The sequence below is a fragment of the Aquirhabdus sp. genome (genome assembly GCF_046462495.1).
Classification (GTDB): Bacteria; Pseudomonadota; Gammaproteobacteria; order Pseudomonadales; family Moraxellaceae; genus Aquirhabdus.
The window spans coordinates 288,356-329,588 of record NZ_JBKGVE010000002.1 but is presented as its reverse complement, the minus strand read 5'-3'; the positions used below and the strand labels follow the sequence as shown (position 1 = coordinate 329,588).

Genomic DNA, 41,233 nt, shown 5'->3' with positions numbered 1-41,233 from the left:
CCCGTCAACGCCCACCAATATTGCCCTAGTTTGTGATATCAGTAACGTTTAGCTAGACCTAGCAGCGGTAGTTCAGTTGGTTAGAATATCGGCCTGTCACGCCGAGGGTCGCGGGTTCGAGTCCCGTCCGCTGCGCCATATTGTTGTACTCTACTTAGGTAGATAAAAAAGCCCTTAAGCATGCTGCTTAGGGGCTTTTTTTGTGCTCGCAGATTGATGTGATCTCGCTAGCTGCTACTGGTAGTAGGTGCCTGCACAGTGGGCTCAGCTGTTGTGGGTTTATTGTCAAATTTGCATGAAATTTGGACAATTGCACAGGAGGCAATGACAATGGCTAAAAATAAACGTTTCATGATGATTCTCCCTTATCTCTCAATGAATCTGAAATTAATTTAACGCTAAGAACCCGATACAGGAGTTCTTAGCGTTATATTCATATCAACTTACGCTGGGTTGGGGTTGAGATGGAATAGGTTGGTTGGGATTGGTAGGCGGTGGATTTTGTGGTGTCGAAGTAGTCCCTTGATTAGGATCACTGGTTACAGGTGGGGTGTGCTCATGATGAGCTCTCTTCTTGTGTGGAGTATTTGATTCAGACGAGGGCTGTGTGGTTGACGAATCGGGAAGTGTAGAACTGCTTGTTGAGCTTTGGGTATCCGAAACCGGAGGGTCATCGGCAAAAGCATTTGCTGAAATACCGATAATGGCAGCAAGAAGTAAACGTTTCATAGGGAACTCCATTGAGTGAATTGATTATTGCCAAAAAAAATAGGCATATTCAGTATGGCGTACAAAGTGGATTGATCAATATCTGTACGAGTAAGCCATACAGAACTTAACTCAGGCATTAACGAAGCCGATTTTTTTGTGCTTGAAGTGGATGAAAAATGTACTAAGTGTGAGCGGGTCGACGTATTGGTCGGCATAAAAATACGTTTTTCTTAAAAAGGCCAAACAAAAATAGGAATGATTGGGTCTATAAGGTGAATACGATAATGAATAAGTGAATAGGGTTTAATTTTTTAGGGATAAGTTTGCCTTCATGCTTCATCAGAAGCATGTATGAAGGAAGGAGATTAATCATGAACACTCAAGTTATCGTTCCGCCATCTAATGCAATTGATCTATTAACCATTGATCATCGTAAACTCTCAGAACTCTTTACCGATTATTTGGAGTTAGGCGAGGGTGATTCTCGATTAAAAGAAAAGTTTGCCAATTTCTTAAGTCGGGATTTATTGAAATATATGATCATTCAGGAAAATGTTTTTTTTCCGTTTATTTTAAGCAAAATTAAGCGTGGTCAAGATCTGGTAGATGAAGCTATTGTCGCGCATGTTGGCTTTAAAGAGCTCATTGCAAAGCTACAGCATATGGGAGCTGATGATGAGCTTTTTGATGCGACTGTTAAGGTACTTTCCCAGCGATTCGATGTCTATGTGGATGATATGGAAAGTTGTTTTTTTCCTTTATTGAAACGATCTGAGATCGATCTTGATGAGTTGGGAGTGCGTATGCGTCAGGGTGCAGAAAAAGTAGACTGAGAGTTTTTCTTAGTGCTTATATGTGTGTTGCTGTGGCTATAAGTTTTTTCTGATGCGTGGATCAGGCGATGAAAGGTCAGATCAGTATATGTATCTGACCTTTATTTATATGTTATTCCCTCCAAATGGCGTGGATGTTTGAAAAAAATATTCATTGAAATCTATATCTGCTGCGTCGATAAATTATATTGACAGTAATTGTTGTCAATATATGATGTTTAAAGTTCAATGCCTATATTTGCCGTAATATAATTACTCAGCCACAGCACGGAGCCAAGGCCATGACCGTTTTAAAAGCCCCTGAGCAGCACTTTCGAACATGCCATTTATGTGAAGCAATGTGTGGTGTCGTGATTACCCACCAAGATGGCGAGATTTTGTCGATTAAAGGGGATAAAGACGATAGCTTTTCTCGGGGTCATATCTGTCCTAAAGCTGTGGCATTAAAAGATTTGCATGAAGATCCTGATCGCCTCCGATATCCTGTCAAACGTGTGGGTGACGACTTCGTCAAAATTTCTTGGGAAGAGGCTTATGAGACAATTGAGCATAACCTGAAAAAAATTCGTAAGACGTATGGTGGTGAATCCATAGCCGCATATCTGGGCAATCCGACGGTTCATACGCCAGCACTTTTGCTTGTCCCGTCTTTCATTCATGCACTCGGGGCCAAAAAGACATTTAGCGCAACCTCTGCTGATCAGTTGCCCACTATGCTGGCCAATTTACAGATGTTTAATCATCAGCTTTTATTTCCAGTCCCCGATTTAGACCGCACTGATTTTTTTCTCATCGTTGGTGGAAACCCAGCGGCCTCCAATGGCAGCTTGATGAGTGCTGGTGATCCCATGGGCAGAATCAAAGCGATTCGCGAGCGTGGTGGTCGAGTCGTGCTTATTGATCCACGGCAAACGGAAACTGCTGAAAAAGTGGATGAGCATCTTTTTATTCGCCCTGGGACTGATTTCTTTTTCTTGGCAGCGATGATTCACGTTCTATTTACAGAAAAGCTTGTACGCCTACGCGATTTGTCGATTCCTGCTGCCGATTTAGACGTGCTGCAAGCGGCACTTGCTGAGTTTACGCCTGAAGCCGTGTCCGCTTTGACTGGAATCACTGCGGATCAAATACGTGAGTTAACACGTGAGTTTGCTCAAGCAGAGCATGCGGCTTGTTATGGCCGGATTGGTGCCTGTGTACAGGAGTTTGGTGGGCTGACCACGTGGTTATTGCATGTCGTTAATGTTCTAACTGGTAATCTGGATCGGGAAGGTGGGATGATGTTCGCATCACCGCCTATGGATATGTTGAAATTTGGTTCAAAAGGGGAGTATGGTCGTCGTCGTTCTAGAGTACGGCAATTGCCCTCTTTTGGCGGTGAGTTGCCTTCTTCAGCTTTGGCAGAGGAAATATTAACCGAAGGAAAAGGGAAAATTCGGGCTTTATTTACCCATGCGGGCAATCCCGTTCTCTCCACAGCGAATGGGCGTCAGTTGGATACTGCATTGGCCTCGCTTGATTTTATGGTTTCTATCGATATCTATATCAATGAGACTACGCGCCATGCCCATATTATTTTGCCTCCGACGAGTGCGCTTGAGCGCTCGCATATGGAGGTGGGTTTAGCTGCATTGACTGTGCGCAATGTTGCAAAATGGTCGCCAGCTTTGTTTGCTGCCCCAACAGGCAGTCAGCATGATTGGCAGATTCTATTGGCACTTACTCAACGTTTAAAAGATTCTAGTGGTGCTGAACGTTTTGTACGTGAAAGAGTATTTCAAGTCATTGATCGATTGGGTCTTGATGCCGGAATAGATTTGATTTTGCGGACTGGACCTTATGGCAGTCATTCTCCCTTACTGCATCCGAAGAGTACATTACTACAAAAGATCAAAACCGTGTTATCTCCGGATAAACAGGGCTTAAGTTTAAAGACACTCCGTTTAAACCCCCATGGCGTTGATTTAGGAGCTTTGAAAGCGAATGTCTTATTGGCGCGTAAACAAGTGATTAACATCATTCCCGATTTGTATTTGAAAGATATAGACCGTGCACGCGTCAAATTGTCAGAAACACTTAGCCATCAAATGCAAGTCATCGGTCGTCGCCATGTCCGTAGTAATAACTCATGGATGCACAATTCACATCGTTTGATCAAAGGTAAAGGGCGTTGTACCGCAATGCTAAACCCAGATGATGCCGTGCGTTTACAGATTAGTGAGGGTCAGCACGTGCGAGTCAGTTCGCGGGTGGGCAGTATTGAGTTACCTGCGGAAATTACGACGCAGGTGATGGCGGGTGTGGTCAGTGTCCCTCATGGCTGGGGGCACGATCGAAAAGGGGTTCGTTTAGATACGGCGCGCAAAGTATCAGGTGTGAGTCTGAATGATATTACCGATGACCAATTCATCGATGCGATTACAGGGATGTCGGTATTAAATGGTATGGCTGTCGTTGTTGAGGCAGTGAGTTAAATAACACGCTGTTTCTTGAGCATAGTCGAGAGATTTGCACTCATTGAGCGGGTGTTCTCAAACACTTTAGGGTGTACAGGTCTTAGACGTGTTTTTTGATCCAATAGCAATTTTCATAAAGGGTAATTTAAATGACTATGTATACGGCACCCACGGCTTCCCCAGAAGAGATCGTTACCAGTTTCCTGCACGCACTTGAGGTGCAGGATCATGATCGGATTGCAGCACTTCTGGCTCCAAATTTACGTTATACCAATGTATCTTTACCCACCATCAAAGGTGGGCGAGTTGTCTCAAATTTATTTAAGCGTTTGCTGAGCAAAAGAACAGGTTTTCAGGTCCAGATCCATCGTATAGCAACCAATGGAAATGTTGTGATGACCGAGCGTACTGATGTGATTGAAGTGGGCCCACTGCATATTGCATTTTGGGTCTGCGGTACGTTTCGAGTTGAACAAGGACAGATTGTATTGTGGCGTGATTATTTTGATTGGTTCAATATTGCAAAGGGAACATTGCGTGGAGTTGTTGCGGTACCCCTGCCGCAATTTCGCCCCTCGCTGCCTTTCGCTATAGAGTCTTAATATGTGTTATTTGATGACCAGCGCTCATTAAGTATTGACCGCTGGCCATGGATTATGGATGCAGTGCATTTTTCTTCAATGGATCTGCATAATCCAGCCAACGTAATTTTTCTTCTGAAAAACCATGACAAGCAGCTTTGTTGCCCAGTTCGATGATCAATAATTTGTCATCAGGGAATAAAAATGCCTTGAGAAGAAATTTGAGTTAATTGGGGTGAATGTGGGTGTTGGTAATCCATGTTGCTGCGTTGATTCTGTACCAAGGTGTTTTCGTTGCTTTTTCAAACTGCTCGACCAAGAGCGTTTCATTTTCTTCAGATTTAACTTCATAGAAAACTAAAATTGATTTCATTGATGCTTCATTAAGGTAAATAAGAAGGGTAGTGTGAAATGTATCACACTTCTATTAAATAATGGCTTTGAGATGCTGGACGCGTCGTGACACCGTAAAAATGCCATGCACAAGACTGAATTCTCAATCTCATGCATTTTAGTTGATCATGCAGTATTTATAAGTAATTAGAATTTAAAAAAGATTAGATCACGTTGCTTACATGATCCCTGTCATATGCTGTATAAAAAATCACAAAACTTCATTTTAAATTTGATACAACATGCTCAAGCGTACGGTGATTCATTATCTTTTTTTGCAAGCCATTGCCTGCAATGGCTTAACGTAATTCGGCAATAAAGAATGACTTCATTTTGATTGAGATGATTTTTCAGTTTTCGAGAGGTTTTTGTATGCAGGCATTTATTCGAAATAATCGTGGGTTCTTGATCTTTATGATGCTCTTCGGCTTGTTTCGCACGGCTGTCGCAGACTGGAATCCAATTCCTTCAGGATCAATGCGACCAACATTACTGGAAGGTGATGTGGTTTTGGTGAATCGCTTAGCCTTCAATTTAAAATTCCCACTGACCAACGTAGTATTAGCCCATACCGGTGATCCCAAGCGAGGCGATATTGTCACCTTTTTTTCACCAAAGGACGATAAGCGTTTAATCAAGCGATTAGTTGCTGTACCTGGCGATACCGTTGAAATGCGCGACAAGATTCTCATCGTTAATGGAAAACCAGAAACATATGCACCTATTGGCATTGTGAATGAACAGGTGAAGCCAAACCTAACGTTAAATGCACTGCGTTTAGATGAAAGTGATGGTCAAGCCAAGCATGTTATTCAATGGCTCCGCCCACAACAAGGCGATGCTCGGGATAGTTTTGCGCCCATGGTTGTTCCCGCTGATCATTATCTAATGTTGGGTGATAACCGGGATAACAGTGCGGATTCACGCTATTTTGGCATGGTTCCTCGTGAGCTTTTAATTGGTCGCGCAGTGGGTGTGATTGCATCGGCGGATATTACCCAGAATTGGCAGCCGCGATTTGAGCGATTTGCTTCCAGCTTGAATTGATTCTTATTGATAGGATTCCTCTCTTTGTCATAAATCTAATCGTGTTTAAATATACGAGAATTTTCCTATGTCTTATCATCTGAGGCTTGCTCGCCCTGTGAGTAATCTTAAGCAAACGATTTCAATGTATACCCGTGGTTTGGGGTTGCATGTTATTGGCGACTTTCAGGATCATGAAGGCTTTGATGGCGTGATGCTCGGTATGCTAGGAGTGGATTACCATTTTGAGTTTACTCATTGTCACCAGAGTCCTGTATATCCTTCGCCAACCCACGAGGATCTCATCGTTTTTTATATTGATGACAGTCTGGAGTGGCAGCGTGCCTGTGATCGGATGCTGGATGCAGGGTTTAAACAAGCCTCTTCATTCAATCCCTATTGGGATGCAAGGGGTGTAACGTTTATTGATTTTGATGGTTATCGGGTCGTCCTTCAAAATGCAGCTTGGCAGATTATAAAGTAATCTTTAAACATCTTGCTTTGAGCGCAAAGTGGTTCACTGAACTTTACACTTGCTTGCTCATAGCGCCACACGTTATGGTAAGCGATGATTCAACATTGAAAACCATACGGATATGACTATTAACGCACCTGCTCATCTTCCCGATGTCGAGTTACGTAAAACTTTAGTGGCAAGTAACTACGCTAATCAAGTTCTCCGACAACAGCCTGAAGCCATTCAATCCGATTTTAATATCGACCAATTCAAGCAAAGCCTAAGTCTTGAGGACATTCGTGTACAAACTCAGCATGCTTTAAAAGACATCGCAACTGAGTTTGAGTGGATGCAAGTTATACGCCGTCTACGTGCACGTTTGATGTTTCGCTGGATATGGCAGGACGCAAATCAACTCACAGATGTGGTGACGCTGACCCGGGAGTTATCTGATTTTGCTGACGTTGCCATTCAAGAAGCCGTTGGTTTTTCTCGACCACAACTTGTTGAGAAGTATGGTGAGCCCATCGGTGAGGATGGTCAGGTGCAAAACTTGATTGTCATAGGCATGGGCAAGCTTGGCGCACGTGAACTCAATTTATCCAGTGATATTGACCTTATCTTTGCTTTTGACGAGTCGGGGGAAACGACAGGACGACGATCGATCAGCATTCAGCAATTTTGTGTGCAGTGGGGGCAAGCAGTTATTCGTCTGCTTGATACCGTTAACCCAGATGGTTTTGTGTTCCGTGTAGATATGCGTTTACGTCCATGGGGGGATGGTAGTGCACTGGCGTGTAACTATGTTTCCCTTGAGCGTTATCTTGAACAACATGGTCGCGAATGGGAACGCTATGCCTGGATCAAAGCACGGGTAATCACGGGCGGGGTCGCCGGTAACAACTTATTAAAAATGACACGCCCTTTTGTTTATCGACGTTATGTCGATTTCTCGGCGTTTGCAGCATTGCGCGAAATGAAGGGTTTGATTGAGCGCGAGCAGATCAGACGAAATGTACAAGGGGATATCAAGCTGGGCACGGGCGGAATTCGCGAGATTGAGTTCATTGTGCAGGCTTTTCAGTTGATTTATGGCGGCACATGGCGTGAATTACGGGTTGCCAATTGTATGTCCGCTCTTGATCAGCTTGGGCAGTTAGAGCTGATGCCGCTTGAGGATGTCGAAGAACTCCGTTCGGCATATCTGTTTTTGCGTCGTCTTGAGCATGGTATTCAGGCTCAAAATGACCAACAAACGCAACATCTTCCCATTGATCATGCTTTACAGCAGCGATTGGCAGAAAGCCTAAACTTCTCGGATTGGGCAGCGTTGCTTGAGTCTCTTGAACAGGTACGCGATAGCGTGCGTGCTCAGTTTGCGGATGTTGTTGCTGATAGACGGGTGCAGCAGCGGAGCTTAAATCTTGAAGAACTGAGTCAAACCTTACATCGTCATCTAGATGATGAGGCGCGAGCTCAATTACAGGCGTTCTGGGATAGTCGCTTGATTCAGGCACTACCCACGCTTGCAAGTGAGCGCTTACAGGCATTCTGGCCACAATTACTTGATGCTCTATTGTCATTGAGTGAATCAAAGGCAATCCAAACAACCTTGTTACGTCTATTGCCACTCATTGAAGCGGTTGTACGGCGCAGTGTCTATTTGGTGCTCTTACTCGAAAATCCTAAAGCTTTACTGAACCTCGTTCGGATGGTGCACGCCAGCCCCTGGATTTGCGAGGAATTGACGCGTTATCCGGTTCTTCTGGATGAGTTCTTGGCAGTTGATCTGTATCAACTTCCAAGCCGTGAGGATTTGTCAGATTCACTGCGTCAAGAGCTACTGAGAATTGAGCGCGACGATGTCGAAGAGCAGATGCGTGTCTTGCGTTTATTTAAAAAGAGCCACGTTTTGCAAGTTGCTGCCAGTGATGTCTTAGCTGAAAGGCCGCTTATGAAAATCAGTGATGCATTGACTGATATCGCTGAAGTGGTACTTGAGACCGTATTGCAATTGGCACTAGCACCCTTGGTGGCGAGGCATGGTTGGCCGCTGCGCGCATCCAATTATCGTGAGAATCTGAATGGAGAGCGAGCCAGCAGTGCTCATCCGCAATTTGCCATCATCGGTTATGGCAAGTTGGGCGGTATTGAGATGAGTTATAGCTCAGATCTGGATTTGGTTTTCTTGCATGATGTCGATGAGCAGGCGGATACCGATGGTGAAAAACCATTAAGTGGCTTTCAGTTTTGTGCGCGTCTTGCGCAGAAAATTATGACGATGCTATCCACCCAGACTTTGGATGGGCGGATTTATGAAGTGGATACGCGTCTTCGGCCTTCTGGACAGGCCGGGCTCTTGGTTTCAAGTCTGCATGCTTTTGAGCTTTACCAGCAGAAAAGTGCTTGGCTCTGGGAGCATCAGGCACTGGCGCGCTCTAGAAGTGTGGCAGGGGATCAAACCGTGCGGGATGCTTTTGAGCAGATTCGACTATCAATCTTGACCCTGCCGCGTGATCCGCAGGTCGTGCGCGAAGAGGTGCGAGCAATGCGCCAAAAGATGCAAGATCATCTTGGATCATCAAAAACACAACAAGAAAATGGTTTTTTTCATCTAAAGCAAGATGCTGGCGGTATCGTCGATATTGAGTTTATGGCACAATATGGGGTGTTGGCTTGGGCTAATGCTGAACCCGCTTTAGCCCACTACTCAGACAATGTACGCATATTAGACGCCTTGGCAACAGCTGGCCGCTTATCCCGCGCCGATGCGAATGCCTTGACGGATGCGTATTTACGCGAACGTTTTGAAAGTCATCGTCTCGCTCTTGCAAATCAATCATTGCAAGTCCAAGCGGCGGATTGGCTGGATACCCGCACGACGGTTCGCGCCCTCTGGCAACAATTAATTGATCCAACAGCCGATTAGCGGCTGCCTTGGAGTAGTACCTTTTTTGTTTTCTCAATTTTGTGGAGATTCTGCCGTGAGTATGGCTGACCGTGATGGTTTTATTTGGTTTGATGGTAAATTAGTTCCTTGGCGTGATGCGCAAGTTCATGTATTAACACATACTTTACATTATGGTATGGGTGTGTTCGAAGGTGTGCGTGCGTATAACACTGGTACAGACGAAGCACCGAAAACTGCGATTTTTAAATTGAAAGAGCATACCCGTCGTTTGTTTGAGTCGGCGCATATCATGGGGATGAAGATTCCTTTTACCCAAGATGAAATCAATGCCGCGCATATCAGCGTGGTCCGTGAAAATAAACTGAAATCTGCTTATTTCCGTCCGCTGGCATTCTACGGCTCTGAAGCGATGGGACTCCGTGCTACGGGTCTGACTGTACGTGTTAGCGTAGCTGCGTGGGAATGGCCTGCTTATATGGGGCAAGAGGCGCTAGAGCGCGGTATCGTGGTTCGCACCAGCTCTTTCACACGTCACCATGTCAACATCACTATGACCCGTGCTAAAGCGACTGGTAGCTACAGTAACTCTATGCTGGCGCTGCAAGAGGCACTCTCTGCAGGGGCTGATGAAGCGTTGTTGCTTGATCCAGAAGGTTATGTGGCTGAAGGTTCGGGTGAGAATATTTTCATCGTTCGTGATGGCGTGCTCTATACCCCTGAAGTAACCAGTTGCTTAAACGGGATTACTCGTGCAACTTTAATTACTCTGGCACATGACTTGGGCTTTGAAGTGATTGAAAAGCGTTTAACTCGTGATGAAGTGTATATTGCGGATGAGGCATTCTTCACTGGTACGGCTGCTGAAGTGACACCAATTCGTGAAGTTGATGGTCGTCAAATTGGTGCAGGCACACGTGGTCCGATTACTGCACAATTACAACAGCTGTACTTTGATACGGTTGCTGGAAAGAATCCAAAGCATCAAGATTGGCTGACTTACGTATAAGTCGTCATGACAGATATGAAGTGAGCGAATAAAGTTCACTTCATGTCAAAGAAAAGCCAATAGGATGTGATTTGATCAGTGTGTTTGAAGATCAAATCACATCTTTTTAATATGGATAGCTTGGTATACTAAAAGTGAAGGGTTTTGGGTGAATGACATGATTTTATTCATCGCATCTGATTTCAATAACAACGACAAATCTCCATGGTTATGAATATCTGGCATCTCTCCGATGGTAAAGCAGGTCATGTTGCGCAAGCACGTGGTCTTTTTGCTGCTTTAGAGCGTCGCGATATTGCGATTCATGTCGAAGATATCTCCGTCAAAGGCATTTCTAAGTTTTCATTATTGCTTTATTGGTTATCACAGGGCCGCTTGGGACAACTTCCTCAATCATTGATGCGACTCCATGAGCCTGATTTGATCATAGGCGTGGGTCACGCCACGCATTGGATATTAATCTTGCTGCAAAAATGCTTTCCGGCTGCCAAAAGCGTCGTACTCATGAGACCGACCTTGCCTGTACAATGGTTTGATTATGCCATCGTTCCTGCACATGATTATGCTGATCAAAATCCGTTAGTACCAGACCATGTGCTGATTTCTAAAGGGGTATTAAATCCTCTGGTCAACGAACATCGCCATATCCCACATCGCCACCTGATCTTAATTGGCGGCGCATCCAAGCGCTATGATTGGTCTGAAGCGCAGCTCATCAAGCAGATTAATGATTTAGTGTCGAACTTAAGTCTAAAAGACGAAGCACAAACGATTATTTTGACGACTTCAAGACGTACACCGGATTCCTTCGTTTCACAGTTATCACAGCAAAATCTTCCTCATCTTCAAATTTTTCCCGTCTCTGAAACACCGCAAGGCTGGCTATTTGAACAACTGCAACTTGCTGAGGTCGTTTGGGTGACACAAGATAGTGGGTCCATGTTGTTTGAGGCGTTGACCGCTGGATGTCAAGTTGGTTTGTTGAAGATGCCCCAAATTAAAAAAGATACCGTGACACAAGCAACCGACCTGCTGGCTAGGCAGCATATTTTTTTACCGCTGGTAGAGTATTTAAAAGGTGAAGGCTTTAACAATGCGGAACCTTTGCGTGAGGCAGATCGTGCGGTCAATTGGTTACTCACAAAATTAGACAGGATAAGTTGATGCACTTCATTAAATAGTCGTATTTAATGAAAGTTATTCATTTATTATGAACGTTATAAAAAATTACTTGAGGTTTGTATGGGTCAAATAGCGCCAACGATCAATCATCCATCGGCAGACAACCAACCGATCAGTCGGTGGAGTTTGGCATTTTTGATTTTATTGCCTTTTTTAATTTTGGGTTCGCGTGTTACTTCCGATGCAACTGCATCGATCGCAGCTCTCTTCTTAGCTGTTTTTTGGTTCATGCGTCCAGAAAGCTTGGTGAGAAAGCAAGCTTGGTTCAAAGCCGTTTTGGTGTTGTGGGCTTTCATGATTTTCGTGACCTCATTCTTTTCGGTGGATCAGCTTTACTCATTAGAGCAATCCCTCATCTTTATCCGTTGGCCCGCGTTTGGACTGGTATTGTGTTGTCTGGTTTTTACAGATGCCAATCGCTTGAGAGTATTTGAGCGCTCCGCGCTGGTTTTCTTTTTGTTTATCGCATTGGATTCGATTTTGCAGTACTGTCTTGGCCGGGATATTTTTGGTCATCAGCCTGTGGGGACGCGCTTGACTGGACCTTTCTCAAAGCTTATGCCCGGTAGTTATGCTTTACGGATTTACCCGATGGCATTGGTTGCGTTGCTCTTCATCTCAAGCAAACTGCCTAAGCCGCGTTTCTTGGCTTTAGTAGTCGGTATGATTGCACTATCGCAGGTATTTGCTTTCTTGACGGGTGAGCGCATCGTCTTCTTATTATTTGGCATGATTAATTTTGTTTTGTTGGTTGCGCTGATTTATCAAGAAAAACTATCGTTCAAGTTTATCGGTGGAGCCGCAGTCGCCTTCATCGCACTTGCTGTGTCAGCGGTGGTTCTTGCGCCAAAAATGTTCGCGCGTACCGTGATGAGCTTCTTCGATCAATTGTCTAATTTCCAGAATAGTTCGTATTATCAGGTATTCCATACGGCGATAATTCTATGGGAACAGTCTCCGATTGTTGGTATTGGTACACGTTATTTTAATCGCGGTTGTGAAGCATTACCGCGAGTTCTCCATCCTGATGAAGGCTGTGAAGTCCATCCTCATAATATTTATCTAGAATGGTTGTCACAAAACGGTGTGATCGGTTTGGTAATTTTTCTGATTATTTTATTCCTGATCTTTAGAGTGCTCTGGCGCGGTTTGGATTTTAAAAACAATCTCTTGCAATCAGTCGTGGTTTTTGTTGCACCGATCATGTTGTTTTGGCCATTGACCTCGTCAATGAGTATGCAGACCAATAACTATGCGGGACTTGTCTGGTTGTTGTTGGGCTGGGCATTGGCAAGAGCGATGGTTCAAAGTCGATCAACGGCTGCAATTACTAAAGTCTAATCAGTAACGCCATTGAGGTAGTCTTTATGTTGATGCTGTTTTATATACTATTGGGTGTGTTGATTGCTGCGCTGGTTTTATTTGCGCTGGGTCGGCATACCTTTTGGTTGCCGATACGGGATCGACGTTTGCCTCGATTAGTGATGCTGCATCAAGTCACTCCGCATGCGCCTGCATCGGGTATGAATATGCCCCCTCAGCAATTTGAGCGATTACTGCAGCTATTACAGCGTCAACACCGTGAGTTTGTGACCGTATCCGAATTAGCGGCATCCCCTGAAACAGTCAATAAAGCATCTCAGGTTGCCCTGACGTTTGATGATGGCTTTGCGGATAATTATGAATATGCGTATCCACTACTCAAGAAATACAATGCCAAAGCGACCATTTATTTAGCGCCGGATATTTCCGGTATTGCAAAACTCAGTCCGGAGCAGATTCAGGACATGGCAAATTCGGGACTGATTGAGTTTGGTGCCCATAGTGTCCATCATGTGAATTTGACGACATTGGATGATGCCGAGGCACTCCAAGAGATTCAGCACTCTCGCGAACTGGTACAGCAGTTAGTGGGTTCATGCCAAAGCTTTGCGTATCCTTTTGGGCGTTTTAATGAAAAGCATGAAGCGATGGTGAAGTCCCTTGGGTTTACAAGTGCGGTCAGTACCCGTAAAAAGATCGAGCCCTTATCCACGGAGAATATTTATCGTTTGCCCCGTGTTAGTACACACGGACAGATGTCTGCCTTACAAATGAGAATTGCACTTGCCCGAGGACGCTATCGCTTATGACTATTGCCTGTAGTGTCTATATTGTCAGTTTAAACAGTGCGCCTTGGCTAAAAGCACTGCTTGAAAGTGTGCATGACTTTGCGGAAGTGATTATTTTGGATTCGGGCAGTACTGACGCAACCTATGAGATTGCACAGCAATTCAATAATGTCACAATCCAGCATCAGGATTGGCTGGGCTATGCTGCGCAAAAAGCGAAAGCATTGAGTTTATGCCGCCAGCCTTGGGCGTTGAACCTAGATGGTGATGAGAAATTATCTGCAGCGTTGCGCGATGAGATTCAGGGTGTCATTGCCCGAAATGAAATCGATGGCTTGATCACGCCGATTTTAGATTCATTTATGGGTAAGGTCGCCAATACCTATACCAAGCAACATGCCAAGGTTCGTTTTTTTAGACGCGAAAAGGGCAGTTATGATACCGCTATTGAAGCCCATGAAAAGGTTCAGGTGGATGGCATTGTGCAGCCTGCACAAGGTGTGATTTATCACTATGGTTTAACCGATATCAGTGTCAAGGTTGATAAAAATAATCGTTATTCTGATCTAAAAGCCAAAGAAAAGAACGCAAAAGGCAAGCGACCTTCGCTGCTGAAGCTCGTATTGGTAATGCCCTTAGTCTTCTTTAAGTCGTATGTGCTCCGTCGTGATTTTTTAAATGGTCAGCGTGGTTTTATCAGTAGCATGATTAATGCTTTTTATGCTTTTCTTAAAGAAGCGAAGTTATATGAATATCATCTAAAAAATATTTCAGCAGATTCAAAAGTATTGGATCATAAGCCAGATACTCAAGATTAATAATACAGGATTAAATCAGACTACCGTGATGACAGCATTGGTGCGTTATTTTTTGGGTCTTTGGGGCCAGTTTCAACAAAACCGTATTCGGCGTCTGGGTCGTAAGACCGATCAAGTCGAAGAGCAGGGCTTTCGTCAACAGTGGTTTTTGTTGGCGGGCAATACGACACAAGATCAGATTGTTGATTACCCTAAACCGCAAAATCTAACGGCGATTTATCCTCCCGATAATGCATTTTGGGCAGATCCTTTTGTGTGGGTAAAAGATGGCAAGCGTTATGTGTTTTTTGAGGATTTTCCTTTTGACACTTGGCGTGGGCGAATCAGTGTCATTGAGATCGATGAGACTGGTCAGCGTATCACTGAGCCTGTACCCGTGGTTGACGAAACGCATCATTTATCATACCCATTTCTATTTGAATATCAGGGTGAGCTGTATATGATGCCTGAGAAGGCTGAAGTGAAGCGGGTTGATCTGTATCGCTGTGTCGAGTTCCCGTTGAAATGGGAGTTTCACAAGACATTGATTGACAGTGTAAAGATAGCTGACCCGACATTGTTTGAGCATGAGGGACGTTGGTGGTTATTCTGTGCAGCTAAAAAAGGCCAGATTCGGATTAATGAGTCGCTGTTCGCTTACTATGCGGATAGTCCATTATCGAATCAATGGACTCCACATGCAGCCAATCCCTTGGTGCGTGATTTTAGTTTAGGTCGTCCTGCTGGTCGGATTTTTCGGGATGCATCCGGACGATTATTGCGTCCTTCACAAGATTGTTTACGCCGCTATGGACATGGCTTGAATTTGAGTGAGATTACCGTATTAACACCAAAGACTTATCAAGAGTCCTTGGTATGGAAAGTCAGTGGTGATGAGATTGGCATGCGTGCGATTCATCACTTGGATTGGCAAGCAGGGATTGCCGTAATGGATGCTCAGCGTCTGTTACCTAAAACAGCGTCTTAGATTATTTGAGTGGCTTATGCAGAGTAACGTGGTACCAAAAATTGCAATCATCTTGCCTTCGCGCGAGCGTTTTCGTAGCGGCGATGCGGGGGCTGTGGCATTGACGGTCTACGAGTTTTGCAAAGCCAGTCGTTATGCGGACGAGTTGCTTGTTTTTGGCGGCTGTGCCGAGCATTTTCCTGAGGTTCGGTATCAGCATGTGGCTGTTTCATTCGCCTGGATACGCGGACGTAATCGGGCTTATGGATTAAAGTGTCTGGAAATTCTTCGTGAACACTCAGAGATTAAGCTCATTGAAGTCCATAATCGAGCGCGTTTAGCATTAGCATTGAAGAAGGTTTTGCCGAACCGCCGGGTGACGATCCATTTGCATAATGATCCTCACGGGATGGCAGGAGTCAAAACAGTTGCCGATCGTGAAAAGCTTTTGCGCACAGTAGACCATGTTTATTGCGTGAGTAAGTTTGTTAAGATGCGTTTGCTCGAAGGGGTTGATCCTGCCCTCGGTGCACGGGTTGAAGTGGTTTACAATGCGATCCTCTCTCAACAAAACAATGATGAACTTACACCAATTCTACCCACTGTTCGTCAGCCGTGGATTGTTTACGCTGGACGTTTTATCCCTGAAAAGGGGGTGCTCGAACTTGCCCAGTCACTTGCCAAAATTTTGCCCCAGTTTCCGGATTGGCGTGTCGTATTTTTAGGGGCGTGGGGGTTTGGACATGAGGCGGGTAAGTCCGCATATGAGCAATCCGTTTATGCTGCGTTAAAGGATGTTGCGGATCAGATCGATTTTCGTGGTCATGTACCACACAGCGAAGTGATGAGTGTGTTTAATCAGTCTTCCATTGCCGTCAGCCCTTCAACTGGTGCTGAAGCTTTTGGTCGGACGACGCTTGAAGCGATGGATGCGGGCTGTGCGGTGGTGACATCGATGAGTTGCGGGCTTAAAGAGGTTGCGGGTGATGCGGCCATCGTGATTCCACAGGTGACGATTGAGGCGCTGTCGAATGCCATCATTCCATTGATGCAGCAGAGCAGTTTACGTCAGTTGTGTGCCGACCGTTGTCAGCAACGTGCGCGTGAGGTTTTTTCTTTACCTGTACAAATTGAACACTTGGATGCGGCACGGGATGCGCTGATTGCCTGACCCATCTAATTGATGATGAGTGGATAGGGCTGGATCAATTGAGTGATTGGCTTTGTTCATAAATTAATAAATTTATTAAAATATAAGCTTAGAGAATGATTGATGCGTATTTGTTTAGTGTTGGCCAGTTGGGGTGAAGGTGGGCTTGAGCGGCATGCAATCGAGCTTGCAAATGCGTTGTCTTTAACCCATCAGGTCTCCGTCATTGTTCATCCTGTGATGATTGATCGCTTTGCAAAGACCATTCAAGTTTTTCCAGTCAATATGGATCGTAATCGACAGAATCCATTCCTGCTCTATGATATTTGGTCAATTCTTAAAAATAATCCCTTTGATATCGTGCATGCACAAGCGAGTAAGGCAACGATCTTGCTGGCTCGGATTCGTCCTTTCTTGCCGAAGACGATTGGTTTTGTCGCATCCATGCATAATCAGAAATCTGCGCTGTGGGCTTTTGCACGCATGGATCATTTGATTTTGGGCGGTAATGATGGTCTGCTGGGTGGGCGCACGTTATCGATACCCGTCAGTTGTATTTACAATGGCATTGTCCCCAGTGGCGCTCAGGGTTGGACACGTGACAAACTTGTGCATGAGTTTGGTTTTAATCCCGAGTCTCCAGTGTATTGTGCGGTTGGGCGTTTTGTTCCTGCCAAGGGTTTTGATATATTGATCCCTGCCATCGCAGCGTCGGGTGTGCAATGTTTGTTGATCGGCGATGGTCCTGAGCGTGTTGAACTCGAAGCATTGGTTCAGAAAACAAATGCTAAAGTGGTCTTTTCAGGCTACCGCAAGGATGGGATGTCTTTGCTCAGTGTGAGCGATGGCATGCTGATTTCTTCGCGTAACGAAGGCTTTGCCTATGTGTTTGTCGAAGGTATGCTGGCACATCGCCCCATTATTGCCACGGATATTCCGATGGTGCAGGACTTCTTGCCGCGGGAGGTGATTGTACCCGTGGATGATGTCACGGCACTCACCGAAAAACTGAACTTTATTCAAAATGAACCACAAGAGTGGGATCGACTGATGCAACCGGTATGGGCTAAGGCAGATGCAGAGCTTACCTTGGAAAATATGGTCTTACGCGTTGAGAATGTCTATAACGCGGTGGTGAAGGCTCATCATGATGATGATCAAGGGCAAGGTCATCATTAATGCGTGTTCTAATTCTGGGTGGCAATGGTTTTTTGGGTTCACATCTGGTTGATGCGTTGCTTGCGCGTGGCGATGCAGTTGATGTCGTTGGGCGTGCGCCGAGCTTGTTTAATCCAGATTTAATCCAGTCATCTCATCCATTGGTTACTTATCACCAGATTAACTTCGTCGATACGGATGCTTTAAAACCACTGCTTGCACAGGCAGATGTGATTTATCATTTGGTTTCAACCACTATCCCTGCGACCTCAAATCAAGATCCTGTGGCGGATATTCACGATAATCTGATCTCTACGGTGAAAATATTAGAAATTCTGCGCTATCTACCGCCTAAGCGCTTTATCTATTTTTCTTCGGGTGGCACGGTCTACGGTACACCGCAACATATTCCCATTGCAGAAAATCATCCTTTAGACCCAAAAAGTTCCTATGGGATTGTGAAGGTTGCTATTGAAAAATATCTGCATATGTATGGGGAACTCTATGGTGTCTCCTCTGTGGTATTGCGTTTAGCGAATCCCTATGGCCCACGGCAAATGAAAATTGGCGTGCAAGGCGTGGTTGCGACCGTGCTCATGAGTATTTTGCAGGATAAACCGATCACCATCTGGGGTGATGGCAAAGTGATTCGTGATTATATTTATATTGAAGATGTTGTCCGCTTACTTTTACTCGTGACGGATAGCCAAGCGGTGGGAACTTTTAATGTCGGCAGTGGAGTGGGACATTCACTGCTCGATATTTTAGCAACTGCGCAACAAATTACCAAAAAAACGCCGCAAGTGAATTATCTACCCAGTCGTAATTTTGATATCCCTGCTGTCGTTCTGGATGTCGCTCATGTGAGCGAAACGTTTGATTGGCAGCCCGAAATCACCTTAACTCAAGGGATGAGTAAACATTGGCAATGGTTACAGCAGGTCGATCAACATTAACTCTTGATTAGCCTAGGGCCTTCAATACGGCGTCGTTAGCGATTTTGCTAATCGCCGCCTCATCTAGTCGATAGACTCTTTTAAAATCCGCAGCATCTTTAAAGCGACGATAGGACCAAACGTATTGTTCGGGTGCACGCTGGATCATGGACTGAATGCCATCATTTAAAGCCGTGACAGAGGTTTTCAGATCCTGATTATGGATTGAGTCCGAAAGGAGCTCGCAGATCACCGTAAAACCATCCCCATCCGCCCGCCGATTACAACTCAAGCCCACTACTGCACACTGAGTTTTTTGTGCCAGCTTTGACACGAGGGTAGAGGTCATGACTTCATGACCATAGAAAGGCGCAAAAATCCCCCCACTAGATTCTGGAACATGATCGGGTAAAATGATCGTAAATCCGCCTTTTTTGAGCGTTTTAAAGATGGCACGTACGCCACGCTCATCTGTGGGTACGAGCGTTGCATTGAGGCGCTGTCTGGCATCAAACATAAAACGATTGAGGCCTGCATGTCCTGCGGGTTTGTACATGATCGTAGGCGCACCAAATTGATTGAGCCACGCATTCATCATCTCCCACGTCCCGAAGTGGGGCACCACGGCGATCATGCCATTGGGATCAGTTAATGCTGTTTTAAGAATATCCAAACCTTCCACATGACGGATTTGCTCGATGCTATATGAAGCGGGCATGCCCCAGCATTTTAAAGATTCCATCGCAGTTAAACATTGGCTATGCACACTTTGACGTTCCAATTTCAATCTCTGGTTTAGGGTCAAATTAGGCATCGTCAGTAATAGGTTGACCCGGGCGGTCCAGCGCATTCCAGTATGTGGAAATAAGACCATGAGTAAAGCAATGAAATGCGCAAAGCCACGCAAAAGCCAAAGCGGGAAGTGAGCGAAGAAACGCAGTGTATTGTTCATAACATGCCGCTTAAAGGTGAGTAGGGTGTGTGTGGGTGCGGCAGTGTTAAGCTAAAAAGATGAAACTAAGGCGCAGCATCGACTCCACGGACGATGACCCAGCCTTGCCCATTACCCGTATCTCCTTGTGCCAGTGTGAGTTGGGTATTTTGATGGTGGACACCGATAATCGGGAGCGTGGTATCAACCTCGACTTGGCAAATAAATTGCCCTTTATTACTGGATTCCTTGCAATCTAGTTTTTTAAGTCCGTTGACTTTAATGGTCATGCTGTCACCACCAAATTTACGGGTCAATGCATTGGTTTGTTCAACTTCGTTGGTATATGCCGTTTTAATATCGCTCTCAGACGGTGCTCGCGAACAGCCGGCGAGCAATATGCTTGACGTAAGAATAAGTGCTATCGGTGTTGTTAATGCTAAATTTTTCAAAATAATATCCTCATATTTATTATTAATATGCTGGGTGGAATTTGGATTCTCTGGATGGCGTGGATACTAACACTCCATGCAGAGTAGAGTTGTAGCAAAATGCAAAGCATATAAAAATGCCTGTCATAGATAGGCATTTTTATATGCTTTGCAGCTAAGGTTATTTTAAGGCTAGTGTTTTTGGCAGACGAACACGGATGACTTCATCATTGTCGGGTAATGCAGGATTACGGCTGTTTGAGAAAGGATAGTTGTTATCATCCATCAGTGTCAGTTCATGATCATTTTCAATCACGATGATTTCTACAGTGTTGAATGGAAAGCTAAAGGGATTGCCTGTACCAATGTCACCAGAACGGGTTGTACCGTATAAATTATTAGGATTGACAATATTGAGTAAATCAATCACTTGAGATTTTTCGACCTGATCACCTGATTTACCCAAAGTGATACGCATGATTTTCTTATAGCCAGCATCTTTACCGGTTTTCAAATCATGCTCAATGACGACACCGTCTGTTGCACTGAAGAGTTGGAAGTCAGAGATAGAAAGAGCAGGGGTTGTTGGTAGTGAACTATTCAATGGGAAACGATAGAAGTTGCCGGTCACTGCCTTTTTGCTTAAATCAAATTGACTGATGATATTGTCACGTACAGGGCTATCTATGAGTGGTTTTTCAAGCGCTGGGTAGAGAAATTTGCCATCGGGCGAAATCGCCACACCCTCAAAGCCACCACTGCTTTGAACGCGCTGAGGTGCAGATAATGTGGTGATGCGATATGGCCAAGCAAGACCTGCAAGCCATGGCGTGTTTTTACCATTTTCATCCTGCAGATTACCGCCATCTCCATCAGTGCTTAGGCCATTATTTAGGCGTACTGAATCCCCCCATAAGTATACAGTGGGGATCTGTGGGTAGAGTTCTTGAGCGCGGATTAAGGTGCGGAAGTCAAAACTTTGAATATCCGCACGACTTTCCATGTGATTTTTGATAATCACATTGGCTAGTGCATCAGTCATTTGCTCGAAACCTACTGTACGGTCTTTATAAATATTACCTTTGTAGTCTTTATCACTACGTGGATTGAGCTTGGTTTCAATATTAAAACGTACCGTTTTGGCATTGGCCACACGTACAGCGGCCTTGGGATCTGATTTTCCTGCGCCCGTTTCATAGTACGCCACATAGGCATTTACGAAATCAAACAAGTCTTGTGTAGTTGGCATGACATACGGACTGATATAGCCTTTGCTTGCGGCAACTTGAACGGCTACTGGAGAGAGTGAAAGCTCGTTTAGCTGTGTTGTTCCTCGCCCTGGATTCAAGTCGCAAATGAACTGACTTTGGATTTGAGCTTGGGTCAAGTTTTTAATTAAAACTTCATTGGTGACCGTGTAGGAAGAGCCATCGGCATGACGACATTTCACTGAATCAATGTAAGGATCATGTTTGATAATCGGAACGCCATCCTTGGTAATCCCGTTATCGGTTTCCATGGTGTTCATCAGATTATCTAGCCCTACTTCAAATGCAGGTAAGGTATTCTCTGGGCGTAGATTACGACTGCCACGGTGACCTTGTGCATCAAATTTGGCGGGGTCGATACGACCATCGGCAAGGAGGTAGTCTCCAGCTTTGCCATCACCATTGGCATCAAATTCACTGACCGCTTTATACAGTAAATCCGAACGATCGCTGATGATCCCAGTGACACCCGCTTTCAGCAGTTTTTGCATATCGGCTTCATTGTTGACGGTGTAGGGGACGATGCTGTAACCCGCCGCTCTAATCTGTGCCATATCAAAAATATCAGAATTAGCAACGACCATGCCATTGGGCGTGTTTTTACCTCGAGCACCCTGTGCATCTGGGCTTGATGTGATGGTATTTCCGGCAGCATCTTTAAACGAGAACTTGAGTAAGCTTGCATCTGGTGAGAATACTGGCGTGAATTTGGCACCGTGAGCTTTGGCATGTGCAGTGACTGCATTCATGATTCGCAAGGCGCTGCTTTCTTCACTATGGGGATTTTGTGGGGAACGCAGGATTTCTCCCTGATGCGTTGGGTCGGGTAGTGCAATCGGTGCATCTAGTAGTATGCCATCCGCACTGAAATGCAGTAAAAATGGGCCAAACTCATCGCCAATCCATAATGTGCCATCTGGCGCACGTTGGATGGACTCGGGGTCAAAATCAGCACCCGTGAGCAGACGATCCGTTGTGAAATGGTTGACGATGGCAAATTGAACGAGTTTATTAGGATCCCGCAAGCTGATATGACTCAGTACATTCACTGAGCCAAGGCCCCCAGTCGCTGTACGCAGGTTTGGCTGGATGGTATAGAGACGTAAGAGAAAGTCTGCAGAATTTTGTAGGCTGCCATAGCCATTATCAGACAGTACCGTATAGGTGCCATCTTTGTTTTTTAAGGCACCTGAGAAACCTTGAACAGGCTGTTTGGCAAATGGGGCTTTCTCACCATTGAATGAGGTTCCACCTAGAAACTGACCAGATATAGGGCCTTCTGCAAAGGTTGCTGCGCCAAGACTGGCAAAGCCCGTTAGCGTGGGAGCGGCAATCAGATCTTTGGCAACATCATTTATATCATCTTCACCATCACATCCAGTGAGTGTCGTCAGAGCAACGATAAAAGCACTCAGCACAGATGTTTTGAATAATGATATTTTTTGTTTTTTTGAGAAAAGCTTTTGTTTGAGCACAGGGAGGGTTCCATCAAAGGAAATGAGCAAGAGATAAGATAGTGCATTAATAATGTGACGGTTTCGTGAGTCACTTATAACTCAATGGTTAACAATTTGTGGCGATTCAAACGCTGTATATGTTGATGATCATTGTTGTCGGTATTTTTACCAGAAAGTTGGTAGCTCTGTCTAATAAGTGAAAAAATCTGATCTTTAGGTATTTTTATCTAATTAAAGTACAAGAATATTTGTTGGATATAGTTATTTTTCTTATGATCCATTTGATCGTTAATATTTAATGAAATTGTAATCGCCCTGTAATCAGTTATCTCTACATTCGTTGAAACTATAATTTGTTGAGTGTGAAATAATGAATCGCCAATTTCCTTTATTGCCTTTAACGGTCATTGTGGCAAGTTTAATGTTACATGGCTGCGGAAGCAGTGATGATAGCCCTGTGAGCGTGCCTGTGCCTGCAAGCACAACAGCAACTGGAACGAAAGCAACTTTAGCCTTATTAGAAACAACCGATTTGCACACGAATGTCATGAGTTATGATTATTTCAAACTCGCTGAAGATAAATCTTTGGGTTTTGAGCGTACGGCAACATTGATCTCAGCAGCACGCAAAGAGTTTCCGAATAATTTGTTACTTGATAACGGGGATACCATTCAAGGAACGGCACTATCTGATTATCAGGCACTGGTGAACCCTATATCTTGCGATCAGACGCTGGCCATATACAAGGTTATGAATCAATTTGGCTATGAGGGCGGTGGTATTGGAAACCACGAGTTCAATTATGGCCTGCCTTATTTGAACCAAGTGACAGGCAATACGTTTAATGTCGATGGAATTGCCGATCCAAGTCAACAAAAAGCATGTGCAGGGCCAAAGTTTCCGCAAGTATTGGCGAACGTTTATAGTGCTAAAACCAAACAACCTTTATTTCAGCCTTATAAGATCCTGACGAAGAAAGTCAGTGCAACCACGCCTGATGGCAAAACGGTTGATGCTGAAATCAAAGTGGGGATCATCGGTTTTACTCCGCCTACGATTTTGAGCTGGGATAAACGTTGGTTGGATGGCAAGGTCTATACCGTGGGCGTGAAGGAAGCAGCAGAACAGTTTATTCCTGAAATGAAAGCCAAAGGCGCAGATTTGATTGTTGTGATTTCTCACGGTGGTCTGGATAATGGTCCTTATTCACCGACGATGGAAAACGGTAGCTATTACTTATCGAAAGTTGCTGGCGTGGATGCCATGCTGATTGGTCATTCACATCAAACCTTTCCGGATGCAGCAAGCACAGTAAGTCAGTTTAATTTACCGGGTGTTGATAAGGCTGCTGGGACTGTAAACGGCGTGCCGACAGTCATGGGTAATTTTTGGGGTAAGACACTGGGTCTGATCAAGTTAGAACTGAATTATGATGGGAAGTCATGGGTGGTTGATAAGTCTAAAACTGTCGCACAGGCCCGTAATACTCAGATTAGTCAAAATCCAGACAAAACTTATAATTATGTGGATGTTGATCCGAGTGTTGCACCGATCATTGATACTGAACATAAGGCGACTATTGCCTACGTTAAAACGCCGATCGGAACTTCTGATTATCAGATGAACAGTTACTTTGCAGATGTAGGTGATCCAGGCGCGATTGAGATTGTGAACCAAGCCCAAGCAGATTACGTAGCGACTTATGTCAAAGCCAACTTGCCACAGTATGCAGGCCTTCCTGTATTGTCTGTTAGCGCACCCTTCAAAAGTGGATTTGCAAACGCTAACGATTATACCGATGTGATGGCAGGCAATATGGCGATCAATAATGCCGCCGACTTGTATCTGTATCCCAATACCATTTATGCCGTAAAAGTTGCGGGCAGTGATATCAAGAATTGGTTAGAAAAAGCAGCGACTCGCTTTAATACCATTGATCCGGCTAAAACTGCACCACAGGCGTTGATCAGTGGTTTCCCCGGCTATAATTTTGATATGTTTACCAGCGCTGATATCCATTATGAGATTGATGTGACGCAACCGGTCAACAGCCGGATTAAGAATCTGACCTACAAAGGTGTAGCAGTTAATCCAGCTAAAGAATTTATTATTGCGACCAATAATTACCGTGCAAGTGGTGGTGGTAATTTCCCAGGGATCGACGGTAGCAAAACGATTTATGCTTCGCCAGATGCTAACCGTGATGTGTTGATTGCTTATATCAAAAATATCAAGGCCATTACTCGTGCCAAGAATGGCAGCGACCGTAGTTGGAGCTTCACGAAAGTGACGACTGCAGGACCTGTGACTTTCAGCTCTGCACCGAACAAGCTGCCATTAGCGCAAGCTGCAGGCCTAAACAATATTAGCGTCGTTGCAAGCGATGATGGCAGTGGAAAAGGTTTGGCCGTGTATGGGATTGATTTATCAAAAGTGCAATAAGGATGAGTCAAGCAATGCTTGGAAAAAAAAGTATCATTAGTTTTATGGTAGCCATGGCAATCATTGCCGTGGTTGTTGTTACTTGGCGATGGCACACTCCAGTTGCTCTGCTCTCGACCAACGATATTGTCGAGCTACAAGTCAGAGCGATTTCGGGACATGATACAGATGCTGCCAAACTCTTGTCTGCTGCCGCTGATGATGGTCAAGCCATGGCGCAGCGGGCTTGGGGCTTGACCCTCATTCAACATAATAAGGTTGAAGAGGGAGAGACTTGGTTACGCCGCGCATCTGCGCAAGGTGATAATGCGGCACGATTTGCTTTAGGTAAGTTGTACTTCCAAGGTCAGGTCGTCCCCAAGGACTACCAGCAAGCTTTGGCATGGTTCAAGCCTGCTGCGGAGGAAAGGGACGCATCTGCGGCTTATTATCTGGGTGTCATGTATAAGAATGGCTATGGGATCGCTATCGATCATGTTCAAGCGGCGAAGTGGTTTCAGGTCGGTGCTGATCAGAAGCAACCCGTGAGCCTATTCATGCTGGCCAATGCGTATCGGGATGGGGAAGGTGTGCCGCAAAGTAATCCTGATGCGGTACGTTTGTATGAGCAGGCTGCAGAGTTAGAGTTGCCTGAAGCCATTCAAACTCTCGCAATGGCGTATCGTAATGGTGAGATGGGCTTATCACGCGACAAAGGTGCTTATCTGGAACATGTCTATGAGATCGGACATTCCTTAAAGCATCCAGCTCTTCGACCTTAGCTTTTCTAGTTGTTTCGTATAATAAAAAGCCCGATTTAATCGGGCTTTTTATTTAGGCAGCTTTAGATCAGCAGGCTTAGTTCTTCAGCATTTCAAGCAATAGCGTGTTTACCTGACTCGGGTTTGCTTTGCCTTTTGAAGCTTTCATGATTTGGCCCACCAAACCATTGAAAGCTTTTTCTTTGCCTGCACGATACTCTTCCACCATTTTTTCATTGGCAGCCAGAACTTCTTTAATAATGGCTTCAATGGCGCCGGTATCAGTTTCCTGTTTCAAACCTTTGGCTGCGATGATGTCATCTGCTGATTGACCATTACCTTGCATCATGTCGATAAAGACTACTTTTGCAATCTTGCCACTGATGGTGTTATCGGCAATCCGCGCAACTAAACCACCCAACTGAGCTGGGGTCACAGGAGAGTCGGTGAGCTCTTTTTCTGCTTTATTGAGTGCACCCAATAAGTCACCCATAACCCAGTTAGCAACGATTTTCGCCTGACTGATGTTCCCGGAAGCCTTAACTGCGTCTTCATAGAAATCAGCGAGCTCTCGCGCGCCATTCAGGATGCGTGCATCATATTCGCTGAGTTGATATTCGGTGACGAAACGGGATTTACGGGCTTCAGGTAGCTCAGGTAGCTCGCTACGGATCTGTTCAATTTGCGCTTCACTGATGACGACAGGCAGCAAGTCTGGATCAGGGAAGTAGCGATAGTCGTTCGCTTCTTCTTTACTGCGCATTGCACGGGTTTCGTTTTTATTTGGATCATATAAACGAGTTTGTTGGATGACACGACCGCCGCCTTCAATCAAGTCGATCTGGCGATCAACTTCGGCTTCAATGGCGCGCTCAATAAAACGGAATGAGTTGATGTTTTTCAATTCACAGCGCGTACCGAATTCTGGTGCACCAAGCTTGCGGATCGAGACGTTACAGTCACAGCGGAAAGAACCTTCAGCCATGTTGCCATCACTGATCCCCAGCCAACGTACGAGCGCATGGATGGTTTTCACATAAGCAACGGCTTCTGCGCTTGAGCGCATGTCCGGTTCGCTGACGATTTCAAGCAGAGGCGTTCCCGCACGATTGAGGTCGATCCCAGTCATCCCTGCAAAATCTTCGTGCAATGATTTACCTGCATCTTCCTCTAAGTGAGCGCGGGTTACGCCAACACGTTTAACCGTGCCGTCATCAAGTACGATATCGACATGACCTTTGCCAACAATAGGGTCATCCATTTGGCTGATTTGATAGCCTTTAGGAAGGTCCGGGTAGAAATAGTTTTTACGTGCAAAAACCGATGCACGTCCAATCACGGCGTCTATACCCAGTCCAAAACGTACTGCTTTATTGACGACTTCACGGTTCAACACGGGTAGGGTACCTGGCAATGCCAGATCAATCAGACTCGCTTGAGTATTAGGCTCTGCACCGAATGCAGTGGGTGAGCCTGAGAAAATCTTACTTTGGGTGTTGAGTTGGCAATGAATCTCTAAACCAATCACGACTTCCCAGCCTTGAACGAGATTCTTGTTTAATGCTTGGCTCATACGCTTGCTCCTGTGTCGCTAGCAATTGGCGCACGTTGTTTATGCCAATCTGTACGTTGTTGGTATTGATGAATGATCGACAGCAATTTGCTTTCAGACCAGTAAGGTCCTATCAATTGTAGACCTACAGGTAGGGGAGCACAGTTTTCATGGCCGCTATAACTGGTGTCAAACCCAACTGGGGCACTAATGGCCGGCAGACCCGCCAGATTGACAGCGATGGTATAAATATCGCCTAAATACATGGCAACAGGGTCTTGCTTGGCACCGATGGCATACGCTGCGGTAGGGGCAGTGGGCCCTGCAATCACATCACATTGCTCAAAGGCTTTTAAGAAGTCGTTTTGAATCAAACGGCGAACTTTCTGGGCTTTGAGGTAGTAAGCATCATAGTAGCCTGCGGATAGCGCATAGGTCCCGACTAAAATACGGCGTTGCACTTCATCACCAAAACCTTCGGTACGTGAGCGGGTATAAAGATCCATCAAGTCTTTCGGGTTTTCACAGCGGTGTCCAAAACGAACGCCATCGTAACGCGATAGGTTACTGGATGCCTCTGCTGGTGCAATCAGATAATAAGCAGGAATAGCCGCGTCTGAAGTAGTCAGATCAATCCAGACAAGCGTCGCACCTAAATCTTCTAAGACGGCGAGTGCATCATGAACACGTGCTTTAACATCTGCATCCAAACCATCTTTGAGATACTGATGCGGTAAGCCGATGCGTAGACCTTGTAGCGGTTTGTCAGGGCTGGTAACAGCTGCGAGGGCGGCAACATAGTCTTCTGTCGGGTGATCAATGCTGGTGGAATCTTTAGCATCATGCCCTGCCATCACTTGGAGTAAATAGGCACAATCTTGCGCACTGCGGGCAATAGGTCCGCCCTGATCTAGGCTTGAGGCATACGCAATCATGCCAAATCGGGAGACACGACCATAGGTGGGCTTGAGTCCTGTGAGACCGCAGAATGCTGCAGGCTGGCGAATTGACCCCCCTGTGTCGGTTGCTGTTGCAAAAGGGGCGAGGTCGGCAGCAACGGCAGCTGCTGATCCACCTGAAGAGCCGCCCGGTACGCGATCCAGACCCCATGGATTGTGTGTGGCACCGTAAAAGGAGCTTTCATTACTAGAGCCCATCGCGAACTCATCCATATTGGTTTTGCCCAGCATGACGAGACCTGCTGCATTGGCTTGTGCCACTACGGTGGCGTTATAAGGGGAGATAAAATTATCCAGCATTTTTGAACCCGCAGAGGTTCTTACCCCTTCAGTGCAAAAAATATCTTTGTGAGCAATTGGAATTCCCGTTAACACGCCAGCATTGCCCTGTGCGCGTAATGCGTCCGCGCTCTTGGCATGCGCCAGTGCGGATTCGTGTGTTACGGTAATAAAGCTATTCAGCTGGGCATCCAAACGATCAATTCGCGCTAAAAAATGTTGGGTCAGCTCAAGTGAGGAAAATTGTTTGCTGGCGAGTCCTTGTGCAAGCTCGCGGATATCTAATCGATGTAATTCAGTCATAACCAATTCGTCTAATGCGTTTAATAAAAGCAGGAATAAGAGATTTCAGTGGAGAAGTTGGTTTAAGTCGCGTTCTCTTTGAAACATAAAATCAGTCGAGTACTTTAGGAACCAGATACAGTCCATCCTGCGTTGCAGGTGCAACACTTTGATAGACATCACGGCGATTAGGCTCCGTAGCTACATCGTCGCGTAGCGGTTGGGGGGTATCGAAAGGATTTTTAAGCGGTTCAATATTGGTCGTATCGACGGTTTGCAAATGATCCATCAGAGATAAGATATTATTCAGACTGGCGGCATAGCGCTGACATTCATCATCAGTGATTTGCAGATGAGCCAGTTTTGCAATTTTATTGATATCTGTTGCGCTGAGTGCGCTGGTCGTTGAAATGCTGCTTGAATCCGTCATACGATACTCTTGTTTACAAACCAATTAGGTGAACCATCATTTCCTTAAGATTTAAGAAAAATGATTGAAATAAAAATTATGCGATATTATGCGTGATCTACGCAGTATTTTGGGGGCTTTGCTGTTGTTTTTTGACAAAACTTCATCAAATTTATCAGTCTTTGTGGCATGACTCGCTCAGGTTGCTTTAAAAAAAACATAAAAAAAGATGATATTGTTAGACGTCATTCACAAGTCATGTCTTGTTCAAATGCCCAGTTTTAGTTACAGTTGCGACCTTGCTTGTTTGCCTCTATTTTTCTGGAAAGTCCTGTGATTCTGAAGCGTCTGTTTGGGTTGTTTTCAACCGATTTAGCCATTGACCTTGGCACTGCCAATACACTGATCTACGCGCCGGGCAAAGGTATTGTGCTCAACGAACCGACTGTTGTGGCGATTCGTCATAATGGTCATCATAAAACCGTTGCGGCCGTGGGTCTCGATGCCAAGCAAATGCTCGGTCGTACGCCTGCCAATATCTCTGCGATTCGTCCTCTTAAGGATGGTGTTATCGCTGACTTTGAAGTCACCGAAACCATGCTTCAGTTCTTTATCCATAAAGTACATGAAAAGCGTTTGATTCCGCCGACGCCACGTATTGTGGTTTGCGTTCCGTGTAAATCTACGCTGGTTGAGCGCCGTGCGATTCGTGAGGCAGTATTGCAAGCGGGTGCACGTGATGTACGCCTCATTGAAGAGCCAATGGCGGCTGCGATTGGCGCGGGGATGCCAGTAGAGCAAGCATTGGGTTCAATGGTAGTTGATATCGGTGGTGGTACCACAGAAATTGCAATTATTTCATTGTCTGGTTCGGTCTACTCTGACTCCTTGCGCGTGGGCGGTGATCTGTTTGATGAATGTATCGTCAACTATGTGCGCCGTGAACATGGCTGCATCATCGGTGAAACCACTGCAGAGCGCATCAAGCAACAGATTGGGATGGCATTTCCAGATGCCGATGGCGAGATTCGTGAAATCGAAGTCCGTGGACGTCATTTGGCTGAAGGGGTTCCTCGCTCATTTATCGTAAAATCTAATGAAGTGCTGGCGGCATTAACTGATCCATTGTCTTCAATCGTTAGTGCTGTAAAAACAGCCCTTGAGCAAACTCCTCCTGAATTGTCAGCTGACATTTCTGAGCGTGGTATTGTGTTGACAGGCGGCGGTGCATTATTGCGTAATTTAGATAAGTTATTGTCTCGTGAAACGGGCTTGCCTGTTGTGGTTGCTGAAGATCCACTGACGTGTGTTACACGTGGTGGCGGTAAGGTACTTGAGCACTTTGATAACCCGAACTACGACATGTTGTTTGTGGGTTAATTGGAAACAAAAAGAACATTTGATCGTTTTTATTGATCAAGGTAGGGCCTACTGAACGGTATGTTTACATGTTGAGTAGGCCATTCAATCGAATTTGATTTATAGCAAGTGAGGCCGTTCATCGTTGGAACAGAATATTTTTGCCCGCGATGCCCAGTCTTTCAGGCCTTTGGTATTGGCGACTGTTGCTGCAATTGTGCTCATGATTGCAGATTGGCAGCATCCTGAATGGTTTGACCCAGCCAGAAGATTGACGCGTGCTGCGCTTGATCCCCTCTATGTCTTTGCAAGTTACCCTGTGTTGTCTGGCGATTGGTTGAGTGAGCAAGCTCAATCAGAAGAAGTCTTGCGCCGTGAAAATGCGGCGCTTAAAGCAGAGCGTCTGCAAAATAATGTTCGCTTGCAAAAACTCGCTGAGCTTTCTGCAGAAAATACACGCTTGCGAGGCCTTCTTAATACCCCGTTGATTATTGATGGCCGGATGATTATCAGTGAAATCATTGGTACTGACCCCGATCCTTTGCGTCATATTCTCGTGATTAACCGCGGGGATGTTGATGGTGTCTTTATTGGGCAAATGGTCTTGGATGATAAAGGGGTCGTCGGGCAGGTTGTTGAGGTTCTAGCACATAGCGCACGGATCTTGCTGATTTCAGATAAAGAAAATGCTGTATCGGTGCGGATCGAGCGGACTGGCATGCGCGGAATATTGGCGGGTACTGGGGATAGTGGGCGCTTAAGTCTGCAATATGTGCCAAATACTGCTGATGTCCAAGTGGGTGATCGCTTGTTTACATCTGGTTTGGGAGAGCGTTTCCCCGCTGGCTATGCTGTGGGTGTCGTGTCGGCCATTCAGCATCATGGTAGTAGCGAGTTTGCGGATATTGCGATTAAGCCTTTGGCTCAGTTAGAGGGGGGACATCATGTGATCTTATTGTTCTCAGCACCGCTTGCAAAAGAACAGCCACATACGGAACCTGCTAAGCCTAAATCGACTAAACAGCAATCAAGTGGAACGCGTTATGTCGCGCAATAATCCCTCATCTTCGATCAAAGACAGTCGCTCGCTCAGCAAGCCTGATCCCATGCTGCCGATTCCAGTGAGTCTGTTGATTGGAACCATTCTGACTGTTTATCCCGTCCCTTATACTTGGCTTGCTTGGCGCCCTGAGCTGATGCTTATGCTCACATTATTTTGGGTAATGGTACAGCCGAAATGGTGTGGAATCTGGTTCGCTTTTTTTGTGGGGTTGTTGACTGATTTTATGCTAGACAGTCAATTGGGTCTGCATGCTTTTGTTTTTGTGGTGCTCAGCTTCTTGGCGAAGTTTTTTATGCGCAATAAGCGTATGCTGACTTTCTTGAATTTATGGATTATTTCGACGGTAGCAGTGCTTTCGAATCTGGTTCTTCTTTTTATTTTCCAGCGCATCAGTGGTAATGTATTATCCCTTTGGTTTTGGGGTCCTTTGCTACCGAGCATCATTATCTGGCCACTCATTTATACGTTTCTTAAACGCTGGCGGGGCGTCTAATGCCTCACTCGATACATGGCTCAGAGACTCGTATTGATCGTGGGTCACCGTTAATGGTTCTTGCTTCGACTTCGCCACGGCGTAAAGCTTTACTTGAACAAGTTGGACTTGTCTTTACGACAGCAGCCATTGATATTGATGAGTCAGTGCATACGGATGAGTCACCTGCGGATTATGTGATTCGTCTCGCACAACAAAAAGCACTAGCGGCTGTTCCTGATTTTTCACCGCAAACGCTGATCATTGCTGCCGATACAACGGTAACGATTGATGGGTTGATTCTCGCTAAGCCGACTGATCGGGATCATGCTTTCTCGATGTGGCAATTGCTTGTCGGGCGGACACATCAGGTTATGACCGGTGTAGCCGTTGCTTGTGGTGATGAGATTGTGACATGTAACGTAGTGACTGATGTTGATTTTATGATGTTAAGTACCCTGCAAATGCAAGAGTATTGGGATACGGGTGAACCCATGGGTAAAGCCGGGGGCTATGCCATCCAAGGTTATGGCGCGGCATTTATTCCACGCATTAGTGGCAGTTATAGTAATGTTGTGGGTTTACCTTTAGTGGAAACATTGGCACTCATCAGTCATTTTAAAAGACCTTTAGAAAGGTGATGTGGACTGTAAATCGCTGTTGTATTTTTTGTTGCGAAACGAAGGCATGAATAAGTTATGACCGAAGAGATTCTGATCAATGTGACTCCCATGGAGTGCCGCGTTGCGCTAATTGAAAATGGAAGTGCACAAGAGCTATTTGTCGAGCGGACAACTCGCCGTGATCTGGTCGGTAATATTTATAATGGTAAAGTCGTACGTGTTTTACCGGGCATGCAAGCAGCGTTTGTTGAAATTGGTTTGAGTCGTACGGCTTTTCTTCATGTCAATGATATGGTTTGGCCACGCAACCAGCCTGCGCCGAATATTTTTGAGCTTCTGCATGCCGGTCAGCAAGTGACGGTGCAAGTCATGAAAGATATGCTTGGAACGAAAGGGGCAAGGTTAACCACAGATTTATCCATTCCTTCGCGTTATTTAGTCCTCATGCCTTATGGTCAGCATATTGGTGTCAGTCAACGGATTGAGCAAAGCGAAGAGCGAGATCGCTTAAAACTGACGATTGAAGAAATTCAGCAAGCCAGTGAGCTTCCGGGCGGTATCATTGTACGCACTGCTGCTGAAGGAGTGAGTCATGCCGATATCGAGCGCGATATGCGCTATCTGGCGCAGCTCTGGAAACATGTTCAGGAGCGCCGGACCTCTGCAACGACCGCGTTGATCTACGAAGAGTTACCTTTGCCGGAAAGAATTCTGAGAGATTTGGCCAGTGAGGAAACGGCCAAGATCTATGTCGACTCGCGTGAAGCACACGTCAAAATCATGGAGTTTGCAAAAGAATTTGTTCCCGTGGTTGCTGAGCGCATTAGCCACTATCCGGGTGAACGGCCGCTATTTGATCTACATAATGTGGAAGAGGATCTGCAGCGAGCATTACAATCGCGCGTCGATTTGAAGTCAGGTGGCTATCTGATGATTGACCAGACTGAAGCCATGACGACCATTGATGTCAACACGGGTTCCTTTGTGAATGGTCGCAATCTCGAAGACATCGTATTTAAAACCAATCTCGAAGCGACACATGTGATCGCGCGTCAGTTACGGCTAAGAAACCTTGGCGGTATTATTATTATCGACTTCATCGACATGCAGGAAGAGGCGCATAAAGCCGATGTCCTTGCTGCACTCGAAAAAATGCTTGAACGTGATCACGCCAAGACAAAGATTACGCAAGTTTCTGAACTCGGCTTAGTGGAAATGACGCGGAAACGTACTCGTGAATCATTAGAACACTTGCTTTGTGAAATGTGCCCGACTTGCCAAGGACGCGGCTATGTGAAAACTGCAGACACTGTTTGTTATGAAATTTTCCGGGAAATTATGCGTTATGCCCGGGCTTACCAAGCACCCAGTGGCTATACTGTAGTTGCAAGTAACGCGATTATTGATAAATTATTATCGACTGAAGCGGCAGCGGTTGCTGATTTAGAGCACTTTATTGAACGTGTGATTAAATTTCAGGCAGAAAGTCTCTACACGCAAGAGCAGTATGATATTGTTTTAGTTTGATATTTTTATTAGATAAGTGGGCTGAAATGGAAAAGTGAGATAATTTAAGCAATTAGGAATTGTTCTCATCTATTATAGTCTGTTACAGGTTCGATGCGAAAACACGGTACACTTCGGTGAATCACTTCTATACTGACTTTGAAGCGGAAATACAGAGTTTGTTATTTCCATCAGTTTAGGAGATTCATCATGCAACAGTCAGTTCAAAGTAATTCGAACCACAGTGTCCAAGTGGGCGTGACTCATATGCAAGCCGCTTATGGTGTATGCCATTTGGTCGATGAACAAGGCCGTGAAATCAAAATCACCGAAGCGATGATTTTAGATGCTTTTGCGTCATTGAAAAAGCGTTGCTGCAATCAAGCCGCTGCATAAGTAATCAATACGACTGATATAGATCAAGATTTGCTTTTCTTTGCGGGTCACGCAAAAGGATAGAAAAGTTAAAGATGTGAATGTATCCAGTGTATTTGTACTCAGAATTAATTTAATCAGACAGGTATAGCCTGTCTTTTTTTATGCCTGTATCAAAATGGCAGATGAAGTGAAACAAACCTCGCTATAATTCAGTCACACTTAAAATAATGCTTTTTTAATATGTCTTATTCCCCACAAAATCTATTGCCTGTTGATGACCTGATTGCTCAGCTTTTGTCGAGTGCGGAGCTTTCTATACCGAATAGTGAGAACTGTCTATTAGATGCCGCTTTAGGGCGTGTTTTATCTGAGTCGATTATTTCTGAAATGGATGTTCCTCCATTTGATAATAGTGCCATGGATGGTTATGCACTGGCTTGGCATCCTCAGCTACAAGACCGGATTCTTACGGTGAGTCATACCACTTATGCAGGTCAGGCCTCTGCTGAAATAATTCCTGATAGTGCCGTACGAATATTAACGGGAGCGTCAATTCCGCATGGTGCGGATACGGTGATCATGCAGGAGAACGTTACGCGTTCTGTGAATGATGACGTCGTTACGATTCAAATTAATCAACAACCTGTTCAAGGCGAGAATATACGTCGGGCGGGTCAGGATGTTGCGAAGGGGCAACTGGTTTTTTCTGTAGGGACTCGTCTAGGTGCTGCAGAAATTGGCTTGCTGGCAAGCCTCGGTGTAGCGACTGTTAATGTGTATCAGCGACTTAAAGTGAGTGTGATTGCAACAGGTGATGAACTGATCGAAGTTGGTCAGCTTCTTCTAGAAGGACAGATTTATAACAGTAATGCCCCGATGCTGGCTGCATTGCTCAAATCTTTAAACGTTAAACTGATGCGGGTTGAACATGTGCCGGATCAGCCTGACCGGCTCCAAGAGATATTAAGCCTTGCGGCGACGGATAGTGATCTTATTCTGACTACAGGTGGTGCGTCTGTTGGCGATGCAGATCATTTAAAACCAGTACTGACTCAAATTGGTCGTATTGAGAATTGGAAGATCGCCATCAAACCCGGTAAACCATTGGTATGGGGCGAAGTGGATACGGGACTTCGGAGCGTTTCTTTGGTCGGTTTACCGGGAAATCCCCAGTCAGTTTGGGTTACTTTTTTGATCGTTGTTTTGCCATATTTAAAGGCTTTACAGGGGCAGCGTATTCGATTAGTGCCGCAAAGCGTGAAAGTGCCAGCGGGTTTTGCACGTCAAAAGAGCCAAGGGCGGCGTGAGTATCTTCGGGTGCGTTTGATTGATGGTCAATTGATACCCCATGGAATGCAGAGTAGTGGCGCGTTGATGTCTGCAAGTTGGGCTGATGGTTTTGCTGTTATTGAGGTCGGTCAGACATTTGATGTAGGCGATTGCATTGAGTATTTGCCAATGAGTGGTGTTTTCGGGTGATTTGAGGGGATTTTCTTGTCTTCATCTGGTAATACGCTGATCAGGATGCATACAAAAGGGATATTTGATCAGTAAGCGAGCGGTGCTAGGCTCTATCGATAATCGTTTGGCAGATAGAGTATTGGAGCTTAAGCAGTCGATAAAGTGCTTATCTTTACTGTCAATCTTTTGCTGATATGGAGTATGACTCATGGCAGCTAGCCGCAAGACGCCCACTTATGATCTATCTCCACTTATATCCTTATATGGGGAACCGACACGCGTTTCGATCAGTACAGACAATGTGATCTATGGTATCGGTGTTAATGGCCAATCGAATGCCTATGGTTCCAGTAATGGGCATTTGGAAACTCAGCCGGCAGGTTATCCTGAGTGGTTATTGGCGCATGATCCCATATTGGCTTCAAAACCGATCTATCCTTTGAGTGCACTGATGCTGGATGGCGTGAACCCTCGTCAGTTTGGTGCAATCCTTACAAAATTTATTCCCCTTCAAGAATCACGTACGGATATCGGCGGAGAGACACTGTGCGCAAGTCTCGTTAATCATCTTCTGCAGAAAATGAGTCAGGCTACGAATTGTCTGCCTACATTTGTTGCATTTGTTTGTGCGCAAGGTTCAGCACGGTATATCGATCTGAAGCGTGGTTCACGTTGGTATGCCGATACGCTGATTGCGATTCAAAGCGCTTTTGATATTGCGCAATCTGAAGGTAAGCCATATATACAATTGGCGATGCTCTGGATCCAAGGTGAAAGTGATAATGCTAGTACACTTAATCTGAGTGTCAATACACGTAAGGCGATGCTTAAGCAACGTGAGCGTGATATGACAGCGGATATCAAGGCAATCACAGGCCAGACTCAGGATATTATTTTTTTTGAGGTACAAATAGCAGGTTCGGTGAATAGTCGTGTCGAGCCAGACGGTGCATTTAATCAAAACGTCAAGCAGACTTCCGTCGAGATGGATGGGGATGGTAATAATCGCTTGATCGGACCTTTTTATCAGATGCCGACTAGCGGCAATGGCTTAAATCAGATTCATATGGATAATAAAGGGCAAAATGAATTGGGGCAGCGCTGTGCTCAAGCGATTTTGGCAGAGTGTTTTGGTTCTGGTTGGCGGGCATTTAAGCCCATTACGGACTCTTTACGTTGGGTCAGTAAGAAGCAATTTATTTTAGAATTTGATGTTCCGATCTTACCGATTGTGATTGATACATCATCAACTCAGGTTTCGACGATTGGTTTGGGCGGGGGCTTAGGCTTTTGGTTCGATGATTATTCAGATTTTTCTCCAAGAATTTCCTCTATATCAGTGGCCAGTGATCACAGTTTGCAATTTAATCTTTCTGCTGTGCCATTGGGTAAGTCAGTGCGGTTGTCCTATGCGATGCGCGCAACAATCCTACCACCGAAAGGGTATAGCGGACCTTATGGACCATTGTGTGGTCCTCGAGGATGTATTCGAGACAGTACGCAGGATGTGAATTTGTATACGGGACAAAAATCCTATAATTGGCTGAATGCCTTTTATATGTATTTCAATTATGCGTATTGAGATGAAATAGAGGGGCAGCGATAGGATATTCGAGATTAGAATGTAGAGTAATTGTTTGGGCTGGAGAATTGAGGTTTTCCGTCAGATATAAAAAAACCGGACACTTTCTTCAAGTAGTCCGGTTTTTATGCGCTTTTTATGATTTATGCTGCAATGCAGCATAAATCATTATTCAGCTGCGCCTTCAGCGCCTTTCTTCGCAAAACGACCAAAGCGTTTGTTGAAGCTAGCAACACGGCCTTCAGTCTTCATCTGACGAGTTTCGCCAGTGTAGAATGGGTGCGATGCACTGGAAATATCCAAAGAAACATATGGATAGGTTTCGCCATCGGTATGTGTATGGGTTTTTACAGTCTTGACGGTTGAACCGATCAAAAAGAATTTGTCAGCAGTTGTATCGTGAAACAGTACCGGACGGTAGTCTGGATGAATATCAGCTCTCATTAGGGGATTCCTGGCAGTTGTAGCTTGGCGCGCATTCTACCAAAAAAATACGACAAATGTTGGAGTTTTTACAACATTTTATTAATTTCCTAACACAAGGTCACGCGTGATGACCTTGTGTTATTTTATTTAAAAATCAGAATATTACTCATCTAAGGAAATGTCTGATGTGAGCCGTTCCAAAATTACGATCTCATATTCCAGTAATCCCAACAGACTTTGGATGCTTGGCAGTGTCTTACGGCACGCAATAATGCCAACTTCTAGCTTATCGCGATAGCTGGTCAAGGTGATATTGGTCGCCTGACCATCCATGACAATGGATACCGGATAGAGCGCATCCAGCATGGCACCATTCCAGTATAAAGTCTCTTTAGGGCCCGGTACGTTTGAGATCACGATATTGAAAGATTGCAGTTTTGGTGCAGCACCCGTCACCAGATTTAGCCCGGCCATGGAAAATACGATACCGGTATAATTCAGCAGTTCACCACTCGTCATTCGTTTCATACGCTGTTTGGCATTATTGATACTGGCGCGTATCACATTTAGTCGTTCAAGTGGGTCATTCAGGTGCGTAGCGAGATTGGCCAGAATAATGGCAATCGCATTGCCGCTGTCATCATTTTCTTGACGGATTGAAACAGGAACCATCGCAATTAACGGCTTAGCTGGCAGGGCATTTTGATTGCTGAGGTAAGCACGCATCGCTCCTGAACAGATTGCCAGTATGATGTCGTTAATCGTGACGCTTTCACCCAGAAACTTGGTGAGTTTTTTTGCGATATCGCGCAGGCGCTGTAAATCATAAGATTGAGCAGCAAAACGGCGTGATGCAGATACAGGCTGATTCAGAATGCTACGCGGTGCTTGAAAAACCGATACGTAGTTTGGGTCGCTGCGCTGAGTAATTGCTGTATACACTTCACGGGTGACATTGGGTGCAATTTGAATTTGTTTGGCAATCGTATTCAGAAATTGCGTGGTTTTACTCAAAGTAATCCCGACTTTCTTGTGCCGTGTATCTTTGACTGCCCAAGGGGGCACAATATCTTCGGTGACAGGGAAGGGGGAGAGTGCACGCTGAATCAGCTTCATACCGCCGACACCATCAGTGAGTGCATGATGGATTTTGAAATACATGGCAAAGCGGTTGTCTTCAATCCCTTCAATCACATGGCATTCCCAAAGTGGTTTCGCGCGGTCAAGCAATGCGGAATGTTCTTGAGAAACGTAAGTCAAGAGTTCGCGAATACGTCCTGGTTGCGGTAATGCAATATGTCTAAAATGTTGATCAATATCGAAGTCATCATCCTTGTCCCAAAAATATCCATTCAGGACTTGGTTAAAAGGTTGGACTGGTTTTTCTGTCGATGCTCGAATGGATTGTACAAATTGCCAAACAAAATCTGAAGGTGCATGCTCAGGTAGTTTGAATAAAAATAAGCCACCCACATGCATGGGTTGTTTGCGGCTTTCTAGTGTTAAAAAAAGTAAATCAATTGGGCCTAGCGCACGCATATGTAACCCCTTCTCCTTGTTAGGAATGCAGCAATTAATGCTGATTCATCGTTAATTGTAATTAGTTTGATTAATATAGCATGAAGAGTGCCAAGTTAGGATGACAGGATTTGAACGACTGAATTTAATTTATGGTGTTAGTGATGATAAGTTTTCATTTATTCATTATTAAAATTCATTAAGTTAGCGTATTTGATTTTTTAATTATATTTCTAAGGACAATGCCGTAGGTCATGGTCTCTGGTTTTGACAACAATTCAAACATGGCTGCTGGGGATACAATCCTGTAGTCTTAGGACTCTTCTGTGGATGTGTTCATTTTTGCGGGCGTGATTGTTATGCAGCCACATCGCATCCACATTGCCCCTTCCGATGTGCTCATGATTCATAAATTTTTTTATAAATCATTGAGCATATTATGCATTTATCACCAGTACCCCTCCTAACACCTCCCGTTGAAGTCAAAATTAGCACCATAATCGTCGGTAATCACTCTTTTACCCTTAGATCACTCAAAGATAAACAGCAATTTTCAGACCCTGAAGGCGTGGCTGAGCGTGCAGGCATATCTTCATCCACATGGCCCCTGTTTGGGAGCTTGTGGCCTTCTGGGGTGATACTCGCTGAATTAATCAGTATTCATGAACTCGATGGATTACGTATTTTGGAATTGGGCTGTGGTTTGGGGCTTGCCAGTTTAGTCGCCCATCAGCGCGGCGCAGACATTACGGCCAGTGATTATCATCCCATTGCACAAGATTTTTTTGCGATTAATGTGATGCTTAATCATCTGGAGCCGATGCCCTTTACTCTGTGTGACTGGGAAAAGCTGCAGCCTGAGTTGGGTTTATTTGATTTGATTATTGGTAGTGATCTGCTCTATGAGCCGAATCATCCGGCATTATTGTCTGCATTTATTGACCGCCATTCCAAGCCGATTGTTGAGGTGATCATTATTGATCCTAATCGCCGTCAGCAGCGTGAGTTTACGCGCGCGATGGAAGGGTTTAGTTATGTTTATAGCATGGCAAAAGCATCCATTGAGCAAACCGATAGACTGCTGTTTAAAGGCAAGATCATGACGTATCGACGCGGTGGATTATTGAGTAAAGTGTGAATTGGTTTGCATTTGATACAAAAGTCAATAGTTGGTATGTGAATTGCTTGTTGTTTCCCGTGATATAAATTTTTTGTTTGGGTAACGCACTGTTTATCCATCATAAACAAAATTTGGGGGGTATTGATGTTAAATCGTGATCAATTGCAAGAACTAGGACGATTCAAGTTGTTGATGCGCAAAATGCACAATCAATCAGTACAAATAGAACGTTTTCTTACTGATTTTGAATATCAATCGGCAATGCTGGATATTGCCGAAGAGTTTGATGACACGGATTTA

At 45.0% G+C, this 41,233-nt stretch carries 38 protein-coding genes and 1 tRNA gene (1 of these 39 only partly in view); 28 read left to right on the top strand and 11 right to left on the bottom strand.

Annotation, left to right across the window (positions count from 1 at the left end; all coding sequences use genetic code 11):
* Positions 1-61 precede the first annotated feature (61 nt).
* Positions 62-138 (top strand) — tRNA-Asp (locus tag ACLHG7_RS01685).
* A gap of 89 nt (positions 139-227) precedes the next feature.
* Here ACLHG7_RS01685 and ACLHG7_RS01680 read toward each other — a convergent pair.
* Complete coding sequence (locus tag ACLHG7_RS01680; protein WP_410209342.1) at positions 228-353, bottom strand: hypothetical protein; 126 nt, start codon at positions 351-353, stop codon at positions 228-230.
* A gap of 85 nt (positions 354-438) precedes the next feature.
* On the bottom strand, positions 439-729 hold the full coding sequence (locus ACLHG7_RS01675) for a hypothetical protein (protein ID WP_410209341.1): 291 nt from the start codon (positions 727-729) through the stop codon (positions 439-441).
* A 353-nt stretch (positions 730-1,082) separates the two neighbouring features.
* Here ACLHG7_RS01675 and ACLHG7_RS01670 point away from each other — a divergent pair, with 353 nt between their 5' ends.
* The 3 genes from ACLHG7_RS01670 to ACLHG7_RS01660 all read left to right on the top strand — a co-directional run bounded on the left by ACLHG7_RS01670 (position 1,083) and on the right by ACLHG7_RS01660 (position 4,602).
* Positions 1,083-1,544 (top strand): hemerythrin domain-containing protein, encoded by a 462-nt coding sequence (locus tag ACLHG7_RS01670; protein ID WP_410209340.1) that lies wholly within the window; start codon positions 1,083-1,085, stop codon positions 1,542-1,544.
* Between the two features lie 281 nt (positions 1,545-1,825).
* Positions 1,826-4,018, top strand: a complete 2,193-nt coding sequence (locus ACLHG7_RS01665; protein WP_410209339.1) for a molybdopterin-dependent oxidoreductase — start codon at positions 1,826-1,828, stop codon at positions 4,016-4,018.
* Positions 4,019-4,149: 131 nt separating this feature from the next.
* Positions 4,150-4,602 (top strand): limonene-1,2-epoxide hydrolase family protein, encoded by a 453-nt coding sequence (locus ACLHG7_RS01660; RefSeq protein ID WP_410209338.1) that lies wholly within the window; start codon positions 4,150-4,152, stop codon positions 4,600-4,602.
* A gap of 205 nt (positions 4,603-4,807) precedes the next feature.
* Here ACLHG7_RS01660 and ACLHG7_RS01655 read toward each other — a convergent pair whose 3' ends face one another.
* Positions 4,808-4,954 carry a hypothetical protein gene (locus ACLHG7_RS01655; RefSeq protein ID WP_410209337.1) on the bottom strand — a complete coding sequence of 49 codons (147 nt, stop codon included), beginning with the start codon at positions 4,952-4,954 and terminating at the stop codon, positions 4,808-4,810.
* A 392-nt stretch (positions 4,955-5,346) separates the two neighbouring features.
* Here ACLHG7_RS01655 and lepB point away from each other — a divergent pair, with 392 nt between their 5' ends.
* The 12 genes from lepB (at position 5,347) to ACLHG7_RS01595 (ending at position 18,695) form a co-directional block, all read left to right on the top strand.
* The gene (gene lepB, locus ACLHG7_RS01650; protein WP_410209336.1) at positions 5,347-6,021 is read left to right on the top strand and encodes a signal peptidase I; all 675 of its coding nucleotides are present in this window, start codon (positions 5,347-5,349) and stop codon (positions 6,019-6,021) included.
* A 67-nt stretch (positions 6,022-6,088) separates the two neighbouring features.
* Complete coding sequence (locus tag ACLHG7_RS01645) at positions 6,089-6,484, top strand: VOC family protein (protein WP_410209335.1); 396 nt, start codon at positions 6,089-6,091, stop codon at positions 6,482-6,484.
* 112 nt (positions 6,485-6,596) lie between these two features.
* Positions 6,597-9,386, top strand: a complete 2,790-nt coding sequence (glnE, locus tag ACLHG7_RS01640) for a bifunctional [glutamate--ammonia ligase]-adenylyl-L-tyrosine phosphorylase/[glutamate--ammonia-ligase] adenylyltransferase (RefSeq protein ID WP_410209334.1) — start codon at positions 6,597-6,599, stop codon at positions 9,384-9,386.
* Between the two features lie 55 nt (positions 9,387-9,441).
* On the top strand, positions 9,442-10,374 hold the full coding sequence (locus tag ACLHG7_RS01635) for a branched-chain amino acid transaminase (protein WP_114899217.1): 933 nt from the start codon (positions 9,442-9,444) through the stop codon (positions 10,372-10,374).
* A 204-nt stretch (positions 10,375-10,578) separates the two neighbouring features.
* Positions 10,579-11,538 (top strand): mitochondrial fission ELM1 family protein, encoded by a 960-nt coding sequence (locus ACLHG7_RS01630; protein WP_410209333.1) that lies wholly within the window; start codon positions 10,579-10,581, stop codon positions 11,536-11,538.
* A 78-nt stretch (positions 11,539-11,616) separates the two neighbouring features.
* Positions 11,617-12,897 (top strand): O-antigen ligase family protein, encoded by a 1,281-nt coding sequence (locus tag ACLHG7_RS01625; RefSeq protein WP_410209332.1) that lies wholly within the window; start codon positions 11,617-11,619, stop codon positions 12,895-12,897.
* A gap of 26 nt (positions 12,898-12,923) precedes the next feature.
* Positions 12,924-13,688 carry a polysaccharide deacetylase family protein gene (locus ACLHG7_RS01620; RefSeq protein WP_410209331.1) on the top strand — a complete coding sequence of 255 codons (765 nt, stop codon included), beginning with the start codon at positions 12,924-12,926 and terminating at the stop codon, positions 13,686-13,688.
* Positions 13,685-14,485, top strand: coding sequence for a glycosyltransferase family 2 protein (locus ACLHG7_RS01615; protein WP_410209330.1), 801 nt, complete (start codon positions 13,685-13,687; stop codon positions 14,483-14,485). The genes ACLHG7_RS01620 and ACLHG7_RS01615 overlap by 4 nt, the downstream gene beginning before the upstream one ends.
* Before the next feature lie 25 nt (positions 14,486-14,510).
* A complete protein-coding gene (locus ACLHG7_RS01610; RefSeq protein ID WP_410209329.1) occupies positions 14,511-15,452 on the top strand; it encodes a hypothetical protein in 942 nt (313 codons plus the stop codon).
* A gap of 16 nt (positions 15,453-15,468) precedes the next feature.
* Positions 15,469-16,602: a glycosyltransferase family 4 protein gene (locus ACLHG7_RS01605; RefSeq protein WP_410209328.1), complete on the top strand. Its 1,134-nt coding sequence runs from the start codon at positions 15,469-15,471 to the stop codon at positions 16,600-16,602.
* A gap of 102 nt (positions 16,603-16,704) precedes the next feature.
* Complete coding sequence (locus ACLHG7_RS01600) at positions 16,705-17,760, top strand: glycosyltransferase (protein WP_410209327.1); 1,056 nt, start codon at positions 16,705-16,707, stop codon at positions 17,758-17,760.
* Complete coding sequence (locus tag ACLHG7_RS01595; protein ID WP_410209326.1) at positions 17,760-18,695, top strand: NAD-dependent epimerase/dehydratase family protein; 936 nt, start codon at positions 17,760-17,762, stop codon at positions 18,693-18,695. The genes ACLHG7_RS01600 and ACLHG7_RS01595 overlap by 1 nt, the downstream gene beginning before the upstream one ends.
* 7 nt (positions 18,696-18,702) lie before the next feature.
* On the opposite strand, the gene ACLHG7_RS01590 is transcribed toward ACLHG7_RS01595, so the two are convergent.
* The 3 genes from ACLHG7_RS01590 to ACLHG7_RS01580 form a co-directional block, all read right to left on the bottom strand.
* Complete coding sequence (locus tag ACLHG7_RS01590) at positions 18,703-19,626, bottom strand: lysophospholipid acyltransferase family protein (RefSeq protein WP_410209325.1); 924 nt, start codon at positions 19,624-19,626, stop codon at positions 18,703-18,705.
* Positions 19,627-19,691: 65 nt separating this feature from the next.
* Positions 19,692-20,057 carry a hypothetical protein gene (locus ACLHG7_RS01585; RefSeq protein ID WP_410209324.1) on the bottom strand — a complete coding sequence of 122 codons (366 nt, stop codon included), beginning with the start codon at positions 20,055-20,057 and terminating at the stop codon, positions 19,692-19,694.
* A 160-nt stretch (positions 20,058-20,217) separates the two neighbouring features.
* Entirely contained in the window at positions 20,218-22,722 is a 2,505-nt protein-coding gene (locus ACLHG7_RS01580) for an esterase-like activity of phytase family protein (RefSeq protein WP_410209323.1), read from the bottom strand.
* A gap of 409 nt (positions 22,723-23,131) precedes the next feature.
* Here ACLHG7_RS01580 and ACLHG7_RS01575 point away from each other — a divergent pair, with 409 nt between their 5' ends.
* Both ACLHG7_RS01575 and ACLHG7_RS01570 read left to right on the top strand, forming a co-directional pair.
* Positions 23,132-25,204, top strand: coding sequence for a bifunctional 2',3'-cyclic-nucleotide 2'-phosphodiesterase/3'-nucleotidase (locus ACLHG7_RS01575; protein WP_410209322.1), 2,073 nt, complete (start codon positions 23,132-23,134; stop codon positions 25,202-25,204).
* A 2-nt stretch (positions 25,205-25,206) separates the two neighbouring features.
* Positions 25,207-25,965 carry a tetratricopeptide repeat protein gene (locus ACLHG7_RS01570; RefSeq protein WP_410209321.1) on the top strand — a complete coding sequence of 253 codons (759 nt, stop codon included), beginning with the start codon at positions 25,207-25,209 and terminating at the stop codon, positions 25,963-25,965.
* Between the two features lie 76 nt (positions 25,966-26,041).
* On the opposite strand, the gene gatB is transcribed toward ACLHG7_RS01570, so the two are convergent.
* The 3 genes from gatB to gatC form a co-directional block, all read right to left on the bottom strand.
* On the bottom strand, positions 26,042-27,517 hold the full coding sequence (gene gatB / locus ACLHG7_RS01565; protein WP_410209320.1) for an Asp-tRNA(Asn)/Glu-tRNA(Gln) amidotransferase subunit GatB: 1,476 nt from the start codon (positions 27,515-27,517) through the stop codon (positions 26,042-26,044).
* Positions 27,514-29,037, bottom strand: coding sequence for an Asp-tRNA(Asn)/Glu-tRNA(Gln) amidotransferase subunit GatA (gene gatA / locus ACLHG7_RS01560; protein WP_410209319.1), 1,524 nt, complete (start codon positions 29,035-29,037; stop codon positions 27,514-27,516). The genes gatB and gatA overlap by 4 nt, the downstream gene beginning before the upstream one ends.
* A 91-nt stretch (positions 29,038-29,128) precedes the next feature.
* Entirely contained in the window at positions 29,129-29,446 is a 318-nt protein-coding gene (gene gatC / locus ACLHG7_RS01555) for an Asp-tRNA(Asn)/Glu-tRNA(Gln) amidotransferase subunit GatC (protein ID WP_410209318.1), read from the bottom strand.
* 315 nt (positions 29,447-29,761) lie between these two features.
* Here gatC and ACLHG7_RS01550 point away from each other — a divergent pair, with 315 nt between their 5' ends.
* The 8 genes from ACLHG7_RS01550 to ACLHG7_RS01515 all read left to right on the top strand — a co-directional run bounded on the left by ACLHG7_RS01550 (position 29,762) and on the right by ACLHG7_RS01515 (position 37,869).
* Positions 29,762-30,805, top strand: coding sequence for a rod shape-determining protein (locus ACLHG7_RS01550; RefSeq protein WP_228254941.1), 1,044 nt, complete (start codon positions 29,762-29,764; stop codon positions 30,803-30,805).
* 124 nt (positions 30,806-30,929) lie between these two features.
* Entirely contained in the window at positions 30,930-31,841 is a 912-nt protein-coding gene (mreC, locus tag ACLHG7_RS01545) for a rod shape-determining protein MreC (RefSeq protein WP_410209317.1), read from the top strand.
* Positions 31,828-32,340: a rod shape-determining protein MreD gene (gene mreD, locus ACLHG7_RS01540; RefSeq protein ID WP_410209316.1), complete on the top strand. Its 513-nt coding sequence runs from the start codon at positions 31,828-31,830 to the stop codon at positions 32,338-32,340. The genes mreC and mreD overlap by 14 nt, the downstream gene beginning before the upstream one ends.
* Positions 32,340-32,960 (top strand): Maf family protein, encoded by a 621-nt coding sequence (locus ACLHG7_RS01535; protein ID WP_410209315.1) that lies wholly within the window; start codon positions 32,340-32,342, stop codon positions 32,958-32,960. Before mreD ends, ACLHG7_RS01535 begins: the two co-directional genes overlap by 1 nt.
* Before the next feature lie 57 nt (positions 32,961-33,017).
* A complete protein-coding gene (gene rng / locus ACLHG7_RS01530) occupies positions 33,018-34,469 on the top strand; it encodes a ribonuclease G (RefSeq protein WP_410209314.1) in 1,452 nt (483 codons plus the stop codon).
* A 189-nt stretch (positions 34,470-34,658) separates the two neighbouring features.
* Positions 34,659-34,844, top strand: a complete 186-nt coding sequence (locus ACLHG7_RS01525) for a PA1571 family protein (protein WP_114899196.1) — start codon at positions 34,659-34,661, stop codon at positions 34,842-34,844.
* 222 nt (positions 34,845-35,066) lie between these two features.
* Positions 35,067-36,305: a gephyrin-like molybdotransferase Glp gene (gene glp / locus ACLHG7_RS01520; protein ID WP_410209313.1), complete on the top strand. Its 1,239-nt coding sequence runs from the start codon at positions 35,067-35,069 to the stop codon at positions 36,303-36,305.
* A 190-nt stretch (positions 36,306-36,495) separates the two neighbouring features.
* Positions 36,496-37,869 carry a sialate O-acetylesterase gene (locus tag ACLHG7_RS01515; RefSeq protein ID WP_410209312.1) on the top strand — a complete coding sequence of 458 codons (1,374 nt, stop codon included), beginning with the start codon at positions 36,496-36,498 and terminating at the stop codon, positions 37,867-37,869.
* A gap of 168 nt (positions 37,870-38,037) precedes the next feature.
* On the opposite strand, the gene ACLHG7_RS01510 is transcribed toward ACLHG7_RS01515, so the two are convergent.
* Together ACLHG7_RS01510 and ACLHG7_RS01505 are read right to left on the bottom strand one after the other, a co-directional pair.
* Complete coding sequence (locus ACLHG7_RS01510) at positions 38,038-38,313, bottom strand: type B 50S ribosomal protein L31 (RefSeq protein WP_410209311.1); 276 nt, start codon at positions 38,311-38,313, stop codon at positions 38,038-38,040.
* A gap of 144 nt (positions 38,314-38,457) precedes the next feature.
* A complete protein-coding gene (locus ACLHG7_RS01505) occupies positions 38,458-39,834 on the bottom strand; it encodes a WS/DGAT/MGAT family O-acyltransferase (protein ID WP_114899192.1) in 1,377 nt (458 codons plus the stop codon).
* A gap of 418 nt (positions 39,835-40,252) precedes the next feature.
* Here ACLHG7_RS01505 and ACLHG7_RS01500 point away from each other — a divergent pair, with 418 nt between their 5' ends.
* A complete protein-coding gene (locus ACLHG7_RS01500) occupies positions 40,253-40,951 on the top strand; it encodes a class I SAM-dependent methyltransferase (protein WP_410209310.1) in 699 nt (232 codons plus the stop codon).
* A gap of 126 nt (positions 40,952-41,077) precedes the next feature.
* A protein-coding gene (locus tag ACLHG7_RS01495) for a hypothetical protein (protein WP_410209309.1) crosses the window boundary here: on the top strand, positions 41,078-41,233 show its beginning. It continues 303 nt past the right edge of the window; the window shows 156 of its 459 coding nt (coding positions 1-156); the start codon lies at positions 41,078-41,080; its stop codon lies beyond the right edge, outside the window.

Bases quoted from the DNA above. Each gene is read 5' to 3' on its own strand.
- glnE (WP_410209334.1), top strand. From the start codon at position 6,597: ATGACTATTAACGCACCTGCTCATCTTCCCGATGTCGAGTTACGTAAA.
- rng (WP_410209314.1), top strand. From the start codon at position 33,018: ATGACCGAAGAGATTCTGATCAATGTGACTCCCATGGAGTGCCGCGTT.
- ACLHG7_RS01680 (WP_410209342.1), bottom strand. From the start codon at position 353: ATGAAACGTTTATTTTTAGCCATTGTCATTGCCTCCTGTGCAATTGTC.
- gatA (WP_410209319.1), bottom strand. From the start codon at position 29,037: ATGACTGAATTACATCGATTAGATATCCGCGAGCTTGCACAAGGACTC.
- ACLHG7_RS01620 (WP_410209331.1), top strand. From the start codon at position 12,924: ATGTTGATGCTGTTTTATATACTATTGGGTGTGTTGATTGCTGCGCTG.
- ACLHG7_RS01605 (WP_410209328.1), top strand. From the start codon at position 15,469: ATGCAGAGTAACGTGGTACCAAAAATTGCAATCATCTTGCCTTCGCGC.
- ACLHG7_RS01595 (WP_410209326.1), top strand. From the start codon at position 17,760: ATGCGTGTTCTAATTCTGGGTGGCAATGGTTTTTTGGGTTCACATCTG.
- ACLHG7_RS01655 (WP_410209337.1), bottom strand. From the start codon at position 4,954: ATGAAATCAATTTTAGTTTTCTATGAAGTTAAATCTGAAGAAAATGAA.
- gatC (WP_410209318.1), bottom strand. From the start codon at position 29,446: ATGACGGATTCAAGCAGCATTTCAACGACCAGCGCACTCAGCGCAACA.
- ACLHG7_RS01590 (WP_410209325.1), bottom strand. From the start codon at position 19,626: ATGAACAATACACTGCGTTTCTTCGCTCACTTCCCGCTTTGGCTTTTG.
- ACLHG7_RS01660 (WP_410209338.1), top strand. From the start codon at position 4,150: ATGACTATGTATACGGCACCCACGGCTTCCCCAGAAGAGATCGTTACC.
- glp (WP_410209313.1), top strand. From the start codon at position 35,067: ATGTCTTATTCCCCACAAAATCTATTGCCTGTTGATGACCTGATTGCT.
- ACLHG7_RS01670 (WP_410209340.1), top strand. From the start codon at position 1,083: ATGAACACTCAAGTTATCGTTCCGCCATCTAATGCAATTGATCTATTA.
- ACLHG7_RS01510 (WP_410209311.1), bottom strand. From the start codon at position 38,313: ATGAGAGCTGATATTCATCCAGACTACCGTCCGGTACTGTTTCACGAT.
- ACLHG7_RS01570 (WP_410209321.1), top strand. From the start codon at position 25,207: ATGAGTCAAGCAATGCTTGGAAAAAAAAGTATCATTAGTTTTATGGTA.
- lepB (WP_410209336.1), top strand. From the start codon at position 5,347: ATGCAGGCATTTATTCGAAATAATCGTGGGTTCTTGATCTTTATGATG.
- ACLHG7_RS01505 (WP_114899192.1), bottom strand. From the start codon at position 39,834: ATGCGTGCGCTAGGCCCAATTGATTTACTTTTTTTAACACTAGAAAGC.
- ACLHG7_RS01500 (WP_410209310.1), top strand. From the start codon at position 40,253: ATGCATTTATCACCAGTACCCCTCCTAACACCTCCCGTTGAAGTCAAA.
- ACLHG7_RS01675 (WP_410209341.1), bottom strand. From the start codon at position 729: ATGAAACGTTTACTTCTTGCTGCCATTATCGGTATTTCAGCAAATGCT.
- ACLHG7_RS01575 (WP_410209322.1), top strand. From the start codon at position 23,132: ATGAATCGCCAATTTCCTTTATTGCCTTTAACGGTCATTGTGGCAAGT.
- ACLHG7_RS01515 (WP_410209312.1), top strand. From the start codon at position 36,496: ATGGCAGCTAGCCGCAAGACGCCCACTTATGATCTATCTCCACTTATA.
- ACLHG7_RS01535 (WP_410209315.1), top strand. From the start codon at position 32,340: ATGCCTCACTCGATACATGGCTCAGAGACTCGTATTGATCGTGGGTCA.
- gatB (WP_410209320.1), bottom strand. From the start codon at position 27,517: ATGAGCCAAGCATTAAACAAGAATCTCGTTCAAGGCTGGGAAGTCGTG.
- ACLHG7_RS01645 (WP_410209335.1), top strand. From the start codon at position 6,089: ATGTCTTATCATCTGAGGCTTGCTCGCCCTGTGAGTAATCTTAAGCAA.
- ACLHG7_RS01630 (WP_410209333.1), top strand. From the start codon at position 10,579: ATGGTTATGAATATCTGGCATCTCTCCGATGGTAAAGCAGGTCATGTT.
- ACLHG7_RS01625 (WP_410209332.1), top strand. From the start codon at position 11,617: ATGGGTCAAATAGCGCCAACGATCAATCATCCATCGGCAGACAACCAA.
- ACLHG7_RS01615 (WP_410209330.1), top strand. From the start codon at position 13,685: ATGACTATTGCCTGTAGTGTCTATATTGTCAGTTTAAACAGTGCGCCT.
- ACLHG7_RS01665 (WP_410209339.1), top strand. From the start codon at position 1,826: ATGACCGTTTTAAAAGCCCCTGAGCAGCACTTTCGAACATGCCATTTA.
- mreD (WP_410209316.1), top strand. From the start codon at position 31,828: ATGTCGCGCAATAATCCCTCATCTTCGATCAAAGACAGTCGCTCGCTC.
- ACLHG7_RS01600 (WP_410209327.1), top strand. From the start codon at position 16,705: ATGCGTATTTGTTTAGTGTTGGCCAGTTGGGGTGAAGGTGGGCTTGAG.
- ACLHG7_RS01525 (WP_114899196.1), top strand. From the start codon at position 34,659: ATGCAACAGTCAGTTCAAAGTAATTCGAACCACAGTGTCCAAGTGGGC.